Genomic DNA, 57,192 nt, shown 5'->3' on the forward strand with positions numbered 1-57,192 from the left:
ACCGTTCCGCCCCGGCGACTTCTTCAGCGGCCTGCTAAATCCGATCCACCAGATGCCGGGACTGAACACCTAAGACGAACAAAGGATCGAGTCAGCTCGCGCAAATGCTGCGCAGCAGTTCTTCAGCTTGGTTAAAGTTTGGGATGTAGGGCCTTATCGAACTAGAATTCTGGCTTTCGTTCTGTATAAAGGCCTGCAACCTCGGGTCGTCTGCAGGAATATTTATACCTAATTTTGCTGCGATTGCGCGGGCTTGGCTGGCCATCGGTTCGCTGCCAAAATAGAGTTCCTCAAACAGATACCAATCCGGATCGATATGACGGTGGCGCAGCAAGGATAGCGTACGGCCAATAGAAAAATAATCTTGCATTACTCGCCCTCTGACCTTCTCTAGCAGGATCGGAGCGGGCTTCAACTTGCCGGAGATGATCTGTGGGTATATCTCTTTCGCTTCCTTTGCTCCCCATGCACCTGTGGCCTCGGCTAATAGCAACGAACTGAGCCGCTGGCTTTCTTCGCGGCGCGTCAGTACAAGGAACTGATAGCCTAGCGCGTTACAGGTATCGATCAATGCACGTGTTATCTCTAGCGGAATAACTTCGACGCAGTGCTTGATGTTTGGGCGTCCCTCAAGCGCTGTGTTAACTTCAGCCGTCATTTTTTCAACGTCAGAAGTTTTCTGAAAGGCAAGCGTGATGCCTCCGAAGACACGTTCAATATTGAAAGGTTCGTGTACGACGCTAGGGAAGGTTGAGATCGCGGATAAGAATGTCGTTAACGAAGTTCCACCTGTCCGACGAAGTGTCAGAATGAGCCAAGGCCGCTCCTTCGCAACGTTGCCGTGATCCTTCAGTACACTCTCAATCATGCAATCCTACCGTCATCGTGCCGCGCGCAGCGTGAACATATCTGTACTTTGTATTGTGTGAATACAGGGAAGGGAAGGTAGCTGGTAATCCTCCCCATGGTTAAGGGGATGCAGCAGTAGAATTTTCTCGTAGCGTAAGCTGAGGAGATTCGAATGAGGAAGACCCGATTTACCGAGCCGCAGATCATGGCGGTGCTGCGCCAAGCCGAGGGCGGCGTCGCTGTGCCGGAGCTGTGTCGCGAGCATGGGATCAGCAGCGCGAGCTTTTACAAATGGCGGGCGAAGTATGGCGGCATGGATGCGTCCATGATGAGCCAGATGAAGGCGCTTGAGGATGAGAACCGGCGGCTGAAGCGCATGTTCGCGGATCTGAGCATGCAGGCCGACCTGCTCAAGGAAGCGCTTGGAAAAAAGTAACGCGGCCAGCTCAACGCCGCGAGTTGGCCGCGAAGGTGGTGGCGACGAAGGGGGTCAGCATAGCGCTGGCCTGCCGGGCCTTCGAGGTCAGCGAGACCTGCTTTCGCTACAGCCCGAAGCGCTGTGCCGAGAACGAGGTCATCGCGGATCTCCTCGAGGGCTTGACCAAAACGCATCGGACCTGGGGCTTTGGTCTGTGCTTCCTGTATCTGCGCAACGTTCGCGGGCATATCTGGAACCACAAGCGCGTCCGCCGGATCTACTGCGAGCTGGAGCTGAACCTGCGGATCAAACCCCGGCGGCGGATCAAACGGGACAAGCCGGACATGCTCACCGTTCCGGACGCACCGAACCTCGTCTGGTCCATGGACTTCATGGCCGATCGTCCCGCCGATGGTCGCCAGTTCCGGCTGCTGAACGTCCTGGATGACTTCAACCGCGAAGGCCTGGGCATCGAGGTCGACTTCTCGTTGCCCGCCGAGCGGGTCGTGCGGGCGCTCAACCAGATCATCGAATGGCGCGGCAAGCCCATCGCGATCAGGGTCGACAACGTCCTATGCCGGGAGCGATTTGCCGTTTTGAGCATCAGATCACGGGGCATCCGAGCGACCGGATGCCTTTTGAATAGTTGCCCAGGCGGGCTCCGCCGTCAAGAAGTGGTCTCTTCCATATCAAATACAGGGTCGGCCACGATGCCGCCCTCACCGTCCTTAACAGGCCGCTGAAGAAGTCGCCGGGGCGGAACGGTTTTCTTCGGATGGGCCCGGCTGCATCGAGCTTCCGGCCTATCGGGGCGAAGGGTGTGCGCGGCTGATACCGCTTTTGGCTTCATGCGGTCAGCAATCGGGGCAGCCGTGCAAGGTTGTTGGCCGCCATCGTCAAAACGAAGCGGGAGCGCACTCGTTCGACGCCGCGATAAACAGTCTGAGCCATGCCGCCGACCGTCTTGGCCCACCCGAACGCCTCCTCGATCCGCTTCCGATGCTTGAGGGACAGGGCATAACCCTTGTGCCGGGTGGTTCGCCTATCAATCGCTGAACAACGCGATTTCTGCGCGACATGCGGTGTCACGCAGGCCTGTCGCAGATCAGCGACAAACGTGGCGGCGTCATATCCCTTGTCCGCCCCAAGGGTCAGCCTGCGGGTCGATCCGGGAGAGTGGCGATGCACCATGTCGAGCGCGGCACGCCGTTCGGCTCGGCCGTCCGCTTCGGTCAGATCGCCCTGCACGATCAGGCCCGAGCGGTTCTCCATCAGAGCATGGCCGATGAAGCACAGTATCGCCCCGGTGCCGGGCGATTTCTTGTAGAGGCGGGCGTCCGGATCGGTGGTCGAGGCATGGGTGGCGTTCGAACGCTTCTCGCCCCGGAAGTTGATCTCAGCGTTGCGGTGCTGGCGGGTGGGGCGGGGCATCGCGTCTGTCCCTGTCTGGACCTGTTCAGGTTGGTCGGCGGCGGTCGTGGCTGGTGAAGGCGGGTCGCTCGGTCCCTCGTCATCAGGCCGGGAGATGTCCGGCTTGAGCTGGAAGCTCTTCATCGAGGCCCAGGCCTTGACCAGCGTGCCGTCAACCGAAAAATGTTCGTCCGACAGAAGCGGCGCGACCTCCCGGTGCGCCAGGATCGCGGCCATCACCTTGCGCGACATCTCGGTCGTCAGCAGCCGGTCGCGGTTCTTCGTGAACACCGTCGGAACCCAGATCTGGTCGTCGATGCCGAGCCCCACGAACCACCGGAACAGCAGGTTATACTGCATCTGCTCCATCAGCTGCCGTTCAGAGCGGACCGAGAACAGGATCTGGAGCAGGCAGGCCCTGATCAGCCGCTCCGGTGCGATCGAGGGGCGACCGAAATCGGTATAGAGCGCTGCGAACTCGGCATCCAGGCTGGCCAGCGCCTCGTTCACCACCTGCCTGATCTTGCGCAGCGGATGCCGTGCCGGAATGCGCGCATCGAGATCAACATAGCTGAACAGCGACCCGCTCGTGTCGTCAGTGCCGCGCATCATCACCCCCGCCTTGGTCCCCCGACGGTGAATCATGTTCCTCGGAGAAGGCCAAGGATCGACTTCTTCAGCGGCCTGTTAAGACGAGATCCTAAATCCCAAGCGGAAGGCCCGAACATTATCTACGAGGTCAGGAGGCTGCCTCCACGGCTCTACAGAGAGGGGTCCTTCCGCCTGGGCTCGTCCCCTCGAAGAAGGGACGATAGGGTTCGCCGGATTTGATCACGGCGTGAATGGTGCGTGCCATCTTCGCAGCGATGGCAGTATAGGCTTTGCGGCGCAGATCGGGATTGTGGCGATCCTGCGCTATGTAGCGCTCGAACTTGTCGCGGAAGCTGTTGGCGGGCTTCAGCACGGCGGCCTGACTGGCCAGCCAGAGTGTGCGACGCAGGCGGGCATTGCCATACTTCGAGATTTTGCTTCGTCCGCGGAATACGCCGGATTGCACGGTCGCGAGGTCCATACCGCAGAACTTCAGAAACTGGCGGTGATGACGAAAGCGGCGCAGATCACCGGCTTCGGCCAGAACAGCCAGCGCATTGACAGGCCCGATCCCGGGTATCGTGCGCAGCAGCTGATAATCTGGATGGTCGGCCAGCAGCTCTGCCGCACGATCCTCGATGGCGTTGCGCTGCTGAACAAGGCTGCGTCCTTGCGCTAGAACGAGGCGGAACATCCGGATTGCATCTGAATCTGGAGCGACAGGCAGACCCACGGAAGTCTTTGACGTCTCGTAGATATCCGCTAGAAGCGCCGCCTTGCCAACGCGGCGACCAATTACCGGCCAGGCAGCCTCTATGAAAGCATCCTTGTCCATGGCGGTGATCATGTAGGGAGACGGAAAAGCCTCAAGGAACGCCAAAAACCAGTCACCACGAGAACTGCGGTGGAACCGGTCCGCCTCTGGAAAATACAGGGGCAGGTAATGGGTCAGGAGACGATGCCACAGTTCGGTCTTCGACCGCGCAACCATCTCGTAGGTCTTCGATAGTTCCTGAATGTCGCATGTGCCAGCAACCAACGGGTCGTGAAAGACTTGCACCGCACCGATCTCCAGCATACGCAGGATGACCTGCGCATCCTTGGGATCGTTCTTGTCCCAGCTGTTGTGCAGCGCTTCCCGCGTGCGGGCGAGAGCGACGGAAGACACGAGCTTCAGCTCGAACCCCGCGGCCCCGAGGGCGAACATCAGCGCCCGGTGATAGTTGCCTGTCGCCTCGAAACCGACGGTGACAGGCAGACCGTATTCTATCAAAGCCGCGATGAGACGACGATAATCATCGGCGGTGTTCAAGACAGTCATCCGGCGGCGGCGCGACTTGCCGGGCGTAGCAATCAGCACCTCGTGCCGGTGTTTGGAAATGTCGATGCCTACCAGAACGCGGGCATCCAGAGTATGCTTAACCTTGGCCATGGCCGGTCTCCTCTGTGGTGTGGTTCGCAAAACCACCATAGAGACCTGAGCGCCGGTTATGGCCGCCTGCTGCGCATTTTGGAGGCTGCGCAAGCGGCCATAACCTTCAACGGCCGATCATTCCCAACATGCTACGGCCCGGAATACATCCGCGCGACCTTGGCGATCTGGGCAGCAAAGCAGGGTATCGCCCTGAACCACATTCAACCCGGCAAGCCGCAGCAGAACGCCTATGTCGAGCGCTACAACCGCACCGTCCGCCATGAATGGCTGGACCTCTACATCTTTGACACCATCGCGGAGGCACAGAGCATCGCCACAGACTGGCTATGGACTTACAACAACGAGCGACCCAACATGGGCATCGGCGGCATCACACCCGCACAGAAACGGGGAGGATTACCCCCCGTCCGGACTGGTTATATTTGCGGCGCGGTGAGTACTATGCGGCCGGCACTGTTGATTGGCGACAATTTGTGCGGAACTTTGCTGTTTGGTGTGGCGTCTTGAGGGATTTGGTGACACTTATTCAGGTGTTTGCTAGTCACAGATCGAGATCGCGTTCAACAAGCGTTGGTTGGGTATCCCGGACATCGTCCTGACCGGCAAGTCCATGGCTAAGAACGACGATGGCAAGCATCTTCTGGCCCTCGCAAAGGAAGCGGAAACTACGCGTCGATGATTGAGACCCTCCGAAAACTAAGCGTCGGCATCATCTCCTGGGAGGGGAAGACAAGCGCCGCACAGGCCATCGCGACCCAGGCGTCTGCAATCGTGCAGGACGTCGTGGTTGTGCATTCGGATTCTCAAGGCACCGAACCCATCGGGAACGGGACATGGATCACGGTGCCGAACGCCCTTTTTTTCGGCGGTAAATTTGCAAGGTTGCTGGAGGCAGTCGATCCAAAGAACGCGCTCTTGCTGATTCAGGCCGACGCGGAATGCGCGGATTGGGTCGCCCTGATCCGCCGCTTCGCACATCGGCTCAATCAGCGCCCGACATTGGGCTTGTGGTCACCCGCGATCGACAACACCCCCTTCCCGCTCTCAGTCGTGGCGCAGGGCCTGGTGCAAGACGACCTGCTGCGCGTCACGCAAACCGATGCCATTGTGCTGGGCATGACGCAGTCAGTTGCCGAGCATTTGCGAACGCTCGATTATTCGGCAAACAATTTAGGATGGGGTGTTGATTGGGCGGCAGTCGCCTATTGCGAAAAAACTGGGCTTGAAGCTTTTTGTGATTTATCCCAATGCGTAGCGCATCCTCAATCGCGTGGTTACGACGCAAGTAACGCCGAGCACCAAATGCAGCTATTTCTTGAGCAGCTGGATCCTGATTCTCAGGACACAATTCAGCGGCTCAAAAGAAATATTGAACTACAAAATATCCGACGCTTCTCGCGCAATAACGGCAGCATAGGATCCGAATCTCGAAGGACGGGTATGGACATTCATTCTGATATTTCTCAATCGGATCTTTTGGACCAGGTGAATTCCCTGTTCGTAAGACATGCGAGTGTCATCATTGACTTGCCGGAGGGGAAGACCGCCGCTGTTCTGATGGCGGATGGAACCCTTCATCGACCCGTCGAACGATCCGAGCCTATCCGTTTGCCCAAGGTTCTCGATTTCGATGATGTCCGGTTGGAGGAGGTTTCGAAGGAGCTGACAACCGATGGAAAATGGTCCTGCCCTGGCCAATCCACCGTGCAATACGTTTTCGAACCCGAGGCCAAGGGTGTCCGAGCCGATCTGATCGTCCCGGTCGAGTTGGATAGCTCTCTGGGTGACGTGCGATTGCAGTTCGGTGCTGCGGTTCATCGCGGCAACGTTGATATCCTGATCGAGTGGTACGACACTTTGGACCACGATTCTCGTGATGAAGTGTGGATTAAGCTGGACCCGACCTTTACCGGTCAACGCGACGTGGCGGATTACCAGAAAATCGACATCCACATCCCAAACACCGGCGCCACCCGGATCGTGAAAATCGGCATCTGCTACTGGAACAACATTGGCGCAAGTGAACCCGGCGTGGTCTTGTGTACCCGTCCCTACCTGATGTCCTCGGCGCAGGCGATCGGAGGCAGCATGCCGATCGTCATGACGAGTGACGGTGATCAGGCCGGGACCTTGCAGGAAATCGCACTCCCGGCCAGCAGAGAGCCGATTTCGCTGGTCGTCGGGGATGAAATCTATCCGTTGCTGGCCAAACCTGATCGCATTGCCCGCTTCGAGAGTGAGGATGGCCAGATCTTCGCCTGGTCGAACAGCTATGCCCACTACTCGCTGGTGATCAACGGCCGCCCGAGCCGCGTTTTGTGGCTTGGTCCCGAAAAAAAGCAATTGTCGATCTCGAAGGACCTGCTGGGCGACAGGGGCACCCAGATCGAATTGCGCGATCCCACGGGAAATATCATCTTCGCGACCTATGCGCCTGTAGAACTGTCTGCCGAAGCGCCGGTCGAGGGCCCCGTAGCCGTCGTCAATGCCTCCACGCCTGTCCCGTCGGCACCGCAGCCTGTCGACGGGGAAGCCCCGCAAAGGCACCCTGATGCTTGGGCGTTGGAAGAGTTCTTTGACGAGGACTATTACCTCTCGGGCTTTCCTCCGGAGGATCGCCCGCAAGACGCCAGATCGCACTATCTGTTCACAGGGTGGAAAGAAGGAAGGGATCCCGCGGCGTGGTTCTCGACCTGGCACTATCTTTCGACGCATCAGGATGTGGCCGCGGCGGGAATGAATCCGTTCCTGCATTATTGCGTTGCCGGCCACATCGAGGGACGAAAGCTGGTTCAACAGGGGCGCACGGGCGGAAAGTCGGTTTACGATGCCCATGCTTATGCCGTCGCACCTGGCCCCCATTTCGAAGAGTTCGACCCCAACATCGGCGTCGGTCGGCGCAAGCGGGCCAAGGTTCTGGCCTATTATCTGCCGCAGTTCCATTCGGTCCCTGTGAATGACGAGAACTGGGGAACCGGCTTTACGGAATGGCGCAATCTGCCGCGGGCCCTGCCCCGGTTCTATGGCCATATCCAGCCCCGCATCCCCCGCGACCTGGGGTGCTATGACCTCTCTGAGGGCGACGTGATGCGCCGCCAGATCGAGATGGCCAAGGCGGCGGGTCTCTTTGGGTTCTGCTTCTATCACTACTGGTTCGACGGCGAGCGCGTTCTGGAGACCCCGGTCGAACGCTTGATGGCTGACCCGTCGCTCGATTTCCCGTTCTGCCTGATGTGGGCGAATGAGAATTGGACCCGGACCTGGGACGGCTCGGAGAAAGAAGTCATTCTGGGGCAAAACTATCGGGAAGAGGACGACATTCTCTTCATCGACGATGTCGCCCGACACATGAAGGACCCCCGCTATATCCGCATCGGCGACCGGCCGTTATTCTTCATCTATCGGCCGGGGCAGATCCCCAACTCGGGAGCGACGATCGATCGCTGGCGGTCGCTGTTAGCCGAGCGTCACGATCTGACACCGTTGATCCTGATGGCACAAGGCTTTGGCGACCTGGACCCCAGAGCCCACGGCCTTGACGGGGCCATCGAGTTCCCGCCGCACAAGGTCTGCCAGGACCTGCCGCCGATCAACGCGACCGTGAAGCTGCTCGATAATGACTATAAAGGGCACGTCATCGACTATGACGCGATGGTCAATCGGTCCTGCGATGAGAAAACAGCCCACTTCCCGTTGATCCGGACTGTTACGCCGACATGGGACAACGAGGCGCGCCGCCCGGGGCGAGGCATGATCATCCACGGTTCGACCCCGGAAAAGTTCCAGAACTGGGTCGAGCAGATGCTGGATTTCGCGCAATCGAACCCGGTTCATGGCGAGAACCTGATTTGCGTCAATGCATGGAATGAATGGGCCGAGGGCGCTGTTCTCGAGCCGGATGTGCATCACGGTGCCGCCTATCTGAACGCGCTGTCTCGTGCCCTGCACGGCGCTCGAAATCGCGGCAAGTCAGCGCGCACCAAGATTGTTCTTGTCGGACATGACGCCAATATCAACGGCGCGCAGATGCTCGCCTTGAACCTCGGCCAGACACTCACGCGCGATTTCGGTGTCGAGGTGGCGTATGTGCTGGGGGCCGAGGGCCCATTGCTCGAGCACTACCGCGCTATCGGGACTGTGCATTTGGCGACCGGCAACTCGCTGAGCACCGAGAAGATCTTTGACGAACTCGCGAAAAAAGGCTTTTCTCTGTGTATCACGAACACCACGCCCTCTGGCCGGATGGTTCCCGCGATGAAGCGGGCCGGGCTTACGGTCGTGTCCCTGATCCACGAACTGCCGAGCCTGCTGAAATCCTATAACCTGACAGCAGAGGCCACGGCCATTGCTCAGCACTCGGACCATGTGATCTTCCCCGCCGAGGTGGTGCGCGACGGTTTCATTGGGTTTGCGGGCGAGATTGCCCACAAGGCCGAAGTCTTCCCGCAGGGCCTTTACAACACCAGCGTGCTTCAGGTTCCGGCGGGCGACAATGGCCTTCGCGCCGAGCTTGGCCTGTCGGCAAAGACCAAAATCGTCCTTGGTGTTGGCTATGCGGATCTCCGCAAGGGGATCGATCGCTTCGTCAGCGCCGGTTTGTCGACCTGCTCGGCTCATGACGACATCGCCTTTATTTGGGTGGGCGCGCCTGCGGGCGAGGTGCTCAACTGGTTCCAGCCCGAGATCGATGCGTCGGGCTTTGGTGACCGGATCCGCATCCTTGGCCACCGGGACGATATAGCCCGGTTCTTTGCCGCCTCGGACGCGTTCTACCTTTCCTCGCGCGAAGATCCGTTCCCGTCCGTCGTGCTCGAAGCTTTGGCTGTCGGTCTGCCGGTGATCGGACACAAGGGATGCGGTGGCTGTGATACGCTCATCGAAAAGCATGGGGCCTTGGTGGATCAGGCCGACCCGATGGCCGCCGCGGGCAAGATCTTGGATCTCGTGAAGCGCAGCAATCACCGTGCCGCCGCGGCGCGCCGTGCCGAAGTTGAGGAAAACTATAACTTCCCCAACTACGTGTTCGGCCTGGTGCAGCGCCTCCAGCAGGATCTGCCGACCGTGTCCGCTGTGGTACCCAACTACAAGTACGAGGCCTATATCGGGGAACGACTACGTAGCGTCTTCGATCAGGCCCTGCCGCTGCGCGAAGTCATCGTCCTCGACGATGCCTCGCCCGACGACAGCGTCGCGGAAATCACCCGCACGGCCGAGGCCGCCAGTCGGCTCATCGACCTGCATGTCAATGAAACCAACAGCGGCTCTCCGTTCCCGCAGTGGCGCAAGGGCGTCGAACTGGCGCAGGGCGAATACGTCTGGATTGCCGAGGCCGACGACATAGCCGACCCCAGATTTGCGGCCCGGCTCGTCGATCAGATGCGGATGGCCGGCTGCGTCCTGGGCTTCACGGACAGCGCCCAGATCAATGAGCACGGCGAGCCGATCGGAGCCAGCTATCGGCCCTATATCAACGAGATCGAGCCGGGGGCCTTCGACAAGCCCTTCAACATGGACGGGCCCGAGTTTCTCGCCCGGTTCCTGGCGGTCAAGAACGTGATCCTCAACGTGTCGGGCGTGATCTTCCACCGCCAGACCCTGCTGGATGCCTTCGAGGCCGTGGGCGACGAGCTTTACACCTATAACGTCGCCGGTGACTGGCGACTGTACGCCGAGATCTGCGCCAAACCCGGCAACGTCGTCAGCTTCATCCCCGACCCCCTCAACACCCACCGCCGCCACTCCATCAGCGTCACCCACGCCCTCAAAGTGGAGAAACACCTTGCCGAAATCGCCGAAATGCATAGGCTAGCAGGGGAGAAGGTGGCATTGAGTGCTGAAAAGTTGGCGCAACAAGAAGAAAATTATCGGCAGTGCGTTGCACATTTGACGAAGCACTAACGAGCAGCTGGAGAATGCAGGAATGTCGATCGCCGTCGTATCAATCGCACGGGAATACAACGTCTCGCCCGAGATGCCTTTTGACACGCTTTACGAGGCGATTGGCAAGAACACCGGTAACTTGATGTTCACCGAAGCGGCATTTCGACTGATCGACGATGAAATGGTGCACGTGGGATTCGGTTTCGACCCAATAGACGTCAACAAGCGTCACTCGTGCATGGTGATTCCGGCTGCGAATTGGTTGAATAAAAAATCAAATTGGGATTTCTTGGTCGATAAACTTGAGAAACTAACCATTCCTGTCGTTGTCATAGGGCTGGGTCTGCAAGCGGACACAAATAATCTTGACGCAGTAGAAGTCAGTCCTTCGGCGCTGAGGCTTGCTCAGTTTCTTGGAAGGTCAAGTCCCGCGATTTCCGTTAGGGGTAATTTTACAAGGGATTGGCTGATTGGGAACGGAATCACCAATGTTGTAACAACAGGGTGCCCTTCTCTTTATATGAAAGCATTCGATGACAGTCCATCGAGCAGCACCAAAAAAATTGTTCTTCAGTCAACCAGATACGGAGTAAACGCCTCGTTTGTTAAATCCGAGGGAATAAATCGAAAGCTCTTTGCGCTCTCTGCTGCCTTGAATCTTCCGATGGTCTATCAGTCAGAAGCGCAGGAAATGAGACTGCTTGCCACCGAAGAATCGGCGTATTCGCTGTCAGAGAATGAACAAAATCTTCTCGCCGCGACCTATTTGGCCAACGACACAGATGGTGTAGATAGGTATATGCGAAGAAACGCCAAGGTTTTCTATAACTTGTCCGAATGGTCGAAGTACTTGCGCAAGCATAAAGGTGTGATCGGCACCCGCCTACATGGATCCATTATTGCTCTCAACAGCGGTAAACCCGCCGTACTCGTCCCGCACGATTCGAGGACGGCGGAAGTTGCAAGTTTCGCAGGAATTCCAGTAGCATTTGGTCCTGATGTTCGTGGCTGTCAGACTCTTGATGATCTGAACGATGTACTCGCAACTTCGTCGATTGAACACTATCGCGACATCCGGTCGCGAAACCAATCCGTGTTCTCCGCCTTTTTGAAAGAAACGGGTTTAAAGCCTAAGGCATCTGCAATGTACTAAACTACCATCCCAGTGTAATACAACTTGCACATGCAGGATATTCCTCCCCTCATCCTCGTCTTTGGCGTGCGCCAGTCGGGGACGTCGCTTCTAGAGTAAGGTGGATAACTTCCCCGCCACGATCAGGCACCTCGCGATGTCGGACTTAAACAAGGATCTCGAGCTTTGAAGATCGAACTCAACCCTAATCTCGACGTGGTTCTATCCGAACCGACGAACAGTATTGTCTTCATCCATGTCGGAAAGTGCGCGGGCGAAAGTATCATGCACGCATTGCGGTGACCTGCTACGAGATTTTTCCTCCATCGTTGATTAGAGTCTGGCCCAACTCGAGGACGGACAATGAAGCGAACGAGATTCACGGACGAACAGATTATCGGCATTCTTGGCGAGCACGAGGCAGGTGCGAAGTGCGCGGACCTGTGCCGCAAGCACGGCATGTCCGAAGGCACCTTCTACAACTGGAAGGCCAAGTTCGGCGGCATGACGGTGTCAGAAGCCAAGCGGCTGAAGGCGCTCGAGGATGAGAACGCCAAGCTGAAGAAGCTTTTGGCCGAGCAGATGCTGGATCTGGCCGCGAGGAAGGATCTGGTTTCAAAAAAGTGGTAGGGCCCGCCGTGAAGCGTGAAGCCGTCGCGTATCTTCGGGCCGAGCATGGCTTGTCGGAGCGGCGGGCCTGCCACATCGTCGGCGCGGATCGCAAGATGGTTCGCTACCGGGCGCAGCGTGCGCCGGACACAGTGCTGCGCGGTCGGTTACGGGATCTGGCCAATGAGCGCTGGAGGTTTGGCTATCGGCGGCTCTTCGTGCTGCTGCGCCGCCAAGGCGAGCCGTCCGGGATCAACCGGATCTATCGGCTCTACCGCGAGGAAGGGCTGACGGTCCGCAAACGGAAAGCCCGGCGCAAAGCAGTGGGAACGCGGGCCCCTATCCTGGTCGTTGCACAACCCAATGCACGCTGGTCGCTGGATTTCGTCCATGACCAGTTCGCCAATGGTCAGCGCTTCCGCGTTCTCAACGTGGTCGATGACGTCACGCGTGAATGCTTGGCTGCGATCCCGGGAGTGTCTGACACTCTGTGTATCTGACGGGGCCCATACGGTTTTCAGATACAGTCAGGCGTCGAAGCGCCCGGCGAACATTCTGGCCAGCTGATTGCGGGCCGCAACCCATTCACGAACCGCACGACCGCCCTTCTCGAAGTTGCGGGTGGCCAGGTAGATCAGCTTGGTCGCGGCCTCCGCGGTGGGGAATGAGCCCTTGGTCTTCAGCGTCTTCCGCAGCACCCGGTTCAGCGACTCCACGGCGTTGGTGGTGTAGATGATCTTCCGGATCGCTGCGCTGAAGGCAAAGAACGGGATCGCCTCGGCCCAGGCCCGGCGCCAGGCCGGGGCAATGGAGGGGGATTTCCCGGCCCATTTCTCCTCGAACCCGTCCAACTGTCGGGCGGCCTCCTCCGCCGTCGGGGCCTGGTAGATCGGGCGCAGATCGGCGGCCACGGCCTTGCGGTCCTTCCAGCTGCAGAAGTTCATCGAATGCCGGATCAGGTGAACGATGCAGGTCTGAACTGTGGTATCCGGGAAGGCCGCTGTGATGGCTTGCGGGAAGCCCTTCAGGCCGTCCACGACCGCGATCAGGATGTCCTGAACCCCCCGGTTGCGCAGTTCGTTCATCACCGACAGCCAGAACTTGGCGCCCTCGTTGTCGGCGATCCAGAGTCCGAGGACCTCGCGCTCCCCATCCCTGGTGACACCCAGGGCGATGTAGACCGCCTTGTTCTTGACCATCCGACTGTCGGCATCGCGGATCTTGACCCTGAGCGCGTCGAAAATGACGATCGGATACATCCGGTCCAGCGCCCGGTGCTGCCACTCGCGCACCTCGTCCAGAACTGCATCGGTCACGCGGCTGATCAGGTCGGGCGAGACCCGCAGGCCATACAGATCCTCAAGATGGGACTGGATGTCGCGCACCGACAAACCGGCGGCATAGAGCCCGATGATCTTGTCATCCACCCCGTCGATCCGGGTCTGACCCTTCTTCACCAGCTCAGGCTCAAAGCTGCCATCCCGGTCGCGCGGAACCGACAGCGGCACCTCGCTATCCGAACCCTTGACCCGCTTGGTTGAAATCCCGTTGCGGCGGTTCGATTGTTCCGGCGGGGCCTCGGCACCGGCCTCATAGCCCAGATGCGCGGTCAGTTCGGCCCCGAGCATCCGTTCCATCAGACGGATCTTCAGCTCCTTCATCAGCCCGGCCTCGCCCAGCCGATCGTCAGGCCGCTTGCAGCCCTTCAGCAGCTCGTCCAGCAATTCGTTCGACATCGTCATCAGCCTTGCTCCTCTCAGGAAGCATGGACCACAGCACGAATACACAGAAGCTCGGACACTCTCGCGATCCCTGACACCTCGATATCAGGGCGCCGTGTCGCGCGTGAACTGACGGCCCTGATCGAACGCCGTGGAAAGCCTGGCATGATTGTCAGCGACAACGTCCTATGCCGGGAGCGATTTGCCGTTTTGAGCATCAGATCACGGGGCATCCGAGCGACCGGATGCCTTTTGAATAGTTGCCCAGGCGGGCTCCGCCGTCAAGAAGTGGTCTCTTCCATATCAAATACAGGGTCGGCCACGATGCCGCCCTCACCGTCCTTAAGACGAGATCCTAAATCCCAAGCGGAAGGCCCGAACATTATCTACGAGGTCAGGAGGCTGCCTCCACGGCTCTACAGAGAGGGGTCCTTCCGCCTGGGCTCGTCCCCTCGAAGAAGGGACGATAGGGTTCGCCGGATTTGATCACGGCGTGAATGGTGCGTGCCATCTTCGCAGCGATGGCAGTATAGGCTTTGCGGCGCAGATCGGGATTGTGGCGATCCTGCGCTATGTAGCGCTCGAACTTGTCGCGGAAGCTGTTGGCGGGCTTCAGCACGGCGGCCTGACTGGCCAGCCAGAGTGTGCGACGCAGGCGGGCATTGCCATACTTCGAGATTTTGCTTCGTCCGCGGAATACGCCGGATTGCACGGTCGCGAGGTCCATACCGCAGAACTTCAGAAACTGGCGGTGATGACGAAAGCGGCGCAGATCACCGGCTTCGGCCAGAACAGCCAGCGCATTGACAGGCCCGATCCCGGGTATCGTGCGCAGCAGCTGATAATCTGGATGGTCGGCCAGCAGCTCTGCCGCACGATCCTCGATGGCGTTGCGCTGCTGAACTAGGCTGCGTCCTTGCGCTAGAACGAGGCGGAACATCCGGATTGCATCTGAATCTGGAGCGACAGGCAGACCCACGGCAGTCTTTGACGTCTCGTAGATATCCGCTAGAAGCGCCGCCTTGCCAGCGCGGCGACCAATTACCGGCCAGGCAGCCTCTATGAAAGCATCCTTGTCCATGGCGGTGATCATGTAGGGAGACGGAAAAGCCTCAAGGAACGCCAAAAACCAGTCACCACGAGAACTGCGGTGGAACCGGTCCGCCTCTGGAAAATACAGGGGCAGGTAATGGGTCAGGAGACGATGCCACAGTTCGGTCTTCGACCGCGCAACCATCTCGTAGGTCTTCGATAGTTCCTGAATGTCGCATGTGCCAGCAACCAACGGGTCGTGAAAGACTTGCACCGCACCGATCTCCAGCATACGCAGGATGACCTGCGCATCCTTGGGATCGTTCTTGTCCCAGCTGTTGTGCAGCGCTTCCCGCGTGCGGGCGAGAGCGACGGAAGACACGAGCTTCAGCTCGAACCCCGCGGCCCCGAGGGCGAACATCAGCGCCCGGTGATAGTTGCCTGTCGCCTCGAAACCGACGGTGACAGGCAGACCGTATTCTATCAAAGCCGCGATGAGACGACGATAATCATCGGCGGTGTTCAAGACAGTCATCCGGCGGCGGCGCGACTTGCCGGGCGTAGCAATCAGCACCTCGTGCCGGTGTTTGGAAATGTCGATGCCTACCAGAACGCGGGCATCCAGAGTATGCTTAACCTTGGCCATGGCCGGTCTCCTCTGTGGTGTGGTTCGCAAAACCACCATAGAGACCTGAGCGCCGGTTATGGCCGCCTGCTGCGCATTTTGGAGGCTGCGCAAGCGGCCATAACCTTCAACGGCCGATCATTCCCAACATGCTATGGGACCGAACTGACCAGTAACGCGATCCTGCGATGGTGCTCCGAGCACAAGGTCGAATGGCATTACATCGCGCCGGGCAAGCCGATGCAGAATGGTTTCGTCGAAAGCTTCAACGGCAGGATGCGCGATGAGCTGCTCAACGAGACTATGTTCCGCAACCTGGCCCATGCGCGGATCGTGATCTCCGCCTGGGCTGCAGACTACAATACAGAGCGCCCGCATTCAGCCTTGGACTACCAGACCCCGGCTGACTACGCGCGGACCCTGACCACCGCAATCGCCCGACCCGCTGCGCGAGATGATAGCTCCGCGCGTCGCGCGATTGCTCAACCAGCGCCGATGGGCGTAAACACCAACCGGGCTCCGGTCGCGGCTGGATGAAAGATCAGCGGCAGGTCAAGGATTACCAGAGCACAGTCTCCATGGAGAAGCTCTATCATCGAACCTCAATGGAATCCAATGATCCGATCAACGACCGCGCGGGAAGGTGGGCGCGCGACAGCGCTCACTCTAATCTCGACTTTGACAAAGGAGGACCGGTTGTTCAACCCGAATGCTCTGAAGTGTAGTTTCCCGATAGGGTACGCTTGATGATCTCGGCCTGATCCCAACGAACCGAGCCTTTCTTGCTGAAGAAGCAGTTGACCCCCCCCTCTAGAGCTTCGGCGTAGGCGCGGTATTCTGCAGAATCATCGAAGTGCTGGTTGCGTCCGAGTTCGTCCACGACCTTCTTGTGGAAGCCCGAGTGGTATTTGAAGTGGCAGAGCACTGCTGGCGTCGGTGCTATCTTCACGTCCCCGACATAGTGCAGCCCTGCTGAAAGTTGCATCCACGGTTTGTACTTTAAGATACAAGTCTTTTGCGAGGTGAAGCTGCTGATGCTGGAATGGGGCGCCAGCCTATGCCTCAAGCTGCTAGTCCAGGTAGGCGAATTCGAGTAGGGCCCATTGAACCAGACGCTGCGCAGCGGTTCGCTGTCAACATAGCCAGCAGCTTCGAAGGGATCGTCGCGGCTGATGTCGAATTCGCTGAGCGGACCTTTCGGGTACATGTCCAGCATGAGAGAAGTGACCGCATCAAAACCATTTTCCCCTTGGGCATCGAGGAACTCCGCGATCGGACGATCCTTGTATGCTGGGAAGACTAGGAACTCGTCGGCGTCGACGACGATCGACCACAGGCCACTTCGGAAATTGGAAAGCAGGGATTGCTGCCACGCCACGCCAAAGGTCGAGTTTTTGTATTCTGTATCGCAGGCGAAGCAGACTACATCGGGCTGCTCCAGGAGATAGGCCAGCGTTCCGTCGGTAGAGCAATTATCCGAAATCAGGAAAGATTTGATGCCAAGCTTACGGTAATGATCAAGAAATGCGGCCATGATATGGCGTTCATTGCGCACGCAGGCAATCACGGCATGATCCTGTCGCAGTAGCCCCGGTACCCCTGCATGATCCGAGATCAGCTCAAGAGCATTGGTATTCGCGCCTGTCAGCGGGGATGCATAGCTAGGCCAGATCTTGCTCGGTCGCAGGCTGAAAGCTTCAGATTGAGCGGCTGCTTTAGGAAATAGTTCCGGCCTGTCCAGGTGCGCCAGTTTGACCGGCCAAACGCGGCTGGGCAAGAAGCTGTTCGCGAACATGCTCACCGAGGTTCTGGACAGCGGCAGCCTGCGAAAGACTGCGGAATTGTAGCCTTCCGACGCAATCGAGATGCCAGAAAGCTGCAAGAGGTCGCCGACTAACTTGTCTTCCATGTAGGAGCTGTTTTTCAGCATCGCCCCGAACGGAGTCTCAAGCTGATCGAGGATTGATCTCATCGCCGTGCGGCTGAGCGTGTAGCCTGACCCGCCATCGGCATAGAGCGAGGGTTCGGGTGACTTGTCCAGTTCTTTGCGTGCGCGGTAGCTGATAGATTTTTGCATGTGCCACATGCGGTCCATGCCGCCTATCGGGCGATGGATCGAGCGACCATAGTAATCGTGGTTTCTATAGCTGTGCTCCAGGAAAAACTCATCAACATTGAGGAAACAATCATCGTCGATCTTCAGCATGAAGCCGAAATCAGTGTTGTCCTGCACCCAACGGATGGTTGCCAAAACCTTCTCTGGCAAATGCTCGTAATCGTCTGAGCACGCTAGCTGCAGCACGTCGCCATGTAGCTGAGTCTCATCTCCGCCGATGACGAAAACATAGGGAACGCCCAGAGCTTTTAGTTTCTCTGCCCAGGTATTGATGATGGCGGGACCGCGTTCATCGATGTATTTCCGGCACGAAATGATCGTGACGATGATGTCGAAGACCTGCGAGGCGTTCGTATGCATGGTGGCCGCTGCCTCTGTCGGCTGCGCAACCTCGGGCCACGCAACCGCATGGTGCAGCAGATCGCTGACCAGCGGGCGCCATTCCGGATCTGTATCTCCCAGCACGCGCAACGCAGCCTGAATGCCGGGCACTGAGGTCTGGGGCCGATGGGCATTCAGGATGGCATTCGCCTTAGCACTGGCGGGGATGATCCTTTCGCTCTTACCTGCTTTGAGTATCAGCGACACCAGCAAGATCGCAAGTTCTAAAGCCTTTGCCTGAGCACCGGCCCGCATCAGCGAGGCGATCTGCTTCTCAACGCGGGCGATCATAGCTTTGCAGCCATCGCTGCTCATAGGTTGAGCGACTTCGAACTCGCGCAAGGCCGCTACCGCTTCGCTGATGTGCTGCCCGGTGGTTGTCTGCGGCACGTCCGAATCGCAGACGGCCAGCGCCCGGCGTAGTTCCGGAGCATGTTCTGCAGCGTCGCCCCTGAAGGACGGATGTGCAATGACTCGGACCAATTCACGCAAGGTCTGCTCGTGACCAGGCTGCAGGCCGGAAATCTCTCCGGTCAGGCAATGCAATCGGTCGTCAGCAGGCAGAAGCTCAACTAAGAAGCGTAGCATGTCCGACTGATTATACTTCGCAAAGTAGCGCAGGGCATTGATCACCGAATCGCTGCGGGACACCCGATCGTCGATCGTGGCATCTGCGTAGGCTTCGATTTGGCTGAAGTGTGCCGCAGCGCGGCGAATGCATGCACCAGCATTGCCAATCCTACCTTGGGCGTGGCGCCAGAATTCGGCACTGAGGCCGTGGCATTCAAGCGCGAAGGCTTCGATATCGTCGCGCAGATAGACCGGAAAACGCCTACCGCTTTCCACAATATTGGCCGAAGCCTGTAGCAGCGCCGAACATTGTGCACGGCCCCAATAGGAAGACTTCAGTTGCCGAACAAGGTTCATGTAGCCGTATAGGCTTCGGCGGACCTGCTCTTCTGCTTCGCTATCCGAGGCGTCCTGATCGACAAGCCACCGTATAGCATATGCAACGCAGGGCGTTACCAGCCAGCCGTCTTCAGGTCTCATATCCCACAGGATATCGCCTACTTCACGATAGCATCCTCCATGCGCTAGGTAGGGTAAAATGACAGATTTCATCCAATTATCGCTTCGATGCAGCGAGAGGATGTCGGTATTTCGCGATGCGCTGTCGATGAGCCGGTCGAAGTGACCCGACTGAATGAAGGTCTCGGTCAGTTGCAGATAGAAATCTGACCTTTGTTGCCGATCGAGACTGTAGGTTTTAACGAGTTGATCAAGCGCCGCAGCCATATCTTTAGGCGCTCCCTGAAGCAGATGCGCCCCTTGCTCGACGGCCGTGGTGACCGCGATGGTGTGGATGCCGGGGGCGGGGGGCGACGAGGAGCGACTTAGCCTCCCAAGGGCAGGCAAGATCTCATGGCTGGAGCCTATAAAGTCCTGCACACCATAAATCTCTGCCGAACGTTCAAAAAAACGAAACGTACTTGGGGTGAGAAAGCTCTGGAGCTGCCCGTAAACAACATGCTCAACCAGCGAAAGGATGTCGCCGGCGTTCCGCGTAGGCTCAACTTCCGCGGCTATGCTTTCAATGCGCTGCAGGATGTCAGACTTGTTGATCACGGAACGGGTCAGTTCCACCCCGCCTGACAGCATGGCGATGGTTAGCTGATCACTATTACCCTCCCAGATCCAACCGGGCAGCGGCGCATCGATACGCCAAGTGGCTTCGTCCGCCTGTGGATTAGAATCGTGCATAGATGCGATCAGCGGGACTTCCTGAGCATGATTCTGGACCTGCAGGAATATACTGGGCTTTCTAAGGCCTGCTGTCCTAATAAACCCCGTCAAGGTTAGATAGTTGCCTAGGAAGAGGCTGGCATCTTCGCTCCCCAGTCCCGCACCGATCGGCCAGATGCCGCAGGAAACTGGGGCGACAGCCCCTCGGCACATTACCGAGACGACATCGTGCGATAGGGCAAGGTGGGCATCCTCAAGGGCCGTTACAGCGACATCATCTAACCGTAACTCAATGCCGTTGCAGCGACCGCTGTCGTCACGCCAGAATTCGATTGCTAGATGCGAACTGGTTCGGCCAACTGGCAGGTCACTGCAGCTCAGCTCGTAGAACTCACCCGACATCAGCATCTTCAAGACGATGATACGGTTGCTGTGCCTGACATTCAGCGTGGTCAGGAGGCCATCCTCAGACTTCAGGATGATCTCGGCCTCGGGCCCCATGGCCCAATCGATTGAGCACCAGAATTCAGAGGCATCCCGTACATCGTAGTCCAGCAAGACGGTCACCTATTCTTCATCGCACGACCGGCGGCTTCTGTAACGTGTCCGGCTGCCTAGCTCAACCGTTCGTCCCTATAATTAATCGGGATTCTAGGGCAGGCGAGGACAAAGCATTCTTGATTGTTTCGACAGGCGCACTCTGGCACGTCCTGCATGCAGAGTCCGAGTGTGTTGAAAGACCGGATAAGGGTTCGGTCGGACAGGCACCTCGCGCCTCAGTCCCAGTTTTGGTCCTGAATTTTGAAGCCGAACCGGCGGAACAGGGCCCACGCATTATGATTTCCCTGACGCCCCAGGACCTGCGCCGACAGCAGCACGTCACAGCGCCGTTCCATCAGGTCAGCTGGGATCGTCTTGCCGACCACAGCCCAACGACCGGGGAGGACGTGGCAGCTCGTGCCCATAAAATCCTGCCAGTTTGTAGCATTCGCGGCCCCGGCCGCAGCAATACCGACCGCTAATGACAGTACCGGACCATTCTGGCGGCTTGCGTGAACGGCCGCCGACATTTCGTACCATCTTCCGATCTCGACCCCGCGCAGCACGCTACAGACTACGTTCTGCACTGGCGGATGGATGTACATCGCATCCTCGGATTGCCAGTAATCGGTCGAGACATGTCCGTCGCAATCGGACGTATCGCTCAGGAAGACGGGCTTTGGCAGGTTCAGAGGACGCACACGCAGGTCCGCTCGGGCGATTTTTTCTGTAGGAATAGGCCGCGCCTCGGACAAGGTTCTGAGGAGTGTCTCGTTTGCAGCGATGGTCATGCCAAGGCTCCCAAGAGTATCTGAGGATGAATGACTATACCGTACCGGGATCCCAGAAAACCCCCAAAGAGCCAACTTGCGTACTCCTATCGACGTACACGCCGCACATGTCAATCGACTGTTGGACTGCATAACCTGCCAGTTCGCCTTTGTTGTTGGGCACGCATGGGCTGCTTCCAATCCGGTCGTCCTGCACCCCAACCGAGCTAAGCCGGCCACTGCATCCGCCCCTGGCGACGCTGTTCGATCAATTTCTCGGCCTGATCGAACTCAGGTGAGCCTCGGATCAGAAGGTGTTCGTGATATGCCAGCATCAAATCCTTCTCGATGGAGGTGGCCGGCTGATCCTGTTCGAACACCTTGAAAATTTCGCCGCGACGCATGTCGGTGACTTTCCCGTAATAGGTCCAAGTCACCTCCTCTGAGTTATGACCAAGATTCAACGACCACGCCTTGCGCTCTTCTGAGGTGCGGCAAATGCGGTCTCCAAGCTGCGCCAGAGTATGCCCGACAGAGTGCGGAGAATAAACTTCTTTGCAGTCGCGGCACGCGAGGGAAAAGGCTTCCGTCACCGCGTTCGCGCTTTTCATAGGTGCGAATGGTGCGCGCTCCGAGACGCTCGCTTTCTCGAGATCCCTGAGCTCGGGAAAAAGCGCGTCCTCCGACCTGAGGCTGCGGCGCGTCACCTCCTCCAGCCAGTCCAACAACACCGCTTGGAAGGTCTCGGTGCGTGGAAACCAGTTCACAACGAAGCTCTTGCCGTTCTTTGCCCGCAGTTCCGTGCCATCGTGAAACACCAAGCGCTTCTCAATGTCGACGTGGCGCAGCCGCAGCGTGATTAGCGCGTTGGCCCGCAGCCCCGAGATATAGGCGGTGGCGAAAATAGCTCGAGCGCGCCGATCTTTGATAGTCGCCTTGGGCATCGCTTCCAATAGCCTCTCAGCCTCGTCGATCTCCGCATAAGCTTTGACGTCGGAAATGCCTTTCTGCGCAAATCGCCGGGGGAGTTCGAAGTACTCCGGCACTGGGAGCAGTGCGCGATATCCGGGCCGCTTGGCCAGCCAAGCGAAGAATGCACGCAGGTGGGACGCCTGATGCTGGACGGTCGAGACCGACAGGACCTTTGGCTTTCCCACGGTAATGGCTTCACGCCACGCAGCGGCGTCATCGGTCGTCACGGAATCGAAGGGCTTGTAGCCGCAAGAGGCTTCGAATTGGCGGATGGCGCGGAGGTGCGCCACGATCGTCTTCTCGTCATAACGCGCCGCCCAGGCTTGCCAGTCGAGCAGCAAGCGGTCATTGGGTGACGGGCAAGATACAAAAGACTCCCCCTGATCCTGCCCAATACAAGCGGGAGCTTGAGCATTTCCTTCGTCTAGCGAGGACAGGCTCGTATTGGATTCTTTGCAGATTTCGAAGGCATCTCGATCCGTCTCATTCAAGATCTTCCACATAGTCGCGTGACAGTCCGGGCAAGTGGCATTTGCAAAGCGACTGCCGGATCGCGTATTGGAAAAGCTGAGTGTCGTGACATCTGGGAACACGCAGGCCTTGCATCCCAAGCAGTGGAACTGGCCGCGCCGCAGCGCAACTTTCGTCCCGCGACGCTCTTTGTGGAACCGGGCCAGTTCAGAACCGCGGAAGATCCGGGGCAGCCGATCGTCGGACGGACGCAGCCCGCTTGCGATCCAATTGCCCAGCGTGTTGCGGCAGATTTCGTAGAGCTCGATCACCTGTTCGCCGCTGTAGACGCGATCCTGTTTGGGGCGGATGGCGGAATAGGTCCGGCTCATCGCTTGCTCCCTTGGGCAAGTTGGAGGTCATAGGCTTCCAACTCGCTCAGCGCCCAGCGGGACGTGCCCGTCCCGATCTGATAGCAACACGGAAAGGTTCCGAGCTTCTGCCAGCGCCAGATCGTCGGCACCGAGACCGAGTAGCGCAGCGCAACCTCGCCTACGGACAGGAAGCATCGAAGGGCGATACCTTCGCAGCGGCAAGCGGCCGTCGCGGGCGAGGGATGGGGTTCGGCTTCGATGGCTTGATTCTCAGCTTTGCGCGCGCTCGGCTTCCGAGGCGGGGCACTAGCGACCACACGTGCCGAATTTTCCGTGCCTGAATCGCCAAAGGGAAGATTGAACTGGTCGTCATCGGAAGACATGAAGGCGCCCCTCACAAGGATGGCGCTCGATCACATCCTATGATGGAGCAGGTTTAGGTTGTCAGGCAATCATAGCAAAATGATCCCGCAACAGCATGAGCCATTATAGAACCACCTGAGATGGTTTTACCACCAAAAAATGGCGCCTACGTCGTGTGGGGCTGCATGTGGGGCCATTAACGAACGGCCCTGGTTGATCGCAATCAAAACAACGCCTTGAGAGGAGCGAATGGCGGAGACGAAGGGATTCGAACCCTCGAGACCCTTCCGGGCCTGCACCCTTAGCAGGGGTGTGCCTTCGACCACTCGGCCACGTCTCCACTGACCCGTATATTGGGCAAGGCACAGGGAAACAAGGGGTTTTTCGGTATCTGGCTGGTAAACCTGCAAAACCCTGTTTTCGCGGGTTTTCTGCGAAATTCTCGGGAACTGCACGTGAGTCTCGTGCAAAACCGGTGCAGCATGTTCCTCAGATTTTCACGCGATCAGCCGCAGGAACTGGCGCGGCGCAAGATACTCCCGTCGTATCCCGCCTTTCGCTTGGACGTCTTTCGGGCATAACCTCACCAATAAGTCCTTCCGCCCGAAGCTACAGCAGGGATCCGCTACGCAGCCCCCTCTTTTGCAAGAGGCCCGCCCGGAAGATTTTTTCATTCCCGGCATCGATGATGGGCTGGCACTACTTAAAGATCAGGAATTGGGGCCTTCGTTCGCGTCATGACCGTGGCGCAAGCCACTGGCGACCGGCAAGCCTTCTTGAGGCAACCGCCCGCTTCATGCAATGTTCACCGCGAAAGTGCAGCGATTTCCTGAAGCAGAACGGATGGTCAATCGAAGGGAATGTCGCGATGGACGTCTGAATGGGAGAGAGGCGACCCAGCCGTTATTTTGCCTGCCTCAGCGAGCCGTAGCTTGCGTTTCGCCTGCCCCTTGTTCAAGGTGTCCAGCTTGGCCATCGTCAGAACGCGCAGGGTTTCGGCAGAAACAACGAGCCGCTTGATCGCATCAGGCGCGTCCTTCTGAAGGGCATAGCCCACGGCCGAGGCGACAGGCATCGCCCGTCGAGGCCATCCTTCGTGCGTGACGCCAAGAACAGGGAGAGCCGGATGGTGAGGATGCTTGATCGTAATCGCCGGCTGATTGCTGCCAGCGACCTGCCCGACGCCGGCAGCATCTTCCGCACGCGGAAGATGCCGCCCTGCAAGCTCCGCATCGAAACGGAATCCGGCAATCAGGTGCAGACGGCGCTAAGCAACGCGCGCGCGGCGGCCGGATCGGGCGAGAGGTTACGCCACAGACCTGACGTCCCACCTGGGCAATGTGGTTCTATGCGCAGACGCGGGACTTCGGCGGCCTGATGGGTCACTTAAATTAGAAGAAGGCGGATTGTGCACTCTTATCTCAAGCTGTTGCTGGTGCGGCGGCTCTGACGCGTGAAGTGAGTTGTCCCGGATGTCACACCTTCGACCACTCGGCCACGTCTCCGCTGACCCGTACATTGAGATTGGCACAGGGAACAAGTCCGATGGTCAGCGAAATGCAGCGCCATTTTGCGCCAGTTCGGCCAGAAGCTGCTGTTTCAGCCGTGTGGCGGTGGCGGACCGGCTGCGTCCCTTGGCTTCGATGATGTAACAGGGGGGCACGCTCAGATCCTCTGCCATATCCAGCATGGCAAAGCCTGACATGCCCGGCTGGGCGATCAGGGCCCCGACCTCCTCGGACATGGGGGCGACGGCATCGCTGTCTGAAAGGAAGGCCATCATCATCAGCAAGGAACTTGTAACGATCACGTTCGAAGATGGGGGGGCACCAGTTCGGGCCAGCGCGTCTTCTACCGCATGACGGATGGGGGCGCTGCGGTCCTGGATGATCCAGTCATGCTGCGCCAGCGCCGTCAGCGGCAGGCGGGTTCGTCCGGCGAGCGGGTGATCGCGGCGCACCAGGAAGCGGATCTTCTCCGCCCCGGCAAGCTGAATGGTGAATTCGCTGCGGCGAATGCCTTCGGGCAGGCGGGCGATGACCAAATCGTATTCGCCAGCCATCAGCCCCCGCACAAGTGCCGCCGAGGGCGCGACATCCACCGAAACCTGAACATCCGGCGCCAGCGCCTTCAGGCGCCGGATGGCCGGCACCATCAGGCCCAGCGCAGGCCCCGTGACCGCGCCCGCGCGCACGCTGCCCGCGCGGCCGTCGCGCAGGCCCTCGACCTCGCGCGTCAGATCGCGCATCCCGACAATCATCGCATGGGCATGGCGCGCGAAAACCTGCCCCATCGCCGTAAGCTCCATCCCCTTGGGGTGGCGGTCGAACAGCGGGCTGCCGATCGCACGCTCGATCTCGGCCAGCATGCGCGATGCGGCGGGCTGCGACAGTTTCAGAACGGATGCGGCAATCTGCAACTGCCCGTGTTCGGCGATTGCCGCGATCAGGCGCATCTGGTCCAGCTTCAGGTTCATCTGCATCGCGATATACCGAATTTGATATGTGGATTGCAGCTTAAATCATTTGATCGACATGAACCACCGGATCAATCTGCACCCAGAAGCCGGGCCGGGGAGGGTCGGGCATCTTGGGAGGATTCGGATGAAACGGAAGCTGTTCGCGGCAGTCGCTGCGATGGGCGTGTCGCTGCTTGCTTTGCAGGCTTCGGCGCAGGACAAGGGCCTGGTCGGTATCGCCATGCCCACGAAATCGTCGGCCCGCTGGATCGATGACGGCAACAACATGGTGAAGGCACTGCAAGAGGCCGGTTATACCACCGACCTGCAATATGCCGAAGATGACATTCCAAACCAGCTGTCCCAGATCGAGAACATGATCGTGAAGGGCGCGAACGTGCTGGTCATCGCTTCTATCGACGGAACAACCCTGTCGAACGTGCTGGAGAATGCCGCCGCTGCCGAGATTCCGGTCATCGCCTATGATCGCCTGATCAACGGGTCCGAGCACGTCAGCTATTACGCCACCTTCGACAACTTCCAGGTAGGCGTGCTTCAGGCCGCCAGCCTTGTGGATGGGCTGAAGGAACGCTTCCCCGATGCCAAGCCGTGGAACGTGGAGCTGTTCGGCGGCAGCCCGGACGACAACAACGCCTTCTTCTTCTATGACGGCGCGATGTCGGTGCTGCAGCCGCTGATCGACGACGGTTCGATCGTCATCGGTTCGGGCCAGACGGGGATGGAAACGGTCGGCACGCTGCGCTGGGATCCGGCGGTTGCGCAAAGCCGGATGGATAACATCCTGTCCTCCACCTATACCGACAAGCAGGTGCATGGCGTCCTGTCGCCCTATGACGGGCTGTCGATCGGGATCCTGTCGTCGCTGAAGGGCGTCGGCTACGGCTCCGGCGACATGGAAATGCCGATCGTGACGGGGCAGGATGCCGAGGTGCAATCCGTCAAGTCGATCCTTGCCGGAGAGCAGTATTCGTCGATCTTCAAGGATACCCGCGAACTGGCCCGCGTGACCGTGGGCATGGTCGATGCGGTTCTGTCGGGCTCCGAGCCCGAGATCAACGACACCGAAACCTACAACAACGGCGTCAAGGTCGTCCCCTCCTACCTGCTGGAGCCGGTGGCGGTGGATGCTGAGAATGTCGAAGAGGTGCTGGTCGGCTCGGGCTACTACTCCGAAGACCAGATCAAGTGAAGCGCACGGCCCCGCCAAAACGGCGGGGCCGTCCTTCGGGAGTGACAGACATGACAGCCATCATGGAAATGCGGGGAATCACCAAGACCTTCCCCGGCGTGAAGGCGCTTGACGATGTGAACCTGACCGTGATGCCGGGCGAGATCCACGCGATCTGCGGCGAAAACGGCGCAGGAAAATCCACCCTGATGAAGGTGCTGAGCGGGGTTTACCCCCATGGCAGCTATGAAGGCGAGATCCTGTTCGAGGGTCAGCCCATGGCCTTTCGCGGGATACAGGACAGCGAAGACAAGGGCATCATCATCATCCACCAGGAGCTGGCGCTGGTGCCGCTTCTGTCCATCGCGGAAAACATCTTTCTGGGCAACGAGGTCGCCTCGGGCGGGCGCATCGACTGGCCCGAAACCTACAAGCGGACCACAGATGTGCTGGCCAAGGTCGGCCTGCGCGAGGCGCCGAACGTGGCCGTGGGCAAGCTGGGCGTGGGCAAGCAGCAGCTGGTGGAAATCGCCAAGGCGCTGTCCAAGCGCGTGAAGTTGCTGATCCTTGATGAACCCACCGCCTCGCTTCAGGAAAACGACAGCCAGACGCTGCTGGACCTGATGCTGGAATTCAAGGCGCAGGGGATCACCTCCATCATCATCTCGCACAAGCTGAACGAGATCCGCCGCGTGGCCGATCGGGTGACAGTGCTGCGTGACGGGCATACCGTGTCCACGATGGACGCCCCGATCAGCGAGGAGCGCATCATCCGCGAGATGGTGGGCCGCGACATGGACAGCCGCTTCCCTGAACGCAGCCCGCAGATCGGCGAAGTTCTGATGGAGGTGGAGGGCTGGTCGGTCCGCCACCCGGAACACGCCGAGCGCATGGTGGTGCGCGATGTGTCCTTCCACGTTCGCGCGGGGGAAATCGTGGGCATTGCCGGCCTGATGGGCGCAGGGCGCACGGAACTGGCGATGAGCGTGTTTGGTCAAAGCTATGGCATCAAGACAGGCGGCACGGTGAAGATGCGCGGAACCGCGGTCGACACCTCCTCCGTGCGGCGGGCGGTGACGGCGGGGCTTGCCTATGTGACCGAGGATCGCAAGGGCCTTGGTCTGATTCTCGATGATCCGATCATGCGCAACACCACCCTGTCGGCGCTGCAGAAGGTTTCCACGAATTCGGTTCTGGACAGCGGCAAGGAACGTCAGGTGGCCGAAGATTACCGCCGGGCGCTGGCAATCCGCACGCCGGGCGTGTTCCAGAAGGTGATGAACCTTTCGGGCGGCAACCAGCAGAAGGTGGTTCTGGCCAAGTGGCTGTTCACCGATCCGCAGGTGCTGATCCTTGATGAACCCACACGCGGCATCGATGTGGGCGCGAAATTCGAAATCTATACCATCATCAACGAACTGGCCGCGCAGGGCCGGGGGGTGGTCGTCATCTCGTCCGAGATGCCGGAGCTTCTGGGCCTGTGCGACCGTATTCATGTCATGAACGAAGGGGCGTTCGTCGGCGAACTGGGACGCGGGGAAGCGTCTCAGGAACGCATCATGTCGATGATCGTCAAGGGTAAGGAAGAACATCATGGCCGCGTCGCCTGAAGCGCCCGGGCTGGGCAGCTATTTCCGCAACAACCTGCGCGAATACGGGATACTCGTCGCGCTGGTGGTGATCATGGGGTATTTCCAGTTCGCCACCGGCGGGGTGCTGATGCGGCCCGTGAACCTGACGAACCTATTCCTGCAGAACAGCTATATCATCATCATGGCGCTGGGCATGCTGATGGTCATCGTGTCGGGTCATATCGACCTTTCGGTGGGATCGGTCGCGGGCTTCGTGGGGGGGCTGGCCGCCGTGATGCTGGTGCACTGGAACTGGCCGGTTGCCGTCGTCATTCCGGCCTGCCTGATTGCCGGCTTCATGATCGGGGCGGCGCAGGGATACTGGATCGCTTACTGGAAGATTCCGTCATTCATCGTCACGCTGGCAGGCATGCTTGTCTTCCGCGGGCTTGCACTTTGGCTGCTGGAGGGGGCCTCGGTCGGCCCGTTCCCGCGCAGCTTCCAGGCGCTGTCCACGGGCTTTGTGCCGGACCTGTTCGGCGTGGGCAAGCCAAACGTCACCGCGCTGGTGCTGGGCGGTCTGACGGCACTGGCGCTGGTCTATCTTTCGGTGCGTGCCCGCCGCCGCCAGATGAAATACGGGATCGAGGACGAGCCCTTCGTCATCTTCGCCGTGAAGAACGCGCTGATCGTGTTCGCGCTGCTGTTCATCAGCTGGCTGCTGGCCACCTATCGCGGCCTGCCGAACGTGCTGATCACGATGGCAGTGCTGATCTCGGCCTATACGTTCCTGACGCAATCCACCACGCTGGGCCGGCGCATCTATGCCATTGGTGGCAACGAAAAGGCGGCAAAGCTTTCGGGCATCAACACCGAACGCCTGACCTTCCTGACCTTTGCCAACATGGGCATGCTGGCCGCGCTGGCGGGCCTTGTCTTCGCCGCCCGCCTGAACACCGCCACGCCCAAGGCCGGCGTTGGGTTCGAGCTTGACGTGATCGCGGCGGTGTTCATCGGCGGCGCATCGATGGCCGGTGGCGCTGGCAAGATCGTGGGTGCGGTGATCGGTGCCTTCATCATGGGCGTGATGAACAACGGGATGTCCATCCTCGGGATCGGCATCGACTATCAGCAGGTGATCAAGGGGCTGGTGCTGCTGGCTGCCGTGATCTTCGACGTGTACAACAAGAACCGCCAAGGGTAATCCAATGCATCTTTCGCAACTGAAAGCGGGCGGCGTGGTCGTGCGCACCGCCACCAGCCGACTTGTCGCCGGCGCGACGATCTTCGATCTGGCAACCGAGGCGATCCGCACGAACCGTCCCCTTTCGGCAGTCATTCCCGAAGGGGGGGAGGCGGTGGATCTGCCCGCCCTTGCCGCTGAAGGCAAGCTGGACGTGCCGCTGCGCCATCCGGAACCGGCGCGGATGTTCCTGACGGGAACCGGCCTGACCCATACCGGATCGGCCAGCGCCCGTGATGCGATGCACGCAACCGAGGGCCTTTCGGACAGCATGAAGATGTTCCGCATGGGGCTGGAAGGCGGCAAGCCAGAAAGCGGTGTCGGCGTGCAGCCCGAATGGTTCTACAAGGGAACGGGCGTTCAGGCCGTTGCGCCGAACGATCCCCTCGTCTCGCCGTCCTTCGCGCTGGACGGGGGGGAGGAGCCGGAGATCGCCGCCTTCTACATCAACGGGCCGGACGGGATGCCGCACCGCGTGGGCTTCAGCCTTGCCAATGAATTCTCGGACCATGTGACCGAGCGGGTGAACTACCTGTTCCTTGCGCATTCCAAGTTGCGCCCTGCCGCCTTCGGGCCGGAACTTCTGGTGGGCGATCTTCCGCAGGATATCCGCGGCACCTCGCGCATCCTGCGCAACGGCCAGCCCATCTTCGAGGCGCCCTTCCTTTCGGGCGAGGCGAACATGAGCCATTCGATCGCCAATCTTGAACATCATCACTTCAAGTATCTGCCATTCCGCCAGCCGGGCGATCTGCACGTGCACATGTTCGGCACCGCCACTCTGTCCTTCGCGGCAGGAATCCGCACCGAGGCGGGCGATGTATTCGAGATCGAGGCACCCGATTTCGGCCTGCCGCTGCGCAACCCGATGGCGATCGAGGCGGGGGACGCGCAGCGCCCCGTCACCGTTGCCGTGCTTTGAAGGACATTGCCATGACCGCATTCACGCCCAAGCCCTGGCCCCGCAAGCTTCGTTCGCAGGAATGGTATGGCGGCACCTCGCGCGATACGATCTATCACCGCGGCTGGATGAAGAACCAGGGCTACCCGCACGATCTGTTCGACGGGCGCCCCGTGATCGGCATCCTGAACACGTGGTCGGACCTGACGCCCTGCAACGGCCACCTGCGCGAACTGTCGGAAAAGGTAAAGGCCGGCATCTGGGAGGCCGGCGGCTTCCCGGTGGAGGTTCCTGTCTTTTCCGCCTCGGAAAACACGTATCGTCCCACTGCGATGATGTATCGCAACCTTGCCGCCATGGCGGTGGAGGAGGCGATCCGGGGCCAGCCGATGGATGGCTGCGTGCTGCTGGTTGGCTGCGACAAGACCACGCCCAGCCTGATCATGGGCGCGGCCAGCGTGGACCTGCCCGCCATCGTCGTGACGGGCGGGCCGATGCTGAACGGGTATTTCCGGGGCGAGCGGGTGGGATCGGGCACCCACCTGTGGAAATTCTCGGAGATGGTGAAGGCAGGCGAGATGACGCAGGCCGAATTCCTTGAGGCGGAGGCGTCAATGTCCCGCTCCACCGGGACGTGCAACACGATGGGCACGGCCAGCACCATGGCCTCCATGGCCGAGGCGCTGGGCATGGCCCTTTCGGGCAACGCGGCAATCCCGGCCGTGGACAGCCGGCGCCGCGTGGTGGCGCAGATGTCGGGCCGGCGCATCGTGCAGATGGTGAAAGACGATCTGAAACCGTCCGACATCATGACCCGCCAGGCGTTCGAAAACGCGATCCGCACCAACGGCGCCATCGGCGGGTCCACCAATGCCGTCATCCACCTGCTGGCTATGGCCGGCCGCGTGGGCCTTGATATCACGCTGGACGACTGGGACAGCCTTGGCCGCGACGTGCCGACGATCGTGAACCTCATGCCCTCGGGGAAATACCTGATGGAGGAGTTTTTCTATGCCGGCGGCCTGCCCGTCGTGATGCGGCGGCTGGGTGAGGCGGGGCTGCTGCACAAGGATGCGCTGACCGTGTCCGGCCAGACTGTCTGGGACGAGGTGGCGCATGTTGTCAGCCATGGCGGCGACGTCATCCTGCCGGTGGAACAGGCGCTGGCCCCGCATGGCGGCATCGCGGTGCTGAAGGGCAACCTTGCCCCAAAGGGCGCGGTGCTGAAGCCCTCGGCCGCCAGCAAGCATCTGATGAAGCATCGCGGCCGCGCCGTCGTGTTCGAGGACATCGACGACTATAAGGCCAAGATCAACGACGAGGCGCTGGACATCGACGAGACTTGCGTGATGGTCCTGAAGAACTGCGGGCCCCGCGGCTATCCCGGCATGGCCGAGGTGGGCAACATGGGCCTGCCGCCCAAGGTGCTGAAGAAGGGCATCACCGACATGGTGCGGATTTCCGATGCACGGATGTCCGGCACGGCCTATGGCACCGTCGTCCTGCACACCTCGCCCGAGGCGGCGGTGGGCGGCCCGCTGGCCGTGGTCCGGGATGGTGACATGATCGAACTGGATGTGGACGCCCGCCGCCTGCATCTGGATATTCCGGAAGCAGAGCTTCAGGCGCGGCTGGCCGCATGGCAGCCCAATGTGGCCCCGCCCAATGGCGGCTATGCCCAGATGTTCCACCAGCATGTGCAGGGGGCCGATACGGGGGCTGATTTCGACTTCCTGCGCGGCTGCCGCGGGTCGGCCGTGGGCAAGGACAGCCATTGATGTGGATCGCCGCCGACTGGGGCACCAGCAACCTGCGCGTCTGGCGAATGGACGGGGATCGCGCAACGGCCGAACGGTCGTCCGATCGCGGCATGGGCGTTCTGGCGCCCGACGGGTTCGAACCTGCACTGCTGGATCTTGTCGGTGACTGGCTGGAGGGTCCGGTGCGGGTGGTGGTCTGCGGCATGGCCGGCGCACGTCAGGGCTGGGCCGAGGCTGCTTATCGCCCCGCGCCCTGCGCCCCGCTTGGGTTGCCGGTCGTGCGGCCGCCCTTGCGCGATCCGCGCCTGGACGTGGCGATCCTGCCCGGCCTGTCGCAGATGGCCCCACATGACGTGATGCGGGGGGAGGAGACGCAGATCGCAGGCGTTCTTGCTGCCGATCCCGCTTTCGAGGGGACGGTCTGCCTGCCCGGTACCCACAGCAAATGGGCAATGGTTTCAGGCGGAAAGGTGGCCGCCTTCCGCAGCCTGATGACGGGAGAGATGTTCGCGCTTTTGTCGGGCCAGTCCGTTCTGCGTCATTCGATGGCAGGGAAGGGGCTGGACCTCGATGCCTTCGACGAGGCTTTGGCCGAAGCGCTGGCGGCCCCCGATGCCATTCCAGCGCGCTTTTTTGCCCTGCGGGCCGAGGCGCTGCTGGCTGACCTTTCGCCGGAACGGGGACGCGGGCGGCTGTCCGGCCTGCTGATCGGGGCGGAACTGGCCGCGATGTGCCATTGGTGGCAAGGCCGCCCCGTCACGCTTGTCGGGGCCGATGACGTGACCGCAATTTATGCGCGCGCCATGCCCGACGCGCGAGTTATTTCCGGGCGCGAAGCCGTTCTGGCGGGTCTTTCCGCCGCCCATCACCTGTTGGAGGGATCATGAGCCGCAACATCATCGCCATCCTGCGTGGCATCGCGCCCGAAGAGGTTCGCGACCACGCCGACGCGCTTATCGAGGCGGGGATCGAGGTTCTGGAGGTTCCGCTGAACTCTCCGGACCCGTTCGACAGCATCCAGCGCCTGCTGGCCCGCTTCCCCTCGGCAACGATTGGCGCGGGCACTGTGCTGACGGTGGCAGAGGTGGAGCGGCTGGCCGCGCTGGGCGCGAAGATCGTCGTCTCGCCCAATGCCGATCCTCAGGTCATCGCATCCACGCGGGCCGCGGGAATGCAAAGCTGGCCGGGCGTGTTCAGCCCGTCGGAATGTTTTGCGGCGCTGCAGGCGGGTGCGACTGGGTTGAAATTCTTTCCGGCCAGCCTGATCGGCCCGGAAGGGCTGCGCGCCATCCGCGCCGTTCTGCCGCCCGAGGTGCCCTGCTATGCCGTGGGCGGTGCCGGGCCCGAAAACTTCGCGGCATGGCTGGCTGCGGGCGCGTCGGGCTTCGGGATCGGCACCGCGGTTTACCGGCCCGGCCAGTCGCCCCAGCAGACGGCACAGGCCGCCCGCCGGATCGTCGAAGCCTATGACGCGGCGGGCGGGGCGGCGTAGCTACTGCGCCGAAAAGCGCAGCCGCATCTGGCGCGCATACCTTTCCCCCGCCCGCAGGATGGGGGAGGGGAAGTCGGAACGGTTCGGGCTGTCGGGCCATTCCTGCGGCTCAAGGCAGATCGCGTCGCCCATGCGCGGGGCAAGGCCCCCCTTGCCGGTGCGCTTGCCGTCAAGGAAATTACCCGAGTAAACCTGAAGCCCGGGCTGATCAGTCCATAGTTCCATCCTTCGGCCCGTAACGGGATCGTGCAGAACCGCCGCGGCCTGGTCATCCAGACAGTAGCAGTGATCATAGCCCTGCACGCGCAACAGCTGCGGAACCCCCTGCCTGATCCCCTCGCCAAGGGGGCGGGGCTGGCGGAAATCGAATGGCGTGCCTTCAACCGGCGCCGGATTTTCGGGGATGGACACGGCATTCACCGCCAGAAACCGCGAGGCGTTCACCTGAAGGACATGCCCCATGACGTCACGCATGCCACCCTGCAGCTTGCCCCCAAGGTTGAAGAAGGAATGGTTGGTCAGGTTGACGGGCGTGTCCCGGTCCGTCTGCGCCTGCCACAGGATGGAAAGCGCGTCATCTTCCAGCGCATAGGTGACGCGGACAAGCAGGTTGCCGGGAAAGCCCTGATCCCCATCGGGGCTGTGGGTGGACAGGGTGACAGCGTCGTCCTCGACGGTTTCGATCTGCCAGTGTCGGCGGTCCAGACCTTCCGGCCCGCCATGCACCGCGTTCGGCCCGTCATTCGGTGGCACCTGGCCGCCGGGAAAGCGGCCACCTGCAATGCGGTTGGCAAAGCGTCCGATGGTTGCGCCAAAGAAATCGCGATGCGCCAGATAACCGTCCGGCCCGTCATGGCCGAGCACCACGTCATCCAGCCGGCCATCGCGATCCGGCACGATCAGCGCCTGAAGGGCGGCACCGAAGGTGATGATCCGCGCCTCCAGCCCCGAAGGGCGGCGCAGGGTCACACGCTCCATCTGCGGGCCGAAGGGTTCGCGTGTTGCCGTCATTCCACGAACGCCTCTGCCTGACGGCGGCGGCCAAGAAGGAAGGCATCGGCCACGAGTTGCAGCGGGGCAAGATCCACGTCGGATTCGCCGCGACGGATCAGGTCGGCGAAGCGGGCATAAAGGCGGCGGTATTCGCGGTCGGGTTCGGCGACCCGTTCCTCGCCATCCAGATGCAGGCGGCTTCCGCCATGGGAAAGACGCAGGGTGCCGCCATCGGTTGCCACTTCGATATCCCATGTCTGCCGGCCCGTCTGGCGCCAGTCGAACTGCGCGATGGCGGGAATGCCGTCCATTTCCATCACCACATGCGCGGCGATGGGCGCATCGCGGTTGGCCGGGAAGGACAGATCTGCCGCCGTCACCATCAGAGGGGCGGGCAGGATGTGCGTTGCGATGGACAGGGCGTTGATGCCGGGATCGAACACGCCAAGGCCGCCCGGCTGCCAGATCCATTCCTGGCCCGGGTGCCACTGGCGCACGTCTTCCTTCCAGATGATGCGGATGTCGCGGATGCGGCGGGTGGCCAGCCATTCGCGCGCAGCCTCCACCCCCGCCGCCTCGCGGGAGTGCCACGTGGCGAACAGCGTCAGGCCCGCCTTGCGGGCGCGGGCGGCAAGGGCGGTGACTTCGGCCACCGTGGCACCGGGCGGCTTTTCAAGCATCACATGCTTGCCCGCCGCCAGCGCGGACTTGGCAAGCGCGTATCGCCCCTGCGGCGGAGTGCAAAGGGTGACCGCCTCCACCGCTTGGGCCGCCAGAAGGTCGTGCAGGCCGGTGAAGGAAGGCAGGTCCGGATGGCGGTCATGGCGGCTGGCGATGGCGGCCAGTTCCAGCCCTTCGGTTTCGGCGATTGCAGGCAAATGCTGATCCCGCGCGATCTTGCCAAGGCCCACAAGGGCCAGCTTGATGGTCATGTCGGTTCTCCCCTCCCGTGCCCGAAGGTCATCGGGCAGAAAGAAGGTTCACCAAAGCTGCGGCCAAGGCAAGCTCAGACCCACTGGCCCGGCTCCAGCAGGCCAAGATCCATCAACTGCTGCGAATCCCAGCGGAACAGCTCGGAATAATGCCAGCGGAAGTTCTTCACGTCGTTGCGTGATCCGGGATTGGTGCGCAGGGCCTTTGCCGCACGGAAAGAACAGATGGCCGTGGTGGCATTGTGATGCCACGGGCAGGAATAGGTGTTGTATTCTTCATCGTTGAAAGTGAAGTCCGGACGCATCTGCAAGCCCTGCTTGGCAAGGAACAACCCGATCCGGTCGATGCGGCGGCAATCGGCGGGAACATGCTCTTCGAACCGCCAGCGGATGCCGCCGAAGAAATCCAGTTGCCGGTCCTTCGGGTGACCGTGATTTGCCGGATCGGGACGTGCAAGCGCGTAATATCCCGCGCGGTCCAGATAAGGTTCCGCCAGGCAAACGCCCTGAGGATATGCCTCCAGATTGCCGGCATAAAGGTCAACGACATAGCTGAGGAAGGCATGCCGCCGTTCTTCCACGTGGAACGCGATCAATTCGCGCACGTCGCGCGATTCGCAGAAGGGGAAGAACAGGTATTCGCCATTGAAGCAGTAGTGGAACCAGACGCCGGGCGAGGTGGCGATCAGGCGGTTCATCGCCTCGGGCATCGCGTTTTCGGCATGAACGTCGTGCGTCACGCGGTGGATCGCGGCCTCGTCCTCGGGCGGGACCTCGATCTCGTCATGTGTCAGAAGCAGGACGCAGGGAAAGCCGATCTTGCGGGCATGGGCAAGGCTTGATCCGATTTCCACCTCATCTTCGGCCATGATGACCGCAACGGGGCCCTTCCTGATCACGCCCGCGCCAATCACCTCGTTCAGATTGCGGTATCGCATCAGTTCATCCATCGCAGCCAACCGCCGCCAGATGAAGGCACCTCACGTCTCAGGGCAAGAGGTTCGATTGCCCCCCGCGGCAATTTTCGTATAGAAGGGAGGCCGTTCCCGGGGGAAAGCGATCATGTCCGACGTCAAGAAACTGTTCATCAAGACCTATGGCTGCCAGATGAACGTCTATGACAGCGAACGCATGGCTGAAGCCATGGGCGGGCAGGGCTATGTCCTGACCGATACCGCCGAAGATGCCGACATGGTGCTGCTGAACACCTGCCACATCCGTGAAAAGGCGTCCGAAAAGCTGTATTCCGATCTTGGCCGCCTGCGCCCGCTGAAAACGGCGAAGCCGGATCTGAAGATCGGCGTGGCGGGCTGCGTCGCACAGGCGGAAGGGCAGGAGATCATCCGCCGGATGCCGCTGGTCGATCTGGTCGTGGGGCCGCAAACCTATCATCGCCTGCCCGAAATGGTGGCGGGAACTGCCCCGGCCGTGAATACCGAGTTTCCGGCCGAGGATAAGTTCGACCACCTGCCCAAGCGGAAGGCCTTGCGCGGCCCGACCGCCTTCCTGACGGTGCAGGAAGGCTGCGACAAGTTCTGCGCCTTCTGCGTGGTGCCCTATACCCGCGGGGCGGAGGTGAGCCGCTCGCCGCAGCGTCTTCTGGCCGAGGCGCGCGATCTGGTCGAACGCGGTGTCCGCGAGATCACGCTGCTGGGCCAGAACGTCAACGCCTATCACGGGGATGACTGGACGCTGGCGAAACTGGTGCGGGAACTGGCCCGGATCGACGGGTTGGAGCGTATCCGCTATACCACCAGCCATCCCAACGACATGGATGACGAGCTGATCGCCGCACATGGAGAGGAGGGCAAGCTGATGCCCTATCTGCACCTTCCCGTGCAGTCGGGGTCCGACCGCATCCTGAAGGCGATGAACCGCAAGCACACTGCCGAAGCCTATATCCGCCTGATCGAGCGTATTCGCGCCGCCCGTCCCGATCTGGTCCTGTCATCGGACTTCATCGTGGCCTTTCCGGGGGAAACCGATGTCGACCACCAGGCAACGATGGACCTGATCCGTGAGGTTCATTACGGATCGGCCTTCAGCTTCAAGTATTCCGCCCGCCCCGGCACCCCCGCCGCCGAAAAGCCGGAGCTTCCGGCCGCTATCGCCGATTCCCGCCTGCAGGAGCTTCAGGCCCTGATCACTGGGCAGCAGCGCGAAACGCAGGAAGCGATGGTGGGTCGCGAGGTGGGCGTTCTTTATGAAAAGCCCGGCCGCCTGCCGGGCCAGATGGTTGGTAAATCCGACCATCTGCATGCCGTGCATGTGGCCGATCCCGCAGGCAAGGCGGGTGACCTGGTGCGCGTGCGCATCACCGCCAGTTCCACCAATTCGCTTTCCGCAGAACGGATCTGACACGATCTTCTGCCGCCACCGCTCAAAATCCTTGCCTCGGGCGGGGCGGCCCCCCACATTCAGGATATAGCTTCACGCCTGAAGAAGGAGATGTCCTTGGGCATCAGCGCGCTGACCCCCCCGAAACGCCCGGAAGATGCGATGGAAACCCTTCTGGAATTTCCCGACAACCGCCTTCTGATCGACCTTTGCGGCCAATATGACCGGCATCTGGCGCAGATCGAACAGCAGATGGGGGTCAATATCCTCCGACGTGGCAACCGCCTTGTGGTCATGGGCGAAAAAGCGGCGCGGGATCAGGCGGAGGCGGTCTTGCGCGGCCTTTACGCGCGGCTGGAATCGGGCCGCACGCTTGAGCTGGGCGATATCGAAGGCGCCATGCGGATGAGTGGAGGGGTCTTTGGCGACACGGTCGAGCAGATGGAGATGTTCCAGCCCGGCCAGTACGAGATCCGCACCCGCAAGAAACCGGTGGAGCCGCGGACCGAGGCGCAGAAGACCTATGTCGCCAACCTGTTCGATAACGAACTGGCCTTCGGCATCGGGCCTGCAGGCACCGGCAAAACCTATCTTGCCGTCGCTGTCGGCGTGACCATGCTTCTGAGCGGCGTGGTGGAAAAGATCATCCTGTCGCGTCCTGCCGTGGAGGCGGGCGAGCGCCTCGGCTTCCTCCCCGGCGACATGAAGGAAAAGGTCGATCCCTACATGCAGCCGCTTTATGATGCGCTGAACGATTTCCTGCCGCAAAAGCAGCTTGCCAAGCTGATGGAGGAAAAACGGATCGAGATCGCGCCGCTGGCTTTCATGCGCGGGCGCACGCTGTCCAACGCCTTTGTGGTTCTGGATGAAGCGCAGAACGCCACGATCATGCAGATGAAGATGTTCCTGACGCGTCTGGGCGAAGGATCCCGCATGGTCATCACGGGCGATCGCACGCAGATCGACCTTCCGCGCGGCACGGCATCGGGCCTTCAGGATGCCGAGAAGATCCTGAAGAACGTGCGGGGTGTGTCGTTCAACTACTTCAATTCCAAGGACGTGGTGCGTCACCCGCTTGTGGCCCGCATCATCGAGGCCTATGAAGCCGCCGATGGAACCGCTGGTTGATACCGTAATCGAAGACGACCGCTGGGAGGCTTTCGGCCTTCCGGTCCTTGCGACGCGCGCGGCGGAGGCAACTTTCGCCGCGCTTGGTGTTCATGGCGTCACCCTGGCCCTGATGGGCTGCGACGACGCCGAGATTGCCGAGCTTAATGCCCAGTTCCGCCAGAAGGGCAAGCCGACCAATGTGCTGTCATGGCCGTCCGAGGATCGTGCCGCCGGCGAGCCGGGCGGCCTGCCGGACCTTTCGGGCGGCGATGCCGATGACCCGGACGAACTTGGCGACATCGCCATCGCATGGGAAACCTGCATGGCCGAGGCAGCCGATCAGGGCAAGCGCCCCGAGGATCACGTGACCCATCTGGTCGTGCACGGAATCCTTCATCTTCTTGGATATGATCACGTGGATGATGCCGATGCCGAGGTGATGGAAGGCACCGAAACCCGGATTCTGGCCACGCTTGGCATCGCGGATCCCTACGCTGCGTGACGCCGTTGCGTCGGGCAGCCTCAAGGCATCTTGTCAGCGGCCATGCCCATACCCCATATTGTCGGTGGCGCCCATTCAAGGGCGTTGCATCCGACAGAAGGACAAATGGGAAGTAGCATCGACGGCTCTCCTGCGGCGCAAGGCGCGCAGGACACCGCAGAGGACGGGCAGCGATACGATATCGCTGATCATCACGACGACACCGAACGGGACAATCGCGGCTTTTTCGGCCGCCTGTTCGGCGCTTTTGCGCAGGCGGACGATCGGGAAGACGACGTGCCCGCACCCGCGCAGGACCATCACGGCATCGCCAACCTTCGTCGCCTGCGGGTGGAAGACGTGGCCGTGCCCAAGGCCGAGATAAAGGCCGTATCCATCGACATCGGGCTGAAAGACCTCGTGGCCATCTTCCGCGAGGAGGGATATTCCCGCCTTCCGGTTTACAAGGACACGCTGGACAACCCGCTGGGGATGATCCTGCTGAAGGATCTGGCGCTCCGCTATGACTTCACGTCAAGCGAACCGTTCGACCTTCGCCCGCTGCTGCGGCCGATCATGTTCGCGCCGCCATCGATGACGGCGGCGATGTTGCTGCAGAAGATGCAGCGCGAACGGGTCCACCTTGCGCTGGTGATCGATGAATATGGCGGCGTGGACGGCCTTGTCACGATCGAGGACCTGATCGAAACCATCATCGGCGAGATCGACGATGAACACGACGAGGTTGCCGGCGCCCTTTGGGTGCGGGACAAGCAGGGCAACTTCATCGTCCAATCCCGCGCCTCGCTGAACGAGTTCGAGAAGGCCACGGGGCTGGAGCTTCGCCGCGAGGATGAGGACGAGGATGTCGATACCATCGGCGGCCTGATCTTCGTGCGCGCCGGTCGCGTTCCCCGGAAGGGCGAGGTGGTGGAGCACGAATCGGGTGCGCGCTTCGAGGTGCTGGACGGCGACCCTCGCCGCATCAAGCGTCTGCGCGTCCTTCTGCCGGAACCGGCTTGACGGGCTGCCGGCCGGGAGCCACAACCTGCGCGTCTGGTGACGGAGGCATTTGATGTGGCGTTTCCCCGGCTGGCCGCGCATGGGCGCGGCCTTCGGTCTTGGGGCGGTTATGGCGTTGGGGCAGGCGCCGATCGGCTTCTGGTGGCTGACGCTTGCCGGCTTTGCCGCGCTTTGCGTTCTGTTGCAGCGGGCAACGGGATGGAAGGCAGCAGCATGGACGGGCCTTTTCGCTGGCGCGGGATATTTCGCACTGGCGCTGAACTGGATCATCGAACCCTTTCTGGTTGATCCCGTCACCTATGGCTGGATGGCGCCCTTTGCTGTCATTCTCATCTCGTTCGGGCTTGCGCTGTTCTGGGCACTTGCGGCTGGCGTTTCCACGCTTTTGCCGACAGGGCGCCGGGCAATCGGGTTTGCCGTATTCCTGACACTCGCAGAATTCCTGCGCGGGCATGTGCTGACGGGGTTTCCGTGGGCGCTTCCGGGGCATGTCTGGGCCGGGTGGGCGCCGTCGCAACTGGCCGCCTGGATCGGGCCAAACGGGCTGACGCTTTTAACCCTTCTGCTGGCGGCGCTGCCGGTGGCGTGGCGATGGAAGGGCGCTGTCGTGTCGGCGCTGGCGCTGATTGCGGCTTTCGGTGCGGGATGGTGGCGGCTGGACCAGCCGGAGCCCCCTGACACGGATCACATTGTCCGCATCATCCAACCCAATGCAGCCCAAGCAATGAAATGGGATCCCGATCGCGCCGCCATGCTGTTCCAGCGCGCGCTGGAGTTGAGCGCCGCACCCGGCCCCAAGGATATCGTGATCTGGCCCGAAACCTCGGTTCCGTACCTGCTGGACGATCACGTGACCGAAAGCATCGCCGCAGCGTCCGGTGTGCCCGCCGCCGTTGGTGTTCAGCGGACAGAGGGCGCGCGCGCCTTCAACTCGCTTGCCGTGGTGCAGCCGGATGGCAGCATCAGCGACATCTATGACAAGCACCACCTTGTGCCATTCGGGGAATACATGCCCTTAGGCGATCTGCTGGCGCGGGTCGGCATTTCGGCTTTCGCGGCGCAGGTGGGCAACGGGTATTCGGCGGGGCCGGGGGCAAGGGTTCTGGACATGGCCGCCCTTGGCCGCGCCCTGCCGCTGATCTGTTACGAGGCCGTGTTCCCCCAGGATCTGGTGGTGGCCGAACGTCCGGACTGGCTGCTGCAGATCACCAATGATGCGTGGTTCGGCACGCTGACCGGCCCCTACCAGCATCTTTCACAGGCGCGCCTGCGCGCGATCGAACAAGGATTGCCGCTTGTGCGGGCTGCAAATACGGGCGTTTCGGGGATGGTGGATGCCAAGGGCCGCATCCGCCAAAGCCTGCCTTTGGGCCAGATGGGCCATCTGGATGCCGCGCTGCCCGCACCCTTGCCGCCGACGCCATATTCACGTTTCGGCGATTGGCCCGTTCTGGCCGTTCTGGTGCTTCTGGCTGCCCTTCTGGCGGGGCTGCGCCGGAAAAGCGCCGGTTGACCCTGTTCCCGCTGCAGAGTAGCGATACGACATAGAACCGTCACAACGGCTTCCTGGCGTGACGGGGATACCCAACGGAGCAATTTTTCCAATGTCGCGCAAGAACTACATCTTCACCTCTGAATCGGTTTCGGAGGGGCATCCGGACAAGGTCTGCGATCGCATCTCGGACGCGATCCTTGACGCTTTTCTGGCTGAAGAGCCGAATGCACGGGTGGCCTGCGAAGCTTTCGCCACGACCAACCAGGTTGTCGTCGGCGGCGAGGTGGGGCTGAGCGATCAGGGCCGCCTGCATGAACATCTGGGCCGGATCGACGGTATCGTGCGCGACTGCGTGAAGGATATCGGCTACGAACAGGACAAGTTCCACTGGAACAGCATCAATGTGCTGAACCTGCTGCACCCCCAGTCGGCCCATATCAGCCAGGGCGTGGACAAGGATGGTGCAGGCGATCAGGGCATCATGTTCGGCTTTGCCGTCGATGAGACGCCCGACCTGATGCCCGCCCCCATCCACTATGCCCACGCGATCCTTCGCCGTCTGGCCGACGCGCGCAAGTCGGGGGCTGAACCCACGCTGGGGCCGGATGCGAAATCGCAGATTTCCCTTCGGTATGAAAACGGCAAGCCGGTGGAGGTGACCTCCATCGTGCTGTCCACCCAGCACCGTGACCTGTCCCAGACGTCAGCCGATATCCGCGCCATCGTTGAACCCTATATCCGCGAAACGCTGCCCGAAGGCTGGCTGACCGCGAACACCGAATGGTGGGTAAATCCGACCGGCACTTTCGTGATCGGCGGGCCGGATGGCGATGCGGGCCTGACCGGCCGCAAGATCATCGTGGACACCTATGGCGGTGCGGCCCCGCATGGCGGCGGCGCATTTTCGGGTAAGGATCCGACCAAGGTGGACCGTTCGGCCGCCTATGCCGCGCGATACCTGGCCAAGAACATCGTGGCGGCCGGGATGGCGAAGAAGTGCACCATCCAGATTTCCTATGCCATCGGCGTTGCAAAACCGCTTTCGGTCTATGTCGACACGCATGGCACGGGCGAGGTGGATGCCGCCGGGATCGAACGTGCGATCCCGAAGGTCATGGACCTGTCGCCCCGCGGCATCCGCGAGCATCTGAGCCTGAACCGTCCCATCTATGCGCGCACGGCGGCTTACGGCCATTTCGGTCGCGCGCCCGAAGCCGATGGCGGCTTCAGCTGGGAACGTCTTGATCTGGCCGAGGCGCTGAAAAGCGCCGTGTAAGGCCCTGCCGCCATCCCGGTTTCGGGGTGGCGTTCACCTGCCAACGGGGACTGCATGACCCTTTCAGACCTGATCCGGCCCGAAGGGCTGCTTCTTGACATCGAGGTGGCGGACAAGCCGGCACTTCTGGATCTTCTGGCAGAACACGCGGCCCGGCTTTGGGGGGTGGACAAGGGCAAGGCGCTGTCCAAGCTGACCAAGCGCGAAGCCCTTGGGTCCACCGGCGTGGGGGGCGGCATCGCGCTTCCGCATGCGCCTTGTGCCAACCTTGATGCGCCGGCGTTGATCTTTGCGCGGCTGAAAACTCCGATCAGGTTTCAGGCGGTGGATGAACGCAAGGTCGATCTGGTGCTGATGCTGCTGCTGCCGCAGGACAACCCGGCACAGCACCTTTCGGTCCTGTCGATGGCAGCGCGGGTGCTGCGTCAGGAAGACGTGGTGAAGGCCCTTCGTACATGCGATGCCGACGCCATCCCCTCGCTGTTGCAGCGTGCCGCCGTTGCCGCGGACCAAGAGAGGCGCGACGGCCTCTAGACCGGCGCGGATTTCGCAGCTAGAGCCGGTTGCCATGAGCACCGAGATGAAATCCCATGGCCGGCTGTCGATCAGCGCCTCGGCCCGCCCGCGCGACCTGATGGAGGATATGCGCGTGGCAGGCGCATGGCGTGCCAAGGTCATCACCCTTTTTCCCGAAGCCTTTCCGGGAACGCTGGGCCTCAGCCTGACGGGAAAGGCGCTGGACTTCGGCCTTTGGGCGCTGGAAACCATCGACCTGCGCCCCTTCGGCGAAGGCAAGCACCGCAACGTGGACGACACGCCTGCAGGTGGCGGGGCAGGGATGGTTCTGCGCCCCGACGTCGTGTCGAAGGCGCTGGATGCGGCAGCGGAAGGGCCGGGCTGGCCGGTCGTGTATCTTTCCCCGCGCGGCAAGCCGTTCACGCAGGCGATGGCGCAGCGCTGGTCCGAAGGGCCGGGTGTGACGCTGCTGTGCGGCCGGTTCGAAGGCGTGGACCAGCGCGTGATCGATCACTACGGGATCGAGGAGGTCAGCCTTGGCGACTTCGTGATGACGGGGGGCGAGATCGCCGCGCAGGCCTTGATCGATGCGACGGTTCGGCTTATACCGCGCGTCATCGGGAATCATGCATCGACCGAGGAGGAGTCCTTCTCGGACGGCCTTCTTGAATTCCCGCATTACACGAAACCTTCGGTCTGGCAGGACCGCGAGATACCGGAAGTGCTTCTGTCCGGCCATCACGCGAACATTTCCCACTGGCGGAAGGCGATGGCCGAAAGGCTGACAAAGGAACGCAGGCCTGATCTCTGGCGGGCTTACTGTGCGCGGCACGGTAGGGACCCGGATGAAGACCGAGAGCTCTGAGGCGGCATCATCTTCGCGGGACAACCGCGGGCACAGAAAGGACATGCGATGAACCTGATCGCACAGATCGAGGCGGAACAGATCGCCGCACTCGGCAAGACCATTCCGGATTTCAAGGCCGGCGACACGATCCGCGTCGGCTACAAAGTGACCGAAGGCACCCGTTCGCGCGTGCAGGCCTATGAAGGCGTCTGCATCTCGCGCAAGGGCGGCAGCACGCTGGCAGCCTCGTTCACCGTTCGCAAAATCTCGTTCGGCGAGGGCGTGGAGCGTGTGTTCCCTCTTTACTCGACGAACATCGAGATGATCGAGGTTGTTCGCCGCGGCCGCGTGCGCCGGGCGAAGCTGTACTACCTGCGGTCGCGTCGCGGTAAATCGGCCCGTATCGCCGAAGACACCACCTATAAAGCCAAGACCGCGGTCGAAGCGTAAGGAACGGACAAGATGAAAAACGACATCCATCCCGACTATCACTTCATCGACGTCAAGATGACGGACGGCACGGTTTACCAGGTGCGTTCGACCTGGGGTAAAGAAGGCGACCAGATGGCGCTGGAAATCGACCCGCTGGCGCACCCGGCCTGGACCGGCGGCTCCACCCGCCTGATGGACACCGGCGGACGCGTGTCGAAGTTCAAGAACAAATACGCCGGTCTGGGTTTCTGATCGGAAAAGGGGCGCGGGAAACCGCGCCCCTTGTTCTTTGGCCACAGGGGGTGGCCCATCGGCCACCCGCCTCTTGCGCGGACGCCTTCCAGCCGCTAGCCGAAATAGGGCAGGAACAGGGGGCGGGTTCGTGGCACACATCATCGTCGTCGGCAATGAAAAGGGCGGGTCGGGAAAATCGACCACCTGCATGCATGTGGCGACGGCGCTTGTGCGCATGGGGCACCAGGTGGGCGCGCTGGATCTGGATGTCCGCCAGCGCAGCTTCGGACGATACACCGAAAACCGCCACGCCTTCCTGAAACGCGCCAATATCGCGCTGCCATCGCCCCATTATCTGCCGCTGCCCGAGGTGGATGCCGCGACGCTCGGCCCTGATGAGAACATCATGGACCGCCGTCTGGCCGAAGGTGTGGCGCAGCTGGAACCGGTTTCAGATTTCATCCTGATCGATTGCCCCGGATCGCATACGCGGCTGAGCCAGGTGGCACACACGCTGGCCGACACGCTGATCACGCCGCTGAATGACAGCTTCGTCGATTTCGACCTTCTGGCGCGGATAGATCCGGAAACGGGCAAGGTGAAGGGGCCGTCGATCTATTCCGAGATGGTCTGGAACGCGCGGCAGATGCGTGCGCAGGCGGGGCTGAAGCCGATCGACTGGATCGTGCTGCGCAACCGCCTTGGCGCCCAGCAAATGCACAACAAGAAAAGGGTGGGGGCCGCGCTGGATGATCTCTCCCGCCGCATCGGCTTCCGCGTTGCCCCCGGCTTTTCCGAGAGGGTGATCTTCCGCGAACTGTTTCCGCGCGGGCTGACGCTTCTGGATCTGCGCGATACCGGGGTGGAAAACCTGAACCTGTCAAACATCGCCGCGCGGCAGGAAGTGCGCGATCTTGTGGCCGAACTTCAGCTTCCGGGCGTGGCCGTCAACTTCTAATCTGGCAGTTCGTGGCGCAGGAAGCGTTCAAAGGCATCAAGGTCGACGGGATCGAACTGTCCGAACCCCTGCATCCAGACCGAAGCGGCGCGCAGCGCGTCCGGGTCCAGCTTGCACCACTTCACCCGCCCGCGCTGTTCCTGCGTGATAAGCCCGGCAGCCGCCAGCACCTGAAGGTGTTTGGAGATGGCTGCCAGCGACATCTGGAACGGCGCCGCCACATCCGTGACGGCCATGTCATCCTCCAGCAGCATCGACAGGATCGCGCGCCGTGTCGGATCGGCAAGGGCGGCAAAAACAAGATCAAGCGGGCTGGGCATTCCACACCTTTGGGGCGCTTCATGGGCAAGGTCAACGCGCCATGCTCAACCCCGAGGTTGAGCGTTATCACGGAGCCGCGACTGCGACATTCCGGCGCAGGGAGTGGTGGTCGAAGAAAACACAGTCCTGACAGTATCTTAGACAAGCCTGCCTCATCCTTGACTTGAAGGGGGGCGGCATATAGCAACATCGGCAACTGTCAAAGGGACGAGTTCATGGCGGACGACCCCGATCCGGAGCGGATGCGCGCACTTGAAGCGCGGCTTGCAAAGGCGCGGGGCGCGGCCGAACCGAAGCGGACCGGAAAGGCGGGCGAAGCATTCTCGGCGGGCGAGATCGGCTGGCGCATGGTGACCGAACTGGTTGCAGGGCTGCTGATCGGGTTCGGCATCGGCTATGGGCTCGATGTTCTGCTTGGAACGCTTCCCGTGTTTCTGGTCACCTTCACGCTGCTGGGGTTTGCCGGTGGGGTTCGGGCCATGATGCGGACTGCACAAAGCGTGCAGGCAAAAGAAACGGTGGGCAGCGATGCCCGGAAGAGAGAGGATTGAGGCGTGGAGACGGAAGCGGAAGGCAACGGTTTTGCGATCCACCCGATGGACCAGTTCGTCGTACGTCCGCTGTTCAGCGACGGACCGGTTCATTGGTATACCGTCACCAACGTGACGCTGTGGCTGGCGCTGGCCGTGCTGTGCGTGGCCGCGCTGATGATCTTCGGCACGCGCCGCCGCGCGCTGGTACCGACCCGCAGCCAGTCGGTGGCTGAACTTGCCTATGGCATGGTTCGCAACATGGTCGAGGAAGTGACGGGGCCGGAAGGCGTCAAGTACTTCCCCTATGTCATGACCCTGTTCCTGTTCATCCTGTTCGCGAACCTTCTGGGCCTGATCCCCGCTTCGTTCACGACGACAAGCCATGTGGCCGTGACTGCGACGCTTGCGCTGCTGGTTTTCTTCAGCGTCACGATCATCGGTTTCGTGCGCAAGGGGCCGGGCTTCCTGAAGATGTTCTGGGTTGAGGCGGCGCCGCTTCCCGTGCGTCCGGTTCTGGCCGTGATCGAACTGATTTCCTATTTCGTACGCCCTGTCAGCCATTCCATTCGTCTTGCTGGCAACCTGATGGCCGGTCACGCCGTGATCAAGGTGTTCGCAGGTTTCGCCACGATGGCTGTTCTGTCGCCGGTCGCGATCGGTGCTGTCACGCTCATCTACGGGCTGGAGACGCTGGTTGCTGTCGTCCAGGCGTATGTTTTCACCATCCTGACCTGCGTCTATCTGCGTGACGCCGTGGCGGACAACCACCACTGACGGTCTGAACTCTATTCCAACTCAAGGAGATACGGATATGAACGAACTCGCAATGATGGGCCAATACATCGGTGCAGGTCTGGCAGCGATCGGCTGTGGCGCTGCGGGTATCGGCGTCGGCCACATCGCTGGCAACTTCCTGTCGGGCGCCCTGCGCAACCCGTCGGCTGCTGCCGGTCAGATGGCCAACCTGTTCGTCGGCATCGCATTTGCCGAAGCACTGGGCATCTTCGCCTTCCTGATCGCCCTGCTGCTGATGTTCGCCGTCTGATCACGGGCGTAATGATCCTTGGGCCGAAGGGGTTTATGCCCCTTCGGCCTGATCCTTGACGCCGCAGAGGGAAAACATGGAACATCAGGTTCAAGACGTGGCCGAAGCTGCCACCGGCCACGCCCCTCATGCCGGGGGCATGCCGCAGCTGGATTTCACAAGCTGGCCCAACCAGATCTTCTGGCTGCTGGTCGCGCTGGTGGCGATCTATCTGCTGCTGACGCGGGTGGCTTTGCCGCGTATCGGTGCCGTTCTGGCCGAACGCCGTGGTGCCATCACCAATGACCTTCTGGCGGCGGAAGAGCTGAAGCAGAAGGCGCGTGACGCCGAAACGGCATATAACGACGCCCTTGTCCGTGCCCGTGCAGAAGCACAGGCCATCGTGGCAAAGGCCAAGGAAGCCATCGACGCCGATCTGGCGGCTGCCGTTGAAAAGGCGGACGCCGAAATCGCGCAGCGTGTGGCTGTGTCCGAAGCACGGATCAACCAGATTCGCGCCGGCATGCAGGACAGCGTACGCGAGGTGGCCAGCGAAACCGCAACGGCGCTGGTTGCGGCACTTGGCGGCCAACCGGATGCCTCCGTGCAGTCGGCCGTGGCCGATCGCGTGAAAGGATAAGCGATGAAGAAGCTCACCATTCTGCTGTCGCTGATTGCCACGCCCGCACTTGCTGCTGGCGACGCGCCTTTCTTTTCGCTTCACAACACGAACTTCACGGTCGCGATCGCGTTCCTGATCTTCGTGGGCATCCTGCTGTGGGCGAAGGTTCCGGCCCGGGTCACCGGTATGTTGGACAAGCGCGCCGGCAATATCCGGAGCGAGCTGGACGAAGCCCGCACCCTGCGCGAAGAAGCCAAGGCCTTGCTTGCATCCTATGAGCGCAAGCAGAAAGACGTGATGGAGCAGTCGGACCGTATCGTGGCCAAGGCAAAGCAGGAGGCAACCACTGCCGCCGAGCAGGCCAAGGTCGCGCTACAGGAAACGATCGCACGCCGCATGGCGGCCGCGGAAGACCAGATCGCAGCGGCCGAGGCCGGTGCAGTGAAGGAAGTTCGCGAAAGGGCGGTTTCTGTTGCGGTCGAAGCCGCACGCGAGGTTCTGGCCCGCCAGATGACGCCGGAAAGGCGATCTTCCTTGATCGACAGCTCGATCGAGCAGGTCAACGCCAAGCTTCACTGATAAAAAGGCCGGTCGCAAGACCGGCCTTTTCTTATCAGCGTTGGATCGGGCGGATGATGATATCCACGCGACGGTTCTGCGCGCGGCCCGCAGCGGTGTCGTTCGATGCAACCGGCTGGTTGAACCCCACGCCATAGGACGACACGCGGTTCGCCGGCACCCGGTTGGCGATCAGCACCTGCGCAACCGCGGCGGCGCGACGCTCCGACAGCGACTGGTTATAGGATGCGCTGCCGGTGTTGTCCGTGTGGCCGACGATCTGGATCGTCGAATTCGGATATTGCAGCAGGTTCTGCGAAACGGCCCGCAGGTCGTTTTGCAGATCGGGGCGCAGCGAGGCGCTGTCGGTTGCGAACAGCAGATCCTGCGGCATGTTCACCACAAGCTCGTTGCCCGTGTTCGTCACACCGATGTTGGAGCTGGTTGCTGCGCGCAGCTGCGCCGCCTGGCGGTCAAGCTCTGCCCCAACGGCGCTGCCGAGGATGCCGCCGACGATCGCGCCGCCTGCGATTTTCGCGCCGCGGTCGCTGCCCGATTGCGCACCAAGCGCGCCGCCGATGATCGCGCCCGTCACCGCGCCCATGTTGGTGCGCTGGTTGTTCTGGCCGCCGGCACCCACGCCAGTGCCGTAGGGGTCGTTGCAGCCGGCGAGGGCAACGATGCCCACGGTGCCCAGCAGGAGCGGAAGTTTGATTTTCATTCTGACGCCTCGTATGTCGCGTTCACGCCAATGCGTTGAAGATGCCTAGCTCAACGTTCCTATGTTTCCGAGGGTTCCCGCATCACATCGGCAATATCGCGCCTATGATCCGACCGCGCTGCCTCATGTGCCAGCATGGCGCGTTTGCGCGTCAGCCCCCAGTAATAGCCGCCAAGCGCCCCGTTCTTGCGCAAGGCCCGGTGGCAGGGGATCAGCCAACTGACGGGGTTGCGTCCGATGGCCGTTCCCACCGCCCGCACGGCGCGGGGATGACCAATGGCGGCAGCGATCTGCGAATAGGTCGTCACCTGGCCCGAGGGAACCGCCAGCAGTGCCTCCCAGACCTTTATCTGGAAGGGGCCGCCCAGAAGGTGCAGGCGTGTCGGCTGGCGGGAAAATGCGCCCTCGGCCAACATGGCGACCGCATCATCCTGCACATAGCTGGCGCGGGGCCAGCGACGGCGCAAATCTTCCACCGCTGCATCCTCGCCCTGATCGATGAAGCCGATCCCGCAGATGCCGCGATCCGTCGCCATGACCACGGCAGGTCCGAACGGAGTGGGCGTGATCGTCCACCCGATCCGCAGCCCTTCGCCGGCGCGGGCATATTCGCCGGGGCTCATTGCTTCCCACCGCAGGAAAAGATCGTGCAACCGGCCGCCGCCGGAAAATCCCGCCGCGTGGGATGCGTCCAGAACCGTCGTCTGTTGCGCAAGCAGTTCCCGGGCATGATCCAGCCGCAGATACTGCGCGAACCGCTTGGGTGACACGCCCACCCATGCCGAGAAGGTGCGCTGGAAATGCGCCGGGGACAGGCCCGCCCGGTCTGCCACTTCCTCAAGCGGCAGGTCCGGCTGCTGTTCGATCGCGTCCAGCGCACGGGCGATGATGGCATAGTGGTAAGGGTCGGGCATCGTAATCTCCTTGCGGCGAAGATAGGTGCGGGGGGCGGATGCCGCGACCCGAATCTTGCGGCTTCGCAGCGGGCCTGTCATACCGCTTCCATGGCACGCCAGCTTCCCTATCAGACCATAGAGGCGATCTTCACCCGCCTGCACGAGACAGAGCCCGAGCCGAAGGGCGAGCTGGATCACGTGAACGCATATACGCTTGTCGTGGCGGTCGCGCTTTCCGCGCAGGCCACCGATGCGGGCGTGAACAAGGCGACGCGCGGGCTGTTCGCGCAGGTGACGACACCGCAGCAGATGCTGGATTTCGGCGAAGAACGGCTGCTGGACGCGATCAAGACCATCGGCCTGTTTCGCCAGAAGGCCAAGAACGTCATGAAGCTGAGCCGGATCCTCGTGGAGGAATTCGGCGGAGAGGTTCCGTCTTCGCGTGCGGCGTTGCAATCGCTGCCGGGGGTGGGGCGAAAGACGGCGAATGTCGTGCTGAATATGTGGTTTCACCAGCCGACGATGGCGGTTGATACGCATGTGTTCCGTGTGGGCAACCGCACCGGGATCGCGCCCGGGCGCGATGTGGATGCGGTGGAACGGGTGCTGGAGGATCAGGTGCCTGCCCGTTTTGCCCAGCATGCCCATCACTGGCTGATCCTGCACGGGCGTTATATCTGCATTGCGCGCAAGCCCAGATGCGCCATCTGCCCCATTCATGAATTCTGCGCATACGAGGAAAAGACCGCATGAAGAAGTATCAGGTCGTCGGCATCGGCAATGCGATGGTTGATGTGCTGGCCCGCGTCGACGACGCCTTTCTTGAGGCGCATGGCGTCGAGAAGGGCATCATGCAGTTGATCGACCGTGACCGCGCGGTGGAATTGTATGAACATGTGGGCCCGGCGCAGCAGGTCTCCGGCGGATCGGCCGCGAACACGATTGCGGGCATCGCCCATTTGGGCGGGCGCACCGCCTATGTGGGCAAGGTTCGCGATGACCAGCTTGGCGAGATTTTCGCCCACGACCTGCGCGCGCAGGGCGCCGCCTTTGAAACGCCGATGGCCAGCAGGGATACGGTTCAGGAAACGGGCCGTTGCCTTGTTTGTGTCACGCCGGATGGCGAACGCTCCATGAACACATATCTGGGCGTTTCGGAATTCCTTGGCCCCGAGGATATCGACGAAACGATGATGGCCGAGGCTGAGTGGATCTATCTTGAAGGTTACCGTTTCGACGGCCCCGACAGCCACAAGGCTTTTGCCAAGGCGATCCGTGCCTGCAAAGCTGCGGAGGGGCGCGTTGCCATCACCCTGTCCGACCCCTTCTGCGTGGAACGCCATCGCGATGCCTTTCGCCGCATGATCGCGGAAGATGTCGACCTGCTCTTTGCCAACCGTGCAGAAATCCTGTCGATGTACGAAACGGAGGATCTGGACGAGGCACTGGCCCGCGCGGCGGAGCAGGTTTCGATCCTTGCCTGCACGGATGGGGAAAAAGGCGCCTATATTCTGTCGGAAGGGCAGCGCTGGCATATCCCGGCCCAGCCGACCGAGGTGGTCGATGCCACGGGGGCGGGCGATCTTTTTGCCGCAGGCCTGCTGTGGGGGCTGACCAGCGGTCGTTCGCTGGAAGATGCGGGCCGCATGGGCTGCATCGCCGCATCCGAGGTGATCGATCATATCGGCGCGCGTCCCGCTGCCGACCTGAAGAACCTGTTCCACCAATACGGCCTGGCCTGACCTCCAGAAAGAAAGGCGGGGCTTTCGCCCCGCCTTTCAGTCGCCCAGACGGCGGTGAACTTCGCGGATATCGACCTCGGCCTTTGGCAGCTTGTTGCCCGGATTATCGAAGTCGTATTTGAACAGCTGGAAATCCTTCTTGTAGATTTCCCACATGATGTGCATCGAAAGATCGTCGAAGTAGTCCTCGACCGGATGAGCGCGCTTCGGCCCGTGGCCTTCCGACTCGTTGAAGCGGGGAATCGTCTTCAGATCCACCTCGTGGGGCGCGTCCATCGCATCCAGCACATTCTGCATGCCCTCATTGAACTTCTCGGTGAAGAAGATCTGGTCATACCGGCCGCCGTTCACGATGAAGGTCGCGATATGGCCAGACATGGCCGACCAGTGGATGTCCGGCTCCATCGGTTTCTTGAAGCGGATGGTGTCGCGGGCGAACAGAAGGAAGCGGCGGAAGCTTTTGATCTGATCGAAGTCTTCGGTGCCGTCGGGGCCACCGACCTCGATCCCATATTTCTGGGTCAGAAGCGGCACGAGGTTGCCGCGATACCGGCGCCCGTTGCGCTGGATGCCGCAGATCTTGTCGAAAAAGGATGACAGAATCCGCGTATAGGGGTTGCGCACGCAGGTGAAGGTGACGCTGCCATGGTTCTTGACGTTCGCCTCGATCAACGGTTGGCTTTGCGGTTGCGACCACTTGTGCAACCCGCTGGTGGAGTCGTGGATGTCACCATCGAAGAAGGTGCCGTGATCCGAATAGAACATGATTTGCCCGATCGTAGAACAGGCGCATTTCGGCACGACTCGATAAACGACGCTTTCGCTTTCGGTCATCCACGTTCCCGGAAAACCCATGACCTTCTCCCGCTCAGGTACTTGCCGGTAAACAAGAAGCAGAGGACGCGGGACTTTTCAATCGCTGTCAAAGCGATTTAATGATTCAGTGGCCACCAAGGGCACCACTATAAGGTTGGCGTATGGCGAAGATCGCGTTCATTCTGCTTTGTCACAAGGATCCGGCAGGCATCATCGCGCAGGCGCAGCGCCTGACGGCGACCGGAGACTTTCTGGCGATTCACTTCGACCGCCGCGCCCGGGCCGAGGATTACGAGCGTATCCGCAACGCGCTGGCGGATAACCCTGGCGTCGTGTTCACCAAGAAGCGCGTGAAATGCGGGTGGGGCGAATACAGTCTGGTCGCGGCCACGCTGCTGGCCACGCGCGCCGCCGTCGCCGCCTTTCCCGAAGCCACGCACTTCTACATGCTGTCGGGCGATTGCATGCCGATCAAATCGGCCGAGTATGCCAGGAACTTCCTTGACCGCGAACCTGTCGATTACATCGAATCCTTCGACTTCTTCAAAAGCGACTGGATCAAGACCGGCATCAAGGAAGAGCGGCTGATCTACCGCCATGTGTTCAACGAACGCAGGCAGAAGTGGCTGTTCTACAGCTCCATGGCGCTTCAGCAGAAGCTGGGGATGCAGCGGTCCATTCCCGCGGGGCTGGAGGTGCAGATTGGCAGCCAGTGGTGGTGCCTGCGCCGGAGCACCATAGAGGCGGTGCTGGATTTTTGCGACCGCAACCCGGCGGTGCTGCGCTTCTTCGCGACCAGCTGGATCCCGGACGAGACGATGTTCCAGACGCTTGTGCGGCATCTGGTGCCCGAGCATGAGATCCGTACGCGGACGCTGACATTCCTGTTGTTCTCCGATTACGGGATGCCGCTGATCTTTTATAATGACCATTTCGATCTGCTTCTGTCGCAGGATTATCTTTTCGCCCGCAAGATCAGCCCGCAGGCATTGCAGTTGAAGGACCGCCTGGGCCAGCTGTGGTCTGAGAAAGGCCGGCATTTCGCCGTTTCGAATGAAGGCCGGACGCTTTTGACCTTCCTGCGCCAGCGTGGCCGGATCGGACGCCGTTTCGCCCCCCGCTTCTGGGAAACCGAAGCCAGCATGGGGCGTGATCGCCAACTGACCATCGTGATCTGCAAGAAGTGGCACGTGGCCAAGCGGCTGGTCGACCGGATCGAAGAAGTGCTGGGCATCAAAGGCGTGCATTACCTGTTCAACGAGGCATCGACCGACCTGCCCGCGCTTGGCGGGATCGAAACGACACTGGCCAAGCGCACCCGCCACCGCCGGGCCCTGATGCGGATGCTGTTCGATTACTGGAAGACCGACCGGATGATGGTCTGCCTCGATCCGTCCAATCTCGACCTGATGCGGGATTTCGATTCCGACAAGGCGGTCGTGCGGCTGCTGGAACTGGATTGCGAATACGATGACGATTACCTGATTGGCCATGCCAAGCGGGTCGGCCTTGCCGGTGAGGAAACACCGACCGAGACGATGGAGCGGATCATCCCCACCGTCCGGTATGACTTCCGTTTCGAAAGTGACCGCATCCGCGATGCAGGCTTTGCCCGTTACCGCCGCCTGCGCGAAAGGCATACCCCCAAACAGAACGCCGCGCTTCTGGCCGACCTGATGGGCATCCCCGAGGACAAGGCGCTCGAGATCACTTCAACCCCCTATCTGTTTATGGATTGACCATGGCCTATGACGATCAGAACATCTTCGCGCGTATCCTGCGGGGGGAAATCCCGAACAAGACTGTGGCCGAGACCAAACATACGCTGGCCTTCCACGACATCGCCCCCCATGCGCCGCATCATGTTCTGGTGATCCCGAAAGGCGCCTACGTCGATTTCGCCGATTTCGCGGCCAACGCCTCGGCCGAGGAAATGACGGATTTCCATCGCACGGCCGCCGGGATCTGCGCCGGCTTTGGCGACGGCTATCGCGTCATTTCCAATTCAGGCGCGCATGGGGGGCAGGAGGTGCCGCATTACCACCTGCACATTCTTGCCGGCCGCCCGCTTGGGCCGATGCTGACGCGCTGATCAGTGGGCGGCGGCCCAGTTCGGGCCGGTTCCCGCCTCCACCACCAGCGGCACGGACAGCTTCACCGCCGGATCGGAGGCGTTTTCCATCACGTCGCGCGCGCGGGCGATCAGCGTTTCCGCCGCGCCTTCCTCCACCTCGAACAGCAATTCGTCGTGTACCTGCAGCAGCATCGTGGCAGGCAGGTCCGCGATGGCCTGCGGCATCCGGATCATCGCGCGGCGGATGATGTCGGCTGCGGTTCCCTGAATGGGGGCGTTGATGGCGGCGCGGCGGGCGAACCCTGCACCGGGACCTTTGGCGTTGATCTCGGGCGTGTTGATGCGGCGGCCGAACAGGGTCTGGACGTGGTTGTTCGCCTTCGCGAAGGCAATCGTTTCATCCATATAGGTGCGGATGCCGGGGAAACGCTCGAAGTAGCGGTCGATGAAGCCCTGCGCGTCGGCGCGCGGGATGCGCAGGTTGCGCGCCAGCCCGAAGCCCGAGATGCCATAGATCACCCCGAAGTTGATCGCCTTGGCCTGACGGCGGATCATCGGGTCCATGCCTTCCAGCGGCACGTTGAACATCTCGGCCGCAGTCATGGCGTGGATGTCGTGCCCGTCGCGGAAGGCGTCCTTCAGGGCGGGAATGTCGGCGATATGCGCCAGAATCCGCAGTTCGATCTGGGAATAATCAAGCGAGACGAGAACCTTCCCGGGCGGGGCCACGAACGCCTCGCGGATGCGGCGGCCTTCTTCGGACCGGATCGGGATGTTCTGAAGGTTCGGGTCGGTGGATGCCAGGCGTCCCGTGTTCGCCCCCGCGATGCTATAGGAGGTATGCACCCGCCCCGTATCGGGGTGGATGTGATCCTGCAGCGCATCGGTATAGGTGGATTTCAGTTTCGAAAGCTGACGCCAGTCCAGCACGCGCGCGGGCAGATCATGCCCTTCCGCCGCCAGATCCTCAAGGATGTCCGCCCCGGTGCCATAGGCGCCGTTCTTGCCCTTGGTGCCGCCTTGCAGCCCCAGTTCATCGAACAGGATCTCGCCCAACTGCTTGGGGGAGCCGACGTTGAACGGACGGCCCGCCAGCGCGTGGATCTCCTCCTCCAGCATGGCCATCTTCTGCGCGAACGCACCCGACATGCGCGAAAGCGTTTCGCGATCCACCCGCACGCCCGCCATCTCCATATCCGCCAGAACCGGCACCAGGGGACGTTCCA

48 protein-coding genes, 1 tRNA gene, 4 pseudogenes and 1 riboswitch (1 of these 54 running past the window's edge) are annotated in these 57,192 nt (G+C 61.2%); of the genes and pseudogenes, 33 read left to right on the forward strand and 20 right to left on the reverse strand.

Annotated elements, in window-relative coordinates; translation table 11 throughout:
• Window positions 1-91: 91 nt before the first annotated feature.
• Window positions 92-868 (reverse strand): hypothetical protein, encoded by a 777-nt coding sequence (locus JX25_RS01540; RefSeq protein WP_128253369.1) that lies wholly within the window; start codon window positions 866-868, stop codon window positions 92-94.
• A gap of 153 nt (window positions 869-1,021) precedes the next feature.
• On the opposite strand from JX25_RS01540, the pseudogene JX25_RS01545 reads away from it, so the two are divergent.
• Window positions 1,022-1,836, forward strand: a pseudogene (locus tag JX25_RS01545) (IS3 family transposase); the annotation flags it as partial.
• A 277-nt stretch (window positions 1,837-2,113) separates the two neighbouring features.
• Here the strand turns inward: JX25_RS01545 and JX25_RS01550 are convergent.
• Window positions 2,114-3,286, reverse strand: a complete 1,173-nt coding sequence (locus JX25_RS01550; RefSeq protein WP_128255138.1) for an IS5 family transposase — start codon at window positions 3,284-3,286, stop codon at window positions 2,114-2,116.
• A gap of 130 nt (window positions 3,287-3,416) precedes the next feature.
• Window positions 3,417-4,700 carry an IS110 family RNA-guided transposase gene (locus tag JX25_RS01555; RefSeq protein ID WP_128253370.1) on the reverse strand — a complete coding sequence of 428 codons (1,284 nt, stop codon included), beginning with the start codon at window positions 4,698-4,700 and terminating at the stop codon, window positions 3,417-3,419.
• 135 nt (window positions 4,701-4,835) lie between these two features.
• Between JX25_RS01555 and JX25_RS01560 the strand changes: the two are divergent.
• From JX25_RS01560 to JX25_RS01575, 4 genes and pseudogenes are all read left to right on the forward strand, one after another.
• A pseudogene (locus tag JX25_RS01560) lies at window positions 4,836-5,090 on the forward strand (integrase core domain-containing protein); the annotation flags it as partial.
• Window positions 5,091-5,378: 288 nt separating this feature from the next.
• A complete protein-coding gene (locus tag JX25_RS01565) occupies window positions 5,379-10,601 on the forward strand; it encodes a glycoside hydrolase family 99-like domain-containing protein (protein WP_128253371.1) in 5,223 nt (1,740 codons plus the stop codon).
• A 22-nt stretch (window positions 10,602-10,623) separates the two neighbouring features.
• Entirely contained in the window at window positions 10,624-11,736 is a 1,113-nt protein-coding gene (locus JX25_RS01570) for a polysaccharide pyruvyl transferase family protein (protein WP_128253372.1), read from the forward strand.
• Window positions 11,737-12,078: 342 nt separating this feature from the next.
• Window positions 12,079-12,806, forward strand: a pseudogene (locus JX25_RS01575) (transposase); the annotation flags it as partial.
• Between the two features lie 45 nt (window positions 12,807-12,851).
• Here JX25_RS01575 and JX25_RS01580 read toward each other — a convergent pair.
• Both JX25_RS01580 and JX25_RS01590 read right to left on the reverse strand, forming a co-directional pair.
• Complete coding sequence (locus JX25_RS01580) at window positions 12,852-14,066, reverse strand: IS256 family transposase (protein WP_128253373.1); 1,215 nt, start codon at window positions 14,064-14,066, stop codon at window positions 12,852-12,854.
• Window positions 14,067-14,439: 373 nt separating this feature from the next.
• On the reverse strand, window positions 14,440-15,723 hold the full coding sequence (locus JX25_RS01590) for an IS110 family RNA-guided transposase (RefSeq protein WP_128253374.1): 1,284 nt from the start codon (window positions 15,721-15,723) through the stop codon (window positions 14,440-14,442).
• A gap of 135 nt (window positions 15,724-15,858) precedes the next feature.
• Here JX25_RS01590 and JX25_RS01595 point away from each other — a divergent pair.
• Window positions 15,859-16,239, forward strand: a pseudogene (locus tag JX25_RS01595) (integrase core domain-containing protein); the annotation flags it as partial.
• A 163-nt stretch (window positions 16,240-16,402) separates the two neighbouring features.
• On the opposite strand, the gene JX25_RS01600 reads toward JX25_RS01595, so the two are convergent.
• The 7 genes from JX25_RS01600 to JX25_RS01630 form a co-directional block, all read right to left on the reverse strand.
• Window positions 16,403-20,155 (reverse strand): glycosyltransferase family 2 protein, encoded by a 3,753-nt coding sequence (locus JX25_RS01600; protein ID WP_421779931.1) that lies wholly within the window; start codon window positions 20,153-20,155, stop codon window positions 16,403-16,405.
• Window positions 20,156-20,718: 563 nt separating this feature from the next.
• Entirely contained in the window at window positions 20,719-21,273 is a 555-nt protein-coding gene (locus JX25_RS01605) for a DUF6212 domain-containing protein (protein WP_128253376.1), read from the reverse strand.
• A gap of 206 nt (window positions 21,274-21,479) precedes the next feature.
• Window positions 21,480-23,066 carry a tyrosine-type recombinase/integrase gene (locus JX25_RS01610; protein ID WP_128253377.1) on the reverse strand — a complete coding sequence of 529 codons (1,587 nt, stop codon included), beginning with the start codon at window positions 23,064-23,066 and terminating at the stop codon, window positions 21,480-21,482.
• Window positions 23,063-23,431 carry a helix-turn-helix transcriptional regulator gene (locus JX25_RS15020; protein ID WP_128253378.1) on the reverse strand — a complete coding sequence of 123 codons (369 nt, stop codon included), beginning with the start codon at window positions 23,429-23,431 and terminating at the stop codon, window positions 23,063-23,065. Before JX25_RS15020 ends, JX25_RS01610 begins: the two co-directional genes overlap by 4 nt.
• 230 nt (window positions 23,432-23,661) lie before the next feature.
• Window positions 23,662-23,751 (reverse strand) — tRNA-Ser (locus JX25_RS01620).
• A gap of 507 nt (window positions 23,752-24,258) precedes the next feature.
• Window positions 24,259-24,486 carry a hypothetical protein gene (locus JX25_RS01625; protein ID WP_164876031.1) on the reverse strand — a complete coding sequence of 76 codons (228 nt, stop codon included), beginning with the start codon at window positions 24,484-24,486 and terminating at the stop codon, window positions 24,259-24,261.
• 474 nt (window positions 24,487-24,960) lie between these two features.
• On the reverse strand, window positions 24,961-25,893 hold the full coding sequence (locus JX25_RS01630; protein WP_128253380.1) for a LysR family transcriptional regulator: 933 nt from the start codon (window positions 25,891-25,893) through the stop codon (window positions 24,961-24,963).
• Window positions 25,894-26,047: 154 nt separating this feature from the next.
• Between JX25_RS01630 and chvE the strand changes: the two genes are divergently transcribed.
• The 7 genes from chvE to JX25_RS01665 are packed head-to-tail and all read left to right on the forward strand — an operon-like array spanning window position 26,048 to window position 34,025.
• Window positions 26,048-27,079, forward strand: a complete 1,032-nt coding sequence (gene chvE / locus JX25_RS01635) for a multiple monosaccharide ABC transporter substrate-binding protein (RefSeq protein WP_241557924.1) — start codon at window positions 26,048-26,050, stop codon at window positions 27,077-27,079.
• Window positions 27,080-27,129: 50 nt separating this feature from the next.
• Complete coding sequence (mmsA, locus tag JX25_RS01640; RefSeq protein WP_128253382.1) at window positions 27,130-28,668, forward strand: multiple monosaccharide ABC transporter ATP-binding protein; 1,539 nt, start codon at window positions 27,130-27,132, stop codon at window positions 28,666-28,668.
• Window positions 28,652-29,833 (forward strand): multiple monosaccharide ABC transporter permease, encoded by a 1,182-nt coding sequence (gene mmsB, locus JX25_RS01645; RefSeq protein WP_128253383.1) that lies wholly within the window; start codon window positions 28,652-28,654, stop codon window positions 29,831-29,833. Before mmsA ends, mmsB begins: the two co-directional genes overlap by 17 nt.
• 4 nt (window positions 29,834-29,837) lie before the next feature.
• Window positions 29,838-30,794, forward strand: a complete 957-nt coding sequence (gene araD1, locus JX25_RS01650) for an AraD1 family protein (protein ID WP_128253384.1) — start codon at window positions 29,838-29,840, stop codon at window positions 30,792-30,794.
• Window positions 30,795-30,805: 11 nt separating this feature from the next.
• Window positions 30,806-32,551 (forward strand): L-arabinonate dehydratase, encoded by a 1,746-nt coding sequence (gene araD / locus JX25_RS01655; protein ID WP_128253385.1) that lies wholly within the window; start codon window positions 30,806-30,808, stop codon window positions 32,549-32,551.
• Window positions 32,551-33,420, forward strand: a complete 870-nt coding sequence (locus JX25_RS01660) for a 2-dehydro-3-deoxygalactonokinase (RefSeq protein WP_128253386.1) — start codon at window positions 32,551-32,553, stop codon at window positions 33,418-33,420. Before araD ends, JX25_RS01660 begins: the two co-directional genes overlap by 1 nt.
• On the forward strand, window positions 33,417-34,025 hold the full coding sequence (locus JX25_RS01665; protein ID WP_128253387.1) for a 2-dehydro-3-deoxy-6-phosphogalactonate aldolase: 609 nt from the start codon (window positions 33,417-33,419) through the stop codon (window positions 34,023-34,025). Before JX25_RS01660 ends, JX25_RS01665 begins: the two co-directional genes overlap by 4 nt.
• Here the strand turns inward: JX25_RS01665 and JX25_RS01670 are convergent, their stop codons facing one another.
• From JX25_RS01670 to JX25_RS01680, 3 genes are all read right to left on the reverse strand, one after another.
• Entirely contained in the window at window positions 34,026-35,036 is a 1,011-nt protein-coding gene (locus JX25_RS01670) for an aldose epimerase family protein (protein ID WP_128253388.1), read from the reverse strand. It abuts the gene before it with no gap.
• On the reverse strand, window positions 35,033-35,950 hold the full coding sequence (locus JX25_RS01675; protein ID WP_128253389.1) for a Gfo/Idh/MocA family protein: 918 nt from the start codon (window positions 35,948-35,950) through the stop codon (window positions 35,033-35,035). Before JX25_RS01675 ends, JX25_RS01670 begins: the two co-directional genes overlap by 4 nt.
• A 74-nt stretch (window positions 35,951-36,024) precedes the next feature.
• A complete protein-coding gene (locus JX25_RS01680) occupies window positions 36,025-36,888 on the reverse strand; it encodes a hypothetical protein (protein ID WP_128253390.1) in 864 nt (287 codons plus the stop codon).
• Between the two features lie 124 nt (window positions 36,889-37,012).
• On the opposite strand from JX25_RS01680, the gene miaB reads away from it, so the two are divergent.
• The 11 genes from miaB (at window position 37,013) to JX25_RS01735 (ending at window position 46,659) form a co-directional block, all read left to right on the forward strand.
• The gene (gene miaB / locus JX25_RS01685; RefSeq protein ID WP_128253391.1) at window positions 37,013-38,308 is read left to right on the forward strand and encodes a tRNA (N6-isopentenyl adenosine(37)-C2)-methylthiotransferase MiaB; all 1,296 of its coding nucleotides are present in this window, start codon (window positions 37,013-37,015) and stop codon (window positions 38,306-38,308) included.
• Between the two features lie 90 nt (window positions 38,309-38,398).
• Window positions 38,399-39,415 (forward strand): PhoH family protein, encoded by a 1,017-nt coding sequence (locus JX25_RS01690; protein WP_128253392.1) that lies wholly within the window; start codon window positions 38,399-38,401, stop codon window positions 39,413-39,415.
• Complete coding sequence (gene ybeY, locus JX25_RS01695; protein ID WP_128253393.1) at window positions 39,399-39,899, forward strand: rRNA maturation RNase YbeY; 501 nt, start codon at window positions 39,399-39,401, stop codon at window positions 39,897-39,899. Before JX25_RS01690 ends, ybeY begins: the two co-directional genes overlap by 17 nt.
• Window positions 39,900-40,004: 105 nt before the next feature.
• Window positions 40,005-40,901, forward strand: coding sequence for a hemolysin family protein (locus JX25_RS01700; RefSeq protein ID WP_128253394.1), 897 nt, complete (start codon window positions 40,005-40,007; stop codon window positions 40,899-40,901).
• Between the two features lie 52 nt (window positions 40,902-40,953).
• On the forward strand, window positions 40,954-42,414 hold the full coding sequence (lnt, locus tag JX25_RS01705; protein ID WP_128253395.1) for an apolipoprotein N-acyltransferase: 1,461 nt from the start codon (window positions 40,954-40,956) through the stop codon (window positions 42,412-42,414).
• A gap of 34 nt (window positions 42,415-42,448) precedes the next feature.
• Window positions 42,449-42,496, forward strand: a riboswitch (SAM-SAH riboswitch).
• A gap of 9 nt (window positions 42,497-42,505) precedes the next feature.
• Window positions 42,506-43,672 carry a methionine adenosyltransferase gene (gene metK / locus JX25_RS01710; RefSeq protein ID WP_128253396.1) on the forward strand — a complete coding sequence of 389 codons (1,167 nt, stop codon included), beginning with the start codon at window positions 42,506-42,508 and terminating at the stop codon, window positions 43,670-43,672.
• A 54-nt stretch (window positions 43,673-43,726) separates the two neighbouring features.
• Complete coding sequence (locus JX25_RS01715; protein WP_128253397.1) at window positions 43,727-44,206, forward strand: PTS sugar transporter subunit IIA; 480 nt, start codon at window positions 43,727-43,729, stop codon at window positions 44,204-44,206.
• Window positions 44,207-44,306: 100 nt separating this feature from the next.
• The gene (trmD, locus tag JX25_RS01720) at window positions 44,307-45,053 is read left to right on the forward strand and encodes a tRNA (guanosine(37)-N1)-methyltransferase TrmD (RefSeq protein ID WP_421780775.1); all 747 of its coding nucleotides are present in this window, start codon (window positions 44,307-44,309) and stop codon (window positions 45,051-45,053) included.
• Between the two features lie 48 nt (window positions 45,054-45,101).
• Complete coding sequence (rplS, locus tag JX25_RS01725) at window positions 45,102-45,485, forward strand: 50S ribosomal protein L19 (protein ID WP_128253399.1); 384 nt, start codon at window positions 45,102-45,104, stop codon at window positions 45,483-45,485.
• A 12-nt stretch (window positions 45,486-45,497) separates the two neighbouring features.
• Window positions 45,498-45,719 (forward strand): 50S ribosomal protein L31, encoded by a 222-nt coding sequence (rpmE, locus tag JX25_RS01730; RefSeq protein WP_128253400.1) that lies wholly within the window; start codon window positions 45,498-45,500, stop codon window positions 45,717-45,719.
• Between the two features lie 130 nt (window positions 45,720-45,849).
• Window positions 45,850-46,659, forward strand: coding sequence for a division plane positioning ATPase MipZ (locus JX25_RS01735; RefSeq protein WP_128253401.1), 810 nt, complete (start codon window positions 45,850-45,852; stop codon window positions 46,657-46,659).
• Here the strand turns inward: JX25_RS01735 and JX25_RS01740 are convergent.
• Entirely contained in the window at window positions 46,656-46,979 is a 324-nt protein-coding gene (locus tag JX25_RS01740; protein ID WP_128253402.1) for an ArsR/SmtB family transcription factor, read from the reverse strand. The genes JX25_RS01735 and JX25_RS01740 overlap by 4 nt on opposite strands.
• Window positions 46,980-47,195: 216 nt before the next feature.
• Between JX25_RS01740 and JX25_RS01745 the strand changes: the two genes are divergently transcribed.
• The 5 genes from JX25_RS01745 (at window position 47,196) to JX25_RS01765 (ending at window position 49,738) form a co-directional block, all read left to right on the forward strand.
• Entirely contained in the window at window positions 47,196-47,531 is a 336-nt protein-coding gene (locus tag JX25_RS01745; protein ID WP_128253403.1) for an AtpZ/AtpI family protein, read from the forward strand.
• A 3-nt stretch (window positions 47,532-47,534) separates the two neighbouring features.
• The gene (locus JX25_RS01750; protein ID WP_128253404.1) at window positions 47,535-48,287 is read left to right on the forward strand and encodes a F0F1 ATP synthase subunit A; all 753 of its coding nucleotides are present in this window, start codon (window positions 47,535-47,537) and stop codon (window positions 48,285-48,287) included.
• 37 nt (window positions 48,288-48,324) lie between these two features.
• Window positions 48,325-48,558 (forward strand): F0F1 ATP synthase subunit C, encoded by a 234-nt coding sequence (locus JX25_RS01755; protein ID WP_128253405.1) that lies wholly within the window; start codon window positions 48,325-48,327, stop codon window positions 48,556-48,558.
• Between the two features lie 76 nt (window positions 48,559-48,634).
• On the forward strand, window positions 48,635-49,177 hold the full coding sequence (locus JX25_RS01760; protein ID WP_128253406.1) for a F0F1 ATP synthase subunit B': 543 nt from the start codon (window positions 48,635-48,637) through the stop codon (window positions 49,175-49,177).
• Window positions 49,178-49,180: 3 nt separating this feature from the next.
• Window positions 49,181-49,738, forward strand: a complete 558-nt coding sequence (locus JX25_RS01765; RefSeq protein ID WP_128253407.1) for a F0F1 ATP synthase subunit B — start codon at window positions 49,181-49,183, stop codon at window positions 49,736-49,738.
• 34 nt (window positions 49,739-49,772) lie between these two features.
• On the opposite strand, the gene JX25_RS01770 is transcribed toward JX25_RS01765, so the two are convergent.
• Window positions 49,773-50,438: a YiaD family glycine zipper/OmpA-like lipoprotein gene (locus JX25_RS01770; RefSeq protein WP_128253408.1), complete on the reverse strand. Its 666-nt coding sequence runs from the start codon at window positions 50,436-50,438 to the stop codon at window positions 49,773-49,775.
• A gap of 59 nt (window positions 50,439-50,497) precedes the next feature.
• Entirely contained in the window at window positions 50,498-51,352 is an 855-nt protein-coding gene (locus JX25_RS01775) for a methylated-DNA--[protein]-cysteine S-methyltransferase (RefSeq protein WP_128255139.1), read from the reverse strand.
• A gap of 90 nt (window positions 51,353-51,442) precedes the next feature.
• Here JX25_RS01775 and nth point away from each other — a divergent pair, with 90 nt between their 5' ends.
• Both nth and JX25_RS01785 read left to right on the forward strand, forming a co-directional pair.
• On the forward strand, window positions 51,443-52,087 hold the full coding sequence (gene nth / locus JX25_RS01780; RefSeq protein ID WP_128253409.1) for an endonuclease III: 645 nt from the start codon (window positions 51,443-51,445) through the stop codon (window positions 52,085-52,087).
• Entirely contained in the window at window positions 52,084-53,076 is a 993-nt protein-coding gene (locus JX25_RS01785) for an adenosine kinase (protein ID WP_128253410.1), read from the forward strand. Before nth ends, JX25_RS01785 begins: the two co-directional genes overlap by 4 nt.
• A 36-nt stretch (window positions 53,077-53,112) precedes the next feature.
• Here JX25_RS01785 and JX25_RS01790 read toward each other — a convergent pair whose 3' ends face one another.
• The gene (locus tag JX25_RS01790; RefSeq protein ID WP_128253411.1) at window positions 53,113-53,931 is read right to left on the reverse strand and encodes a sulfotransferase family protein; all 819 of its coding nucleotides are present in this window, start codon (window positions 53,929-53,931) and stop codon (window positions 53,113-53,115) included.
• Between the two features lie 122 nt (window positions 53,932-54,053).
• On the opposite strand from JX25_RS01790, the gene JX25_RS01795 reads away from it, so the two are divergent.
• Window positions 54,054-55,631: a DUF5928 domain-containing protein gene (locus JX25_RS01795; RefSeq protein ID WP_128253412.1), complete on the forward strand. Its 1,578-nt coding sequence runs from the start codon at window positions 54,054-54,056 to the stop codon at window positions 55,629-55,631.
• A gap of 2 nt (window positions 55,632-55,633) precedes the next feature.
• Window positions 55,634-55,984, forward strand: a complete 351-nt coding sequence (locus JX25_RS01800; RefSeq protein ID WP_421779946.1) for an HIT domain-containing protein — start codon at window positions 55,634-55,636, stop codon at window positions 55,982-55,984.
• On the opposite strand, the gene polA is transcribed toward JX25_RS01800, so the two are convergent.
• A protein-coding gene (gene polA / locus JX25_RS01805) for a DNA polymerase I (RefSeq protein ID WP_128253414.1) crosses the window boundary here: on the reverse strand, window positions 55,985-57,192 show its 3' portion. Its footprint extends 1,582 nt past the window's final position; the window shows 1,208 of its 2,790 coding nt (coding positions 1,583-2,790); the start codon falls outside the window, past its right edge; it ends in the stop codon at window positions 55,985-55,987. It lies immediately after the preceding gene.

The sequence above is a fragment of the Falsirhodobacter deserti genome, assembly GCF_004015795.1.
Classification (GTDB): domain Bacteria; phylum Pseudomonadota; class Alphaproteobacteria; order Rhodobacterales; family Rhodobacteraceae; genus Falsirhodobacter; species Falsirhodobacter deserti.

Excerpts from the sequence above, each read along its gene's own strand:
- JX25_RS01540 (WP_128253369.1), bottom strand. The coding sequence starts at position 868 with ATGATTGAGAGTGTACTGAAGGATCACGGCAACGTTGCGAAGGAGCGG.
- JX25_RS01550 (WP_128255138.1), bottom strand. The coding sequence starts at position 3,286 with ATGCGCGGCACTGACGACACGAGCGGGTCGCTGTTCAGCTATGTTGAT.
- JX25_RS01555 (WP_128253370.1), bottom strand. The coding sequence starts at position 4,700 with ATGGCCAAGGTTAAGCATACTCTGGATGCCCGCGTTCTGGTAGGCATC.
- JX25_RS01565 (WP_128253371.1), top strand. The coding sequence starts at position 5,379 with ATGATTGAGACCCTCCGAAAACTAAGCGTCGGCATCATCTCCTGGGAG.
- JX25_RS01570 (WP_128253372.1), top strand. The coding sequence starts at position 10,624 with ATGTCGATCGCCGTCGTATCAATCGCACGGGAATACAACGTCTCGCCC.
- JX25_RS01580 (WP_128253373.1), bottom strand. The coding sequence starts at position 14,066 with ATGACGATGTCGAACGAATTGCTGGACGAGCTGCTGAAGGGCTGCAAG.
- JX25_RS01590 (WP_128253374.1), bottom strand. The coding sequence starts at position 15,723 with ATGGCCAAGGTTAAGCATACTCTGGATGCCCGCGTTCTGGTAGGCATC.
- JX25_RS01600 (WP_421779931.1), bottom strand. The coding sequence starts at position 20,155 with ATGTGCCGAGGGGCTGTCGCCCCAGTTTCCTGCGGCATCTGGCCGATC.
- JX25_RS01605 (WP_128253376.1), bottom strand. The coding sequence starts at position 21,273 with ATGACCATCGCTGCAAACGAGACACTCCTCAGAACCTTGTCCGAGGCG.
- JX25_RS01610 (WP_128253377.1), bottom strand. The coding sequence starts at position 23,066 with ATGAGCCGGACCTATTCCGCCATCCGCCCCAAACAGGATCGCGTCTAC.
- JX25_RS15020 (WP_128253378.1), bottom strand. The coding sequence starts at position 23,431 with ATGTCTTCCGATGACGACCAGTTCAATCTTCCCTTTGGCGATTCAGGC.
- JX25_RS01625 (WP_164876031.1), bottom strand. The coding sequence starts at position 24,486 with ATGCCTGTCGCCTCGGCCGTGGGCTATGCCCTTCAGAAGGACGCGCCT.
- JX25_RS01630 (WP_128253380.1), bottom strand. The coding sequence starts at position 25,893 with ATGCAGATGAACCTGAAGCTGGACCAGATGCGCCTGATCGCGGCAATC.
- chvE (WP_241557924.1), top strand. The coding sequence starts at position 26,048 with ATGGGCGTGTCGCTGCTTGCTTTGCAGGCTTCGGCGCAGGACAAGGGC.
- mmsA (WP_128253382.1), top strand. The coding sequence starts at position 27,130 with ATGACAGCCATCATGGAAATGCGGGGAATCACCAAGACCTTCCCCGGC.
- mmsB (WP_128253383.1), top strand. The coding sequence starts at position 28,652 with ATGGCCGCGTCGCCTGAAGCGCCCGGGCTGGGCAGCTATTTCCGCAAC.
- araD1 (WP_128253384.1), top strand. The coding sequence starts at position 29,838 with ATGCATCTTTCGCAACTGAAAGCGGGCGGCGTGGTCGTGCGCACCGCC.
- araD (WP_128253385.1), top strand. The coding sequence starts at position 30,806 with ATGACCGCATTCACGCCCAAGCCCTGGCCCCGCAAGCTTCGTTCGCAG.
- JX25_RS01660 (WP_128253386.1), top strand. The coding sequence starts at position 32,551 with ATGTGGATCGCCGCCGACTGGGGCACCAGCAACCTGCGCGTCTGGCGA.
- JX25_RS01665 (WP_128253387.1), top strand. The coding sequence starts at position 33,417 with ATGAGCCGCAACATCATCGCCATCCTGCGTGGCATCGCGCCCGAAGAG.
- JX25_RS01670 (WP_128253388.1), bottom strand. The coding sequence starts at position 35,036 with ATGACGGCAACACGCGAACCCTTCGGCCCGCAGATGGAGCGTGTGACC.
- JX25_RS01675 (WP_128253389.1), bottom strand. The coding sequence starts at position 35,950 with ATGACCATCAAGCTGGCCCTTGTGGGCCTTGGCAAGATCGCGCGGGAT.
- JX25_RS01680 (WP_128253390.1), bottom strand. The coding sequence starts at position 36,888 with ATGCGATACCGCAATCTGAACGAGGTGATTGGCGCGGGCGTGATCAGG.
- miaB (WP_128253391.1), top strand. The coding sequence starts at position 37,013 with ATGTCCGACGTCAAGAAACTGTTCATCAAGACCTATGGCTGCCAGATG.
- JX25_RS01690 (WP_128253392.1), top strand. The coding sequence starts at position 38,399 with ATGTCCTTGGGCATCAGCGCGCTGACCCCCCCGAAACGCCCGGAAGAT.
- ybeY (WP_128253393.1), top strand. The coding sequence starts at position 39,399 with ATGGAACCGCTGGTTGATACCGTAATCGAAGACGACCGCTGGGAGGCT.
- JX25_RS01700 (WP_128253394.1), top strand. The coding sequence starts at position 40,005 with ATGGGAAGTAGCATCGACGGCTCTCCTGCGGCGCAAGGCGCGCAGGAC.
- lnt (WP_128253395.1), top strand. The coding sequence starts at position 40,954 with ATGTGGCGTTTCCCCGGCTGGCCGCGCATGGGCGCGGCCTTCGGTCTT.
- metK (WP_128253396.1), top strand. The coding sequence starts at position 42,506 with ATGTCGCGCAAGAACTACATCTTCACCTCTGAATCGGTTTCGGAGGGG.
- JX25_RS01715 (WP_128253397.1), top strand. The coding sequence starts at position 43,727 with ATGACCCTTTCAGACCTGATCCGGCCCGAAGGGCTGCTTCTTGACATC.
- trmD (WP_421780775.1), top strand. The coding sequence starts at position 44,307 with ATGGAGGATATGCGCGTGGCAGGCGCATGGCGTGCCAAGGTCATCACC.
- rplS (WP_128253399.1), top strand. The coding sequence starts at position 45,102 with ATGAACCTGATCGCACAGATCGAGGCGGAACAGATCGCCGCACTCGGC.
- rpmE (WP_128253400.1), top strand. The coding sequence starts at position 45,498 with ATGAAAAACGACATCCATCCCGACTATCACTTCATCGACGTCAAGATG.
- JX25_RS01740 (WP_128253402.1), bottom strand. The coding sequence starts at position 46,979 with ATGCCCAGCCCGCTTGATCTTGTTTTTGCCGCCCTTGCCGATCCGACA.
- JX25_RS01745 (WP_128253403.1), top strand. The coding sequence starts at position 47,196 with ATGGCGGACGACCCCGATCCGGAGCGGATGCGCGCACTTGAAGCGCGG.
- JX25_RS01755 (WP_128253405.1), top strand. The coding sequence starts at position 48,325 with ATGAACGAACTCGCAATGATGGGCCAATACATCGGTGCAGGTCTGGCA.
- JX25_RS01760 (WP_128253406.1), top strand. The coding sequence starts at position 48,635 with ATGGAACATCAGGTTCAAGACGTGGCCGAAGCTGCCACCGGCCACGCC.
- JX25_RS01765 (WP_128253407.1), top strand. The coding sequence starts at position 49,181 with ATGAAGAAGCTCACCATTCTGCTGTCGCTGATTGCCACGCCCGCACTT.
- JX25_RS01770 (WP_128253408.1), bottom strand. The coding sequence starts at position 50,438 with ATGAAAATCAAACTTCCGCTCCTGCTGGGCACCGTGGGCATCGTTGCC.
- JX25_RS01775 (WP_128255139.1), bottom strand. The coding sequence starts at position 51,352 with ATGCCCGACCCTTACCACTATGCCATCATCGCCCGTGCGCTGGACGCG.
- nth (WP_128253409.1), top strand. The coding sequence starts at position 51,443 with ATGGCACGCCAGCTTCCCTATCAGACCATAGAGGCGATCTTCACCCGC.
- JX25_RS01785 (WP_128253410.1), top strand. The coding sequence starts at position 52,084 with ATGAAGAAGTATCAGGTCGTCGGCATCGGCAATGCGATGGTTGATGTG.
- JX25_RS01790 (WP_128253411.1), bottom strand. The coding sequence starts at position 53,931 with ATGGGTTTTCCGGGAACGTGGATGACCGAAAGCGAAAGCGTCGTTTAT.
- JX25_RS01795 (WP_128253412.1), top strand. The coding sequence starts at position 54,054 with ATGGCGAAGATCGCGTTCATTCTGCTTTGTCACAAGGATCCGGCAGGC.
- JX25_RS01800 (WP_421779946.1), top strand. The coding sequence starts at position 55,634 with ATGGCCTATGACGATCAGAACATCTTCGCGCGTATCCTGCGGGGGGAA.